The sequence below is a fragment of the Streptomyces sp. NPDC006458 genome (assembly GCF_040612135.1).
In the GTDB taxonomy this organism is placed as follows: domain Bacteria; phylum Actinomycetota; class Actinomycetes; order Streptomycetales; family Streptomycetaceae; genus Streptomyces.
In genome coordinates this window covers 1-48,035 of sequence record NZ_JBEXPR010000004.1, presented here as the reverse complement: position 1 = coordinate 48,035, position 48,035 = coordinate 1, and the positions used below count along the sequence as shown (strand labels likewise).

17 protein-coding genes are annotated in these 48,035 nt (G+C 72.4%); 12 read left to right on the top strand and 5 right to left on the bottom strand.

Annotated features, from left to right (window positions below; translation table 11 throughout):
- From ABZZ79_RS07015 to ABZZ79_RS06980, 8 genes are all read left to right on the top strand, one after another.
- The coding region (locus ABZZ79_RS07015) for a KR domain-containing protein (protein ID WP_356687293.1) at positions 1-1,774 on the top strand (1,774 nt) is incomplete at its 5' end.
- A gap of 44 nt (positions 1,775-1,818) precedes the next feature.
- On the top strand, positions 1,819-6,798 hold the full coding sequence (locus tag ABZZ79_RS07010; RefSeq protein WP_356687291.1) for a type I polyketide synthase: 4,980 nt from the start codon (positions 1,819-1,821) through the stop codon (positions 6,796-6,798).
- 66 nt (positions 6,799-6,864) lie between these two features.
- A complete protein-coding gene (locus ABZZ79_RS07005; RefSeq protein WP_356687289.1) occupies positions 6,865-28,428 on the top strand; it encodes an SDR family NAD(P)-dependent oxidoreductase in 21,564 nt (7,187 codons plus the stop codon).
- 94 nt (positions 28,429-28,522) lie between these two features.
- Positions 28,523-30,052 carry an AMP-binding protein gene (locus ABZZ79_RS07000; RefSeq protein WP_356687683.1) on the top strand — a complete coding sequence of 510 codons (1,530 nt, stop codon included), beginning with the start codon at positions 28,523-28,525 and terminating at the stop codon, positions 30,050-30,052.
- Between the two features lie 107 nt (positions 30,053-30,159).
- Positions 30,160-30,369 carry a hypothetical protein gene (locus ABZZ79_RS06995; protein WP_356687287.1) on the top strand — a complete coding sequence of 70 codons (210 nt, stop codon included), beginning with the start codon at positions 30,160-30,162 and terminating at the stop codon, positions 30,367-30,369.
- Positions 30,370-30,416: 47 nt separating this feature from the next.
- A complete protein-coding gene (locus ABZZ79_RS06990) occupies positions 30,417-31,064 on the top strand; it encodes a hypothetical protein (protein ID WP_356687285.1) in 648 nt (215 codons plus the stop codon).
- Between the two features lie 78 nt (positions 31,065-31,142).
- On the top strand, positions 31,143-32,465 hold the full coding sequence (locus ABZZ79_RS06985) for a lysine 2,3-aminomutase (RefSeq protein ID WP_356687283.1): 1,323 nt from the start codon (positions 31,143-31,145) through the stop codon (positions 32,463-32,465).
- Positions 32,466-32,520: 55 nt separating this feature from the next.
- Entirely contained in the window at positions 32,521-33,777 is a 1,257-nt protein-coding gene (locus ABZZ79_RS06980) for an aminotransferase class I/II-fold pyridoxal phosphate-dependent enzyme (protein WP_356687281.1), read from the top strand.
- Positions 33,778-34,026: 249 nt separating this feature from the next.
- Here the strand turns inward: ABZZ79_RS06980 and ABZZ79_RS06975 are convergent, their stop codons facing one another.
- Positions 34,027-34,314 (bottom strand): phosphopantetheine-binding protein, encoded by a 288-nt coding sequence (locus ABZZ79_RS06975; protein WP_356687279.1) that lies wholly within the window; start codon positions 34,312-34,314, stop codon positions 34,027-34,029.
- A gap of 204 nt (positions 34,315-34,518) precedes the next feature.
- On the opposite strand from ABZZ79_RS06975, the gene ABZZ79_RS06970 reads away from it, so the two are divergent.
- Positions 34,519-36,096, top strand: coding sequence for an AMP-binding protein (locus ABZZ79_RS06970; protein WP_356687277.1), 1,578 nt, complete (start codon positions 34,519-34,521; stop codon positions 36,094-36,096).
- Positions 36,097-36,432: 336 nt separating this feature from the next.
- Positions 36,433-38,031 carry a PQQ-binding-like beta-propeller repeat protein gene (locus tag ABZZ79_RS06965; protein ID WP_356687275.1) on the top strand — a complete coding sequence of 533 codons (1,599 nt, stop codon included), beginning with the start codon at positions 36,433-36,435 and terminating at the stop codon, positions 38,029-38,031.
- Between the two features lie 61 nt (positions 38,032-38,092).
- On the opposite strand, the gene ABZZ79_RS06960 is transcribed toward ABZZ79_RS06965, so the two are convergent.
- The 4 genes from ABZZ79_RS06960 to ABZZ79_RS06945 form a co-directional block, all read right to left on the bottom strand.
- Positions 38,093-39,049 (bottom strand): ACP S-malonyltransferase, encoded by a 957-nt coding sequence (locus ABZZ79_RS06960; protein WP_356687273.1) that lies wholly within the window; start codon positions 39,047-39,049, stop codon positions 38,093-38,095.
- 193 nt (positions 39,050-39,242) lie between these two features.
- Positions 39,243-42,059 (bottom strand): AAA family ATPase, encoded by a 2,817-nt coding sequence (locus ABZZ79_RS06955; RefSeq protein ID WP_356687271.1) that lies wholly within the window; start codon positions 42,057-42,059, stop codon positions 39,243-39,245.
- A gap of 1,655 nt (positions 42,060-43,714) precedes the next feature.
- Positions 43,715-45,187 carry an MFS transporter gene (locus ABZZ79_RS06950; RefSeq protein ID WP_356687269.1) on the bottom strand — a complete coding sequence of 491 codons (1,473 nt, stop codon included), beginning with the start codon at positions 45,185-45,187 and terminating at the stop codon, positions 43,715-43,717.
- Positions 45,188-45,299: 112 nt separating this feature from the next.
- The gene (locus tag ABZZ79_RS06945) at positions 45,300-45,785 is read right to left on the bottom strand and encodes a MarR family winged helix-turn-helix transcriptional regulator (protein ID WP_356687267.1); all 486 of its coding nucleotides are present in this window, start codon (positions 45,783-45,785) and stop codon (positions 45,300-45,302) included.
- Between the two features lie 334 nt (positions 45,786-46,119).
- Between ABZZ79_RS06945 and ABZZ79_RS06940 the strand changes: the two genes are divergently transcribed.
- On the top strand, positions 46,120-46,548 hold the full coding sequence (locus ABZZ79_RS06940) for a VOC family protein (protein ID WP_356687265.1): 429 nt from the start codon (positions 46,120-46,122) through the stop codon (positions 46,546-46,548).
- Between the two features lie 536 nt (positions 46,549-47,084).
- Positions 47,085-47,414 (top strand): WhiB family transcriptional regulator, encoded by a 330-nt coding sequence (locus ABZZ79_RS06935; RefSeq protein ID WP_356687681.1) that lies wholly within the window; start codon positions 47,085-47,087, stop codon positions 47,412-47,414.
- Positions 47,415-48,035 lie beyond the last annotated feature (621 nt).

The following is a 48,035-nucleotide window of genomic DNA, read 5'->3' as shown; positions in this document are numbered from 1 at the left end:
GGACGGCATCGGCATCCCGGCTCAGGTCAAGTCCGCGGAAGGCACCGCCATCCCGGACGACTTCGGGCCCGCGGACCGCGCCAACGGCCCGGCGCCGGACTTCGCGTTGTACTGCTGCCCGCGCCCCGAGGAGAGCCGGCCCGCCGATGTCCTCGCCGTCCTGGAGGCGGTGCGGGGCACCGTACGCGCGTGGCTGGCCGACGAGCATCCGTCCGGCGGCGCCCGGACGCGACTGGTGATCGTGACCAGGGGTGCCACCACGACCGGGGAGCACACGCTGACCCAGGCCCCGGTCTGGGGCCTGGTGCGGGCAGCGCAGGCCGAGCACCCGGACCGGCTGGTGCTGCTGGACATCGACGACACGCCCGCATCGCGCCAGACGCTGACGGCCGCGCTCGCCTCCGGGGAGTCGGAGTTGGCGCTGCGTGGCGGCGAGGTCCTCGTACCCCGCTTGGTGAAGGCGACCGGGGCGGCCGGGCCCCGACCGGAGCCGGCCGGCGGCACGGTTCTGATCACCGGTGGCACCTCGGGGGCGGGCGCGCTCGTGGCCCGTCACCTCGTCACCGCGTACGGGGTCAGGCGTCTCGTGCTGACCGGCCCGCCCGGCGTCACGGGCGTCGAGCACGACCTCACCGACCTCGGCGCGGCAGTCACCGTCGTCCCGGTCGACCCCGCCGACCGGGACGCGCTCGCCGGCCTGGTCGACGCGCTGGAGGCGGAGCACCCGCTGACGGCCGTGGTGCACTGCGCGGGACCGACCGACCCCGCCCTGTTCGACGCGCTGACCGGCGAGCAGCTCGCCGCGGCGGTGCGCGCCACCGCGGAGCCGGCCTGGCACCTGCACGAGCTGACCCGCGACCGCAACCTGGCCGCGTTCGTCCTGCTGTCCTCCTCCGCCGGGCTGATGCACGGCCGGGGACAGGCGGGCCTCGCCGCGGCCGGTACCTTCCTCGACGCGCTGGCGGCGCACCGGACCGCGCAGGGCCTGCCCGGCCGTTCCCTCGCCCTCGGCCCGTGGGAGGAGGCGACCGACGAGGAGGAGCGCGAGCTCCTCGCCCGCGTCGGACTGGCGGCCATGACCATGTCCGACGGACTCGCCCTGTTCGACGAGGCGTTGCGGGCGCAGGCCGCCGCCTCGGCCCCGGTCCGGCTGGAGCGGACCGTACTGCGGGCCGGGCCTCAGGATCTTCCGCCGGTGCTGCGCGCCCTCGTGCGGACCCCGGCCCGTGCGGCCGGCCGCCGGGGCGCGGGTGCTGACCTGCGCCGTCGCCTGACCGGGCTCGACGCGGCCGAGCGTGCCCGCGCCGTGCTGGAGGCGGTACGCGCGCACGTCGCCGCCGTGCTCGGACACCTCTCGCCGGAGGCGGTCGAGCCGGACCGGGCGTTCCAGGAACTCGGCTTCGACTCGCTGGCCGCGGTCGAGCTGCGCAGGCGGCTCAGCGAGGCGACCGGGCTGGACCTGCCCGCCACACTGATCTTCGACTATCCGACGGCCCGCGGTGTCGCCGAGCACATCGACGGCGCGATCGACCCGTCGGGCGGCGACCCGGCACGGCCCGCCCTCACCGAACTGGACCGGCTGGAGGCGGCGCTCGTGGCCCTCGATCCGGCCGAGGGCGGACACGAGGCGATCACCACACGGCTGGAGGCGTTGCTGCGCAAGTGGCGCGACTCCCAGGGCCGTCCGGTGACCGACGAGACCGGCCCCGACCTCGACACAGCCACCGACGACGAGCTGTTCGACGTTCTCGACAACGAACTCGGCATCTCCTGAACCGGCGTTCCTCCCCTGCGAACAGCGAGATGAGCTGAAGTGTGATGAGCAACGACGACAAGCTGCGGGACTACCTCAAGCGCGCCACCGCCGAACTGCAGCAGACCAGGCGGCGGTTGCGCGATGCCGAGTCCCGGTCGCACGAGCCGGTCGCGATCGTCTCGATGAGCTGCCGCTTCCCCGGGGGGATCACTTCGCCGGAGGAGCTGTGGGACATGGTGGCCGAGGGCAGGGACGGCATCTCCTCCTTCCCCACGGACCGGGGCTGGGACAACGACGCCCTGTACGATCCGGAGCCGGCCACGACCGGCAGGACGTACTGCCGTGAGGGCGGGTTCCTGCACGACGCCGGGGACTTCGACGCCGACTTCTTCAAGATGAGCCCGCGTGAGGCCCACGCCACCGACCCGCAGCAGAGACTGCTGCTGGAGACCTCCTGGGAGGCGCTGGAGCGGGCCGGGATCGACCCGACCTCACTGAAGGGCAGCCGCACCGGTGTCTTCGCCGGCGTGGTCTACCACGACTACGCGGTGGGCGGCGGCACCGCCGGGATGGCCAGCGTCGCCTCGGGCCGAGTCGCCTATGTGCTCGGCCTGGAGGGGCCCGCGATCACCGTGGACACGGCGTGCTCCTCCTCCCTGGTCGCCCTGCACTGGGCCGTCCGGTCGGTGCGGGCGGGCGAGTGCTCGATGGCCCTGGCCGGCGGGGTCACCGTGATGGCGCACCCGTCGTCCTTCGTCGGCTTCAGCCAGGACCGCGGCCTTGCCCCCGACGGCCGCTGCAAGTCCTTCGCCGCGGCCGCCGACGGCACCACCTGGTCCGAGGGCGTCGGCATGATCCTGGTGGAGCGGTTGTCCGACGCATTGGCCAACGGACACCCGGTGCTCGCCGTGATCCGCGGTTCCGCGGTGAACTCCGACGGCGCGTCCAACGGTCTCACCGCACCCAACGGACCCTCGCAGCAGCGGGTGATCCGGCAGGCCCTGGCCGACGCGCAGTTGTCCACCGCCGACGTCGACGCCGTCGAGGCACACGGCACGGGCACGGTGCTCGGCGACCCCATCGAGGCGCAGGCGCTGCTCGCCACCTACGGCCAGGACCGGCCCGCGGACCGGCCGCTGTGGCTCGGCTCCTTCAAGTCCAACATCGGCCACGCGCAGGCCGCGGCCGGTGTCGGCGGTGTCATCAAGATGGTGCAGGCCATCCGGCACGGCGTGCTGCCGCGCACCCTGCACGTGGACGAACCGTCTCCCAAGGTGGACTGGTCCGCGGGCGCCGTCCGGCTGCTCACCGAGCGGACCGCCTGGCCCGAGGCGGCCCACCCGCGCCGCGCCGGCGTGTCCTCGTTCGGCATGAGCGGCACCAACGCGCATGTGATCATCGAACAGGCCCCGAACGAACCGGAGCCGACGGCCCTCGCCGGCGAACCCGCCTCCGCGGTTCACGCCGATGGACCAGCCTCTCCGACCGCCCCTGCCGCTGAAACCGCCTCCGCGGCGGCCCGTGCCGAAGACCCCACCCGCCCGGCGCCCACAACCGACGTCGTCCCGCTGCCCCTCTCCGCCCGCACGGCGACCGCCCTCGCGGCCCAAGCCGCCAAACTCGCCGACCACCTGACCGACCACCCCGCGCCGACCCTGCTCGACCTCGGCTTCTCGCTGGCGACGACCCGTGCGGCGCTGGAACACCGCACCGTGGTGATCGCAGCCGACCGCGACGAACTGGCCCGCGAACTGCGCGCCCTGGCCGAGGGACGGCAGAGCGGAGCGGCCGTCGGCGCGGTCGCCGGACGCGACGGCCTGACCGCCTTCCTGTTCACCGGGCAGGGCGCACAGCGCCTCGGCGCCGGCCGTGAACTGCACGCCGCCCACCCCGCGTTCGCCGCCGCCTACGACGTGGTCGCCGCCGAACTGGACAAGCACCTGGACCGGCCGCTCGCCGAGGTGATGTGGGGTGAGGACGAGGAGCTGCTGAACCGCACCGGGTACGCGCAGCCCGCCTTGTTCGCGGTGGAGGTGGCACTGTTCCGGTTGCTGGAGTCCTGGGGGATACGGCCTGACTTCCTCGCCGGGCACTCCATCGGCGAATTCTCCGCCGCACACGTCGCGGGAGTGCTGTCCCTCGCCGACGCCGCCGAACTGGTCGCCGCCCGCGGCCGGTTGATGCAGGCTCTGCCCTCCGGCGGCGCGATGGCGGCGGTGCGGGCGAGCGAGGAGGACGTACTGCCGCTGCTCACCGACGAGGTGGGGATCGCCGCGGTCAACGGCCCCCGGGCGGTCGTCATATCGGGCACCGAGGAAGCCGTGGCCGCCGTCACCGCCGTCTTCGAGGCACAGGGACACAAGGCCAAGCGCCTCGCCGTGTCGCACGCCTTCCACTCGCCGCTGATGGAACCGATGCTCGCCGGCTTCCGGGCGATCGCCGAGAAGATCGCGTACGGCGAACCCCGCATCCCCGTCGTCTCCACCCTCACCGGCGAGCCCGCGGCCGCCGGGGATCTGCGTTCGGCCGACTACTGGGTGCGCCACGTACGGGAGACGGTCCGCTACCGCGACGCGGTGCGCGCCCTTGAGGCCAAGGGCGTCACCACCTTCCTCGAACTCGGCCCCGACGCCGCCCTCTCCCCGATGGGCACCGACTGCCTGACCGCCGACGAGGACTCCGCCGACCGAGCGGTCTTCGCGCCGGTACTGCGCCGCGGCCGGGGCGAGCAACGGGAGCTCGTCACCGCCGTCGCGCTCGCCCACGCACGCGGCACCGCCGTGGACTGGGCCGCCTTCTTCGCCGACCGGGGAGCACGCCGGGTCGAACTGCCGACCTACGCCTTCCAGCACCGTCGCTACTGGGCCGACACCGCCGCACCGGCCGTGGAGAGCACCGCGGCGGCTGGGGGTCCCGCAGAGCCCCTCTTCCAGGACTTCTGGGACGACGTCGAACGCGAGGACACCGACGCACTGGCAGAACGGCTCGGCCTCGACGCCGCGGCCCTCGACCCGGTCCTGCCCGCGATCTCCGCCTGGCGCCACCGCCGTCACGAGGAGTCCGCGGTGGACGCGCTGCGCTACCAGGTGACCTGGGCGCCCGTCCCGGACAGGTCCACGACCCGGCTGACCGGCACCTGGCTCGTGGTGGCGGACAACGGAAACGGCCGGCCGGCGGCGGCGCTCACCGCCGCCCTCGCGGACCGTGGCGCGGACGCGGTCCACGTCGAGGCGGACGGCGCCGACCGCGCCGTACTCGCTGAACTGCTGCGCGCTCGGACCGAGGGTGCCGAGCCCCCCGCGGGCATCGTGTCCCTGCTGGCCCTCGACGACCGCCCGCACCCGCATCACGCGGCGTTCTCCCAGGGCTTCGCCGCCACCGTCGCCCTGGCGCAGGCGCTCGGCGACCTCGGGTGGAGCGCGCCGCTGTGGTGCGTCACCAGCGGCGCGGTGGCCGTCGGCGGCCCCGGTGAACTCACCGCACCGACGCAGAGCAGCGTGTGGGGACTGGGCACCGGGCTCTCCCTGGAAACCCCGCGGACCTGGGGCGGCCTGATCGACGTACCGTCCGGCGAGAACATGACCGACGCGGACCTGCGCCGCCTGTGCGACGCCCTGTCCGGGAACACCGGCGAGGACCAGCTCGCCGTCCGGCCGCACGGCATGTCCGCCCGCCGCATGGTGCGCGCGGCCGTGCCCGAGAGCGGCCAGGACCCCTGGTGCCCCCGCGGCACCGTACTGATCACCGGCGGCACGGGAGGTCTCGGCGCCCATGTGGCCCGCACCCTCGCCACGCACGGCGCACAGCACCTCGTCCTCACCAGCCGCCGCGGCCCGGACGCGGCCGGCGCCGCGGAACTCGCCGCCGAACTCACCGAACTGGGCGCCACGGTCACCCTCGCGGCGTGCGACGTCAGCGACCACGCCGCGCTGCGCACCCTCCTCACCACCCTCCGCGAGGACACCGAACAGCCCCTCACCGCCGTCTTCCACGCGGCCGGGGCCGCCCAGCGGATGGCCTCGCTCGGCGAGCTGACCCTCGACGAGATCGACGAGGTCGCCGCGGCGAAGACACTCGGCGCGCGGGCCCTCGACGACCTGCTCGACGACACCGCGCTCGACGCCTTCGTACTGTTCTCCTCCGGCGCCGCCCTGTGGGGCAGCGCCGGACAAGCCGCGTACGCCGCCGCCAACGCCTTCCTCGACGGGCTCGCCCACCGGCGCCGGGCGCGCGGCCTCGCCGCCACCTCGATCGCCTGGGGCTCCTGGGAAGGCGGCATGGTCGACGCCGAACTCGCGGCGATGATGCGGCGCATCGGCGCCCCCGCCATGGACCCCGCCCAAGCCGTCGCCGCGCTGCGCCGGGTCCTCGCCCTCGGCGACTCGCACCCCGTGGTCGCCGAGTTCGACTGGACCCGCTTCGCACCGACGTACACACTCGCCCGCCCCCGGCCCCTGCTGGACGCGCTGCCCGAGGTCCGCTCCGCCCTTGACGACGGCGAAGAGGACGACACCTCCGCCGGGTCGGAGCTCGCCGAGCAGCTCGCCGCCCAGTCCGAGGCCGAGCAGCGCAGGACCCTGCTGGACCTGGTGCGCTCCCACGTCGCCGCGCTGCTCGGCTACGAGGACCCGGCGGACATCGAACCCGGACGGGCCTTCGACGACCTCGGTTTCGACTCGGTCGCGGCGGTCAACCTGCGCACCAGGCTCAACGCCGCCACCGGCCGCAAACTGCCCACCAGCATGGTCTTCGACCACCCGACCCCCGCCGCGCTCGCCGGCCATCTGCGCTCCGAACTCCTCCAGGACGGCGCCACCGGAGTCCTTGCGGTCCTCGCCGGACTGGACCGCTTCGAGGAGGCGGTCACGACGCTGACCGCCGAGGAGATCGAGGGCAACAGGATCACCGGCCGCCTCCAGGCCCTGGTGGCGCGACTGACCGACACACTCGCCGCGCCCGGCGACGACGTCGGCGGACAGCTCGAAGCAGCCTCCGCCGACGAACTCTTCGACTTCATCGACAAGGAACTCGGCCTCGCCTGATCGAGTGCGCGAACGGCTCTGAGAACTCTGAGAACTCTGAGAACCAAAGGACTCGGTGGAACCACGATGGCGAACGACGACAAGCTGCTCGACTACCTCAAGCGTGTCACCGCCGACCTGCACCAGACCCGGCGCAGACTGCAGGAGGTCGAGAGCCAGGAGCAGGAGCCCATCGCCATCGTGGCCATGAGCTGCCGCTACCCGGGCGGGGTCACCTCACCGGAAGACCTCTGGCAACTCGTCGCCGACGGACGCGACGCCATCACCGAGTTCCCCACCGACCGCGGCTGGGACCTCGACCAGCTGAGCGGCGGCGACACCGCCGGGCTCGGCACGAGCTACGTCCACGAGGGCGGATTCGTCCACGACGCCGGTGACTTCGACGCGGGCTTCTTCGGGATCGCCCCCAGGGAGGCGCTCGGCACCGACCCGCAGCAGCGGCTGATGCTGGAGGCCTCCTGGGAAGCCCTCGAACGGGCCGGCATCGACCCCGAGTCGGTGCGCGGCACCCAGGTCGGCGTGTTCGCCGGCTCCGGCATCCAGGACTACGAGTATCTGCTCGGCTCGGTCCCGGAGATCGCGGAAGCCTACATGACCACCGGCAACGCCGCCGCGGTCATCTCCGGCCGGGTCTCCTACACCCTGGGCCTGGAAGGCCCCGCCGTCACCGTGGACACCGCCTGTTCCTCGTCGCTGGTGGCGCTGCACCTCGCCGTGCAGGCCCTGCGGCAGAAGGAGTGCACCCTGGCCCTGGCCGGCGGTGTCATGGTGATGTCCACCCCGTCGCCGTTCATCGCCTTCAGCCGGCAGCGCGGCCTCGCCCCCGACGGCCGCTGCAAGTCCTTCGCCGACGCCGCCGACGGAACCGGCTGGTCCGAGGGCGTCGGCATCCTGCTGCTGGAGCGACTCTCGGACGCCCGCCGCAACGGGCACCCCGTGCTCGCCGTGGTGCGCGGCAGCGCCGTCAACCAGGACGGCGCGTCCAACGGCCTCACCGCCCCCAACGGCCGTGCCCAGCAGCGGGTGATCCGCCAGGCCCTGGCCAACGCGCGGGTGCCGGCCGCACAGATCGATGTCGTCGAGGGCCACGGTACGGGGACCACCCTCGGCGACCCGATCGAGGCACAGGCGGTGCTGGCCACCTACGGCCAGGACCGCCCGGAGGGCCGGCCCCTGTGGCTGGGCTCCGTCAAGTCGAACATCGGTCACGCCCAGGCCGCCGCGGGCGTCGGCGGCGTCATCAAGATGGTCATGGCCATGCGTCATGGCCTGCTGCCCAGGACCTTGCACGTGGACGAGCCGTCCACCCACGTCGACTGGTCGGCCGGCGACGTGCGGCTGCTCACCGAGGCCGTGCCCTGGCCGCGGACCGAACACCCCCGCCGCGCGGGCGTCTCCTCGTTCGGCGTCAGCGGCACCAACGCACACATCATCCTTGAGCAGGCACCGCAGGACGACGCCGAAGCCGCCGCCGAGGAACCCACTCCGGCACCGCACCGGGCAGGCGTCCCCCTGCCCTGGCTCGTCTCCGGCCACGGCGCGAACGCTCTGCGGACCCAGGCCGCGCGAATCCACGACCACCTCGCCGCCGATCGGGCCCGGCCGCTGGACATCGCCTACTCCCTGGCCACCTCCCGCGCGGCGCTGGACCACCGCGCCGTCGCGCTCACCGACTCCCGTGCCGCAGGCCTCGCCGCCTTCTCCGCCCTAGCCTCCGACGAGCCTGCCTCGGGCCTGGTAAGTGGCGTCACCACCACCGGCACATCCGCCTTCCTGTTCACGGGGCAGGGGGCGCAGCGCCTGGGCATGGGGCGTGAACTGCACGCCGCTTTCCCCGTCTTCGCCGGGGCGTTCGACGCGGTGGTGGCGGAGCTGGACGCGCATCTGGACCGTCCGTTGCGGGAGGTCGTGTGGGGCGAGGACCAGGAGCTGCTGAACCGGACGGGCTATGCGCAACCGGCGCTTTTTGCGCATGAGGTGGCGTTGTTCCGGCTGGTGGAGTCGTGGGGTGTGCGGCCGGACTTCGTGGCCGGGCACTCCATCGGGGAGCTGGCCGCCGCGCATGTCGCCGGGGTGCTGTCCCTGCCCGATTCCGCGATGCTGGTGGCGGCGCGGGGCGGGCTGATGCAGGCGCTGCCCGCCGGTGGTGCGATGGTGGCGGTGCAGGCGGGCGAGGACGAGGTACGGCCGCTGCTCACCGGCGAGGTGGGTGTCGCGGCGGTCAACGGCCCCCGGGCAGTGGTGATTTCCGGTACCGAGGACGCGGTCGCGGGCATTGCCGCCGGGTTCGAGGCCCGGGGGCGCAGGACGACACGGCTCGCGGTGTCGCACGCCTTCCACTCGCCGCTCATGGAGCCGATGCTGGCGGAGTTCCGTCACGTCGCCGGGCAGCTCACCTACGAGCAGCCGCGGATTCCAGTGGTGTCCACGGTCACGGGTGTCGCGGCCACGGAGTTGACGGACCCGGAGTACTGGGTGCGCCAGGTCCGCCAAGCGGTCCGGTTCGCGGACGCGGTCCGCGCGCTGGAGGCCGAAGGAGTCAGCCGCTTCCTGGAGTTGGGCCCGGACAGCGTGCTGACAGGACTGGCTCAGCAGTCGGTCACCGGCGAGCGGACGACGCTGGCCGCCGCGTCCCGCCGTGACCGTGCGGAGGCGGACACCCTCGTGACCGCCCTGGCCCAGCTGCACGTGGCCGGTGCGACGGTGGACTGGGAGGCCTTCTTCGCCGGGACCGGGGCCCGCCGTATCGACCTGCCGACGTACGCGTTCCAACGGGACCGCTACTGGGTCGACGCCCCACAGAACCTCCTCGGCGGAGGCCCCGGCGATGTGACGGCCGTGGGCCTCGCGGCGGCCGGGCACCCGCTGCTCGGTGCCGCGGTGATGCTGGCCGACTCCGACGGCGTGGTGCTCACCGGCCGGCTCTCGCCGTCCGTCCAGCCGTGGCTCGCCGACCACGTGGTCGGCGGGTCGATCCTGTTCCCCGGCACCGGCTTCGTCGAGCTGGCGATCCGCGCGGGGGACCAGGTCGGCTGCACCACCCTCGACGAACTGACCCTCCAGGCACCCCTCGTCCTCCCCGAGCGCGGCGGCGTTCAGCTCCAGGTCGTGGTCGGGGCGCCGGACGCGTCCGGGCGGCGGGGTGTCACCGTGCACTCCCGTGCCGAGGACCAGCCGGACACGCCCTGGACGCGGCACGCCGACGGTGTGCTGAGCACGGACGTTCCCGCCGCGTCCACCGATCTCACCTCGTGGCCGCCGGCCGGCGCGGTCCCCGTGGCCGCCGACCGGCTGTACGACGACTTCGCGGCCTCCGGGCTCGCCTACGGCCCCGTCTTCCGCGGTCTGACCGCCGCGTGGAAGTCCGGCGACGAGGTGTACGCCGAGGTCGCGCTGCCCCAGCCCGCCGCGGGCGGGGCCGACCGGTTCGGCATCCACCCCGCCCTGCTCGACGCCTCGCTCCACGGAGCCCTGTTCACCGGCATGTTCGACGACGCGGGCGGGCCGGTGCTGCCGTTCGCCTGGTCCGGTGTGCGGTTGCACGCCACGGGCGCGCACACGGTGCGCGTCCGCCTGGCTCCCGCGGACCGGGCCGGCCTCTCCCTCACCGTCGCCGACGCGGCCGGACGGCCGGTGCTCTCGGTGGCGTCCCTCGTCCTTCGCGCGGTCTCCCAGCAGCAGCTCGCCATCGCGCGCACCGGTTTCCACGACTCGCTGTTCACCCTGGAGTGGACACCCGTGCCGACCGCCGAGGGCGCGGTCACCGTCGCCGAATGGGACGCGCTGCACGCCGACGGCCTGGTCCCCGATGTCGTCGTCCTGCCCTGCGCACCGGGCACCGACGCCGTGGCGGTCCACGCGACCACCCACCGTGTCCTCGCCGTACTGCAGTCCTGGCTCGCGGACGACCGGTACGCCACCTCCACACTCGTGATCGCCACCAGCGGCGCCGTCGCCCTGCCCGGCGAGACCGTCGCCGACCTCGCCGGAGCCGCGGCCTGGGGCCTGGTCCGCGCGGCCCAGTTGGAGAACCCGGGCCGGTTCGTACTGGCCGACCTCGACGACCCGGCCCAGATCGCGGCCGTCGTCGCCTCCGGCGAACCCCAGACCCTGCTGCGCGACGGAGTCGTGTACGCGGCCCGCCTGGCCCGCGTCCCGCGCGAGGAGCGCGCACGGCGGGAGGGCGAGCAGGGCGAGCGAGACGGCCGCGGCGCGGGTGAGCGGCACGGCGCGTTCGGTACCGGCACCGTCCTGGTGTCGGGCGCCACCGGCGCGCTGGGCCGGCTCGTCTCCCGCCACCTCGTCGCCGCGCACGGCGTACGCAGCCTGCTGCTCACCAGCAGACGAGGTGCGGACGCCCCCGGCGCCGACGACCTGGTGGCCGAGCTGACCGCACTCGGGGCCGAGGTCACGGTCGCGGCCTGCGACGTGACCGACCGCGACGCGCTGGCCGCCCTGCTCGACAGGGTCCGGCTGACCGGCGTCGTCCACCTGGCCGGCGTACTGGACGACGCCATGACCCCCGCGCTGACCCCCGAGCGCGTGAGCGGCGTCCTGCGGCCGAAGGTGGACGCCGCGCTGAACCTGCACGAACTGACCGCGGACAAGGACCTGGCCGCGTTCGTGCTGTTCTCCTCCGCGTCGGGTGTGCTCGGCGCGCCAGGACAGGGCAACTACGGCGCCGCCAACGCGTTCCTCGACGCGCTCGCCGCGCACCGGCGAGCCGCTGGACTGCCCGCCCAGTCCCTGGCGTGGGGCCTGTGGGCGAGCGGCATGGCCGACACGCTCTCGGATTCCGATCTCCAGCGGATGAGCCGCAGCGGCATCGGCGCCCTCACCGACGAGCAGGGCCTCGCGCTGTTCGACACCGCGACGGCCGTCGACGCGGCCACCGTGCTGCCGATCGCGCTGGACCTCGGGACCCTGGGCGAAGCGGGCGAGAACCTGCCCCCGGTCCTGCGCGGCCTGGTCCGGGTGCGCACCCGCCGCACCGCCACCGCGGCCCCGGCCGCCGCGGCGTCGGCACTGCGGCAGCGGCTCGGCTCGCTCGACCCGGAGGAGCGCGCCGCAGCGCTCCTGGACCTGGTCCGCACGCAGGTCGCCTCGACCCTCGGCTACGGCGGTCCCGGCGCGGTGGACGCCCAGCGCGCCTTCAGCGACCTGGGCTTCGACTCGCTCAGCGCGGTCGAGTTCCGCAACGCCCTGAACGAGGCCGCCGGCGTACGGCTGCCCGCCACTGTGGTGTTCGACCACCCGACTCCGGCCGTGCTCGCGCGGCACCTGCTCGACGAGCTGTTCGGTGGTGCCGAGCAGTCGGTGTCCGTGGTGCCCGCCACGCCCGACCACGTCCACGCGGACGACCCGATCGCGATCGTCGGCATGGCCTGCCGCTACCCGGGGGGCGTGACCTCTCCGGAGGATCTGTGGCGGCTGGTCGCCGACGGCGTCGACGCGATCTCCGAGTTCCCCGTCAACCGCGGCTGGGACACCGAACGCCTCTACGACCCGTCGGCGGAGCGCCCGTACACCACCTACACCCGCGAGGGCGGCTTCCTGCACGAGGCGGGCGACTTCGACCCGGCGTTCTTCGGGATCAGCCCGAACGAGGCCGCCATCATGGACCCGCAGCAGCATCTGCTGCTGGAGACCGCGTGGGAGGCCATCGAGCGCGCGGGCATCGACCCCGCCTCGCTCCAGGGCAGTGCCACCGGTGTCTACGCCGGTGTGATGTACCACGACTACGCCAACAACAGCAGCACCGGCGCCATCGCCTCCGGCCGCGTGTCCTACGTCTTCGGTCTCGAAGGCCCCTCGGTCACGATCGACACCGCGTGCTCCTCGTCCCTCGTCTCCCTGCACCTGGCGGCGCAGGCGCTGCGGTCGGGAGAGTGCTCGCTCGCCCTGGCGGGCGGCGTCGCCGTGATGGCGACGCCCGAGGTGTTCGTCGAGTTCAGCCGTCAGCGGGGCCTCGCCTCGGACGGCCGCTGCCGGTCCTTCTCCGACGAGGCCGACGGTACGGGCTGGGGCGAGGGTGCTGGTGTGCTGTTGCTGGAGCGTTTGTCGGATGCGCGGCGTCATGGGCATCCGGTGCTGGCGGTGGTCAGGGGCAGTGCGGTGAACCAGGACGGTGCGTCGAATGGTCTGACGGCTCCGAACGGTCCGTCGCAGCGTCGGGTGATCCGGCAGGCGTTGGCGAACGCGGGTCTGTCGAGTGCCGATGTGGATGTGGTGGAGGCGCACGGTACGGGTACGCGGCTGGGTGATCCGATCGAGGCGCAGGCGCTGCTCGCGACGTACGGTCAGGACCGGCCCGAGGATGAGCCGCTGTGGCTGGGGTCGATCAAGTCGAACATGGGTCACACCCAGGCGGCGGCCGGTGCGGCGGGCATCATCAAGATGGTGATGGCGATGCGGCACGGGGTGTTGCCGCGGACGCTGCACGTCGGTGAGCCGAGCGCGCGGGTGGACTGGAGTGAGGGCAATGTCGCGCTGTTGACGGAGGCGGTCGTCTGGCCGGAGCGTGACCGTCCGCGCCGGGCGGGCATCTCCTCGTTCGGCCTGAGCGGCACCAACGCCCATGTGATCGTCGAGGCGGCTCCTGCCGAGACTCCCGTCCGCGAGGTATCCGAGGAGCCGGTGTCGGTGCCGGCCGTTCCCTGGGTGCTGTCGGGCAGGACACCGGCCGCGCTGGCCGCACAGGCGGAGCGTCTGCTCCCGGTCGCCGGTGAGTGCGACGCGCTGGATGTCGCGTACTCGCTGACCGCCTTCCGGGCCCGGTTCGAGCACCGCGCGGTGGTCCTCGGCGGCGACGCCGGGGAACTGCGGCGCGGACTGGCCGCGTTGGCGGCCGGTGAGCCGGACCCGGGTGTGGTGCTGGGCGCGGCGCGTGGGCCGGGCCGCTCGGCGTTCCTGTTCACGGGGCAGGGTGCCCAGCGGGTTGGCATGGGCCGAGAACTGCACGCGGCCTTCCCGGCCTTCGCGGAGGCCTTCGACGCGGTGGTGGCGGAGCTGGACGCCCACCTCGACCGTCCCCTGCGGGAGGTCGTGTGGGGCGAGGACCAAGAGCTGCTGAACCGGACCGGATTCGCGCAGCCCGCGCTGTTCGCTCATGAAGTCGCGTTGTGCGCACTGATGGAGTCGTGGGGGGTGCGGCCCGGCTTCCTCGCCGGGCACTCCATCGGCGAACTCGCCGCCGCGCATGTCGCCGGGGTGCTGTCCCTGCCTGACGCCGCGATGCTGGTGGCGGCGCGGGGCCGGCTGATGCAGGCGCTGCCCGCCGGCGGTGCGATGGTGGCCGTGCAGGCGACCGAGGACGAGGTACAACCGCTGCTCACCGGCCAGGTGGCCATCGCGGCGGTCAACGGCCCCCAGGCCGTGGTGGTTTCCGGCGCCGAGGACGAGGTCACACAGCTAGCGGCGCGCCTCGAAGCCGAGGGCCGCAGGACGACGCGGCTGGCGGTGTCGCACGCGTTCCACTCCCCGCTGATGGAGCCGATGCTCGCGGACTTCCGCGAGCTCGCCGGGCAGCTCACCTACGAACAGCCGCGTGTGCCGGTCGTTTCCACGGTGACCGGCGCACTGGCCACGGAGTTGACGGACCCGGAGTACTGGGTGCGCCAGGTCCGTGAGGCGGTGCGTTTCGCGGACGCCGTCCGCTCGCTGGAGGCCGAAGGCGTCGGTCAGTTCCTGGAGCTGGGCCCGGACGGGGTCCTCACAGGGATGGCCCGGCTGAGCGTGGAGTCCGGGGACGCGCTGCTGGTCGCGGCGTCGCGCCGTAACCGTCCGGAGCCGGAGACCCTCCTCACCGCCCTGGCCGGCCTGCACGCGCACGGCGTGGCAGTGGACTGGGAGGCGTTCTTCGCCGGGACCGGGGCCCGCCGTATCGACCTGCCGACCTACGCCTTTCAGCGCGAACGCTTCTGGGTCGACACGCAGCAGTACCTGGCCAACTCCTGGCTGGGCAGCGAGCTGGGCGGGGTCCCGTCCGCGGGCCTGGTGTCCGCCGGGCATCCGTTGTTGGGTGCTGTGGTGCCGTCGCCGGACTCGGACGGTGTGACGTTCACCGGCCGGCTGGCGGTGGGCACGCAGGGCTGGATCGCCGATCACGCGGTGCTGGGCCAGGTCTTGTTGCCGGGTACGGGATTTGTGGAGCTTGCGGCCTGGGCGGGTGGCCAGGTGGGTTGCGGGGTGCTGGAGGAGCTGGCGTTGCAGGCTCCTTTGGTGCTACCCGGGTCGGGTGGTGTGCAGGTTCAGGTGGTGGTCGGCGCTGCGGACGGGTCCGGGCGGCGCACCGTGACCGTGCATTCGCGCGCGGAGGACCGGCCGGACGGGCCGTGGGTGCTGCACGGGGACGGTGTGCTGGCGCCGGGCGGCTCCGGGGCGTCGTTCGAACTGTCGCAGTGGCCGCCGGCGGACGCGGACGTACTCGACCTTGAGGGTGAGTACGAGGGCTTGTCGGAGCTGGGCTACCGCTATGGGCCGGTGTTCCAGGGGCTTGAGCGGGCGTGGCGGCGTGGGGATGAGTTGTTCGCCGAGGTCGCGCTTCCGGAGTCGGAGCACGGGGAGGCGGAGGAGTTCGGCATTCATCCGGCGCTGTTGGACGCGGCGATGCATGTGGCGCTGGTCGGTGGCACTGAGGGCGGTGAGCCGGTGCTGCCGTTCGTGTGGAACGACGTGCGGCTGCATGCGGTGGGGGCTTCCAGGGTGCGGGTGCGGTTGACGCGTCCGACGTCGGAGAGTCTGACGCTGGAGGTGGCGGATGCGGTGGGTCGGCCGGTGGTGTCGGTCGGCTCGGTCGTGGGGCGTCCGGTGTCGGCCGGGCAGCTGAACGCGCCGGGTGAGGAGTCGCTGTTCCGCATCGCGTGGAATGCGTTGCCGGGCGAGACTACTGCCGAGGCGGAGTGGACCGGGTGGGATCAACTGCCCGCCCAGGGGCCGGCGTCGGGGACGGTCGCCTTCGAGTGTGCCGTGGCGGACGGCGACGTCCCGGGGGCGGTTCGTGATACGACGCGCCGGGTTCTGAGTGTCGTACAGGAGTGGCTGGCTGACGAGCGGTTCGCGGGTGCGACGCTGGCGGTGGTGACGCGGGGCGCGGTGGCTGTGTCGGACGGTGCGCCGGTGGATGTGGTGCAGGCTCCGGTGTGGGGTCTGGTGCGGGCGGCGCAGGCGGAGAACCCGGGCCGTTTCGTGCTGCTGGACAGCGACGGACCGGCGGGGTCGTTCACCAGTCTGGGTGCGGCGCTGGCGTCCGGTGAGCCCGAGCTGGCGGTCCGTGAGGGGCGGGTGTTCGTGCCCCGGCTGGTGCGCGTCGGGGCTGCGGCACCGGAGACGGAGCTGTGGGACACCGACGGCACCGTGCTGATCACCGGCGGCACGGGTGGTCTGGGCGCGCTGGTGGCCCGGCACCTGGTGACGGAGCACGGCGTGCGGCATCTGGTGCTGACCAGCCGTCGCGGTCCGGACGCGCCGGGCGCAGCCGAACTACAAGCCGAACTCGCCGAGTTGGGCGCCGAGGTCACGCTCGCGGCCTGTGACGTCGCCGACCGTGAGGCACTGGCCGCGCTGCTCGCCGGCATTCCCAAGGAGCAGCCACTGCGGGGCGTGGTCCACGTCGCGGGGGCCATCGACAACGGCCTGGTCGGCGTCCTCACTCCCGAGCGGTTCGACGCCGTACTGGCGCCGAAGGCGGACGCGGCGTGGCATCTGCACGAGCTGACACGCGATCTCGGCCTCACCGCTTTCGTGATGTTCTCCTCGGCGGGCGGCCTCGTCCTGGCGGCCGGGCAGGCGAACTACGCGGCGGCCAATGTCTTCCTGGACGCGCTGGCGGAACACCGCCACGCCGCCGGGCTGCCCGCGACGGCTGCGGCGTTCGGCCTGTGGGACACGCACACCGGGATGACCCAGTCGCTCGACCTGGCCACCGAGCGGATGGCGGCGCAGGGCCTGCCCGCGCTGTCGACCGAGCTGGGACTCGAACTGTTCGACGCCGCGCTGCGCTCCGGACTCCCCGCGCTGGTGCCGGTGCGCGTGCAGCCGTCGGTGCTGCGCGGGCGCGGCGAGGAGGTACCGGCACTGCTGCGCGGGCTGGTGCGGGTGCCGGGCAGCCGGCTCGCGCGCGCCGCGGGGAGCGCGGGAGCGGGCGGGCTGGAGCAGGAACTGGCCGGACTGGACGCGACCGAGCGCGACCGTGTCCTGCTCGACCTCGTACGCCGTCAGGTGGCCGCGGTGCTCGGGCACGCCTCCGCCGACGCCGTCGAGCCCGACCGGGCGTTCCAGGAACTGGGCTTCGACTCGCTGGCGGCGGTGGAGCTGCGCAACAAGCTGGGCACCGTGACCGGGATGCGCCTGCCGGCCACGCTGGTCTTCGACCACCCGACCGCGCAGGCCGTGGCGGAACACATCGGCGCCTCTCTGACCAGCGCCATGACGGCCGCGGGGCGTACGGCGACTGTGCGGCCGGCCGGTGCCGGCCGTAGCGACGAGCCCGTGGCCGTCATCGGGATGGCGTGCCGCTATCCGGGCGGAGTGACCTCTCCGGAGGATCTGTGGCGACTGGTCGCCGACGGTGTCGACGCGATCTCGGACTTCCCGGCCGACCGCGGCTGGGACGAGGACGTGTACGACCCCGAGCCCGGTCGGCCCGGCAAGACCTATGCCAGGGCCGGCGGCTTCCTCCATGACGCCGCCGACTTCGACAGCGGCTTCTTCGGCATCAGCCCCAACGAGGCGCTGATGATGGACCCCCAGCAGCGGCTCCTGCTGGAGACCTCGTGGGAGGCAATCGAGCGCGCCGGGATCACGCCCGCGTCCCTCAAGGGCAGCTCCACCGGTGTCTTCGCCGGGTTGATGTACCACGACTACGGGCTGGGGGAGGCCGCCGCCAGCGCCGGGGGCAGCCTCGTGTCGGGACGTACGTCCTATGTGCTGGGCCTGGAAGGCCCGTCGGTGACCGTGGACACGGCCTGCTCGTCCTCGCTGGTGTCGCTGCATCTGGCGGCGCAGGCGCTGCGGTCGGGGGAGTGCTCGCTCGCCCTGGCCGGCGGCGTCGCCGTGATGGGCACGCCCGGGATGTTCGTCGAGTTCAGCAGGCAGCTCGGCCTCGCGCCCGACGGCCGGTCCAAGTCGTTCGCCGCCGCGGCCGACGGCGTCGCCTGGGCCGAGGGCGCCGGTGTGCTGCTGCTGGAGCGGCTGTCGGACGCCCGGCGCAACGGACACCAGGTGCTGGCCGTGATCCGCGGCTCCGCCGTGAACCAGGACGGCGCCTCCAACGGAATGACCGCGCCCAACGGCCCCTCGCAGCAGCGGGTCATCCGCCAGGCGCTGGCCAACGCGGGCCTGTCCGCCACCGAGGTCGATCTCGTGGAGGCGCACGGCACGGGCACGCGGCTGGGTGACCCGATCGAGGCGCAGGCGCTGCTCGCCACGTACGGCCAGGACCGGCCCGAGGACCAGCCGCTGTGGCTGGGGTCGATCAAGTCGAACATCGGACACGCGCAGGCCGCGGCCGGTGTCGCCGGCGTCATCAAGATGGTGCAGGCGGTTCGTCACGGCACGATGCCGAGGACACTTCACGTGGACGAGCCCTCGCCGCACGTGGACTGGTCGCAGGGCGACGTCCGGCTGCTGACCGAGGAACGCGCGTGGGCGCCGGACGGCAGGCCCCGCCGAGCCGGGATCTCGGCCTTCGGGATCAGCGGCACGAACGCCCATCTGATCATCGAGGAAGCCCCGCCGCGGGACGTTCCCGAGCGTGTTCCCGCCACGGTGCCCGTACCCGCGCTTCCGTGGGTGCTCTCGGGCCGGACATCGGCCGCTCTGGCCGAGCAGGCGCAAAACCTGATCCCGCTCGTGGCCGAGCGCGATCCGCTGGACATGGCGCTCTCGCTGGCGACCACCCGCACGGCCTTCGAGCACCGCGCGGCACTCGTGGGCGCGGATCGTGACGCGCTCCTGCGTGGTCTGACCGCCCTGGCCGAGGGGCGCAACGCCCCGGTGGCAGTGCAGGAGTTCAGCCGCCGTACGGGCTCGACCGCGTTCCTGTTCACGGGGCAGGGGGCGCAGCGTCTGGGGATGGGGCGTGAACTGCACGCCGCGTACCCGGCGTTCGCCGCTGCCTTCGACGCGGCGGCCGGGGAGCTGGACAGGCACTTGGACCGTCCGCTTGCCGAGGTGGTGTGGGGCGAGGACGAGGGGCTGCTGCACCGGACGGGGTACGCGCAGCCGGCGCTGTTCGCGTTCGAGGTGGCGTTGTTCCGGCTCGTGGAGTCGTGGGGTGTGCGGCCGGACTTCCTGGCCGGGCACTCCATCGGCGAACTCGCCGCCGCGCACGTCGCCGGGGTGCTGTCCCTGCCTGACGCCGCGATGCTGGTGGCGGCGCGGGGCCGGCTGATGCAGGCGCTGCCCGCCGGCGGCGCGATGGTGGCGGTGCAGGCGACCGAGGACGAGATGCGTCCGCTGCTCACCGATCGCGTGAGTATCGCCGCCGTCAACGGCCCGCGGGCCGTGGTGATCTCCGGCGCCGAGGAAGCCGTGATCGAGGTGGCGGCGCGGTTCGAGGTCGAGGGACGCACGACGTCCTTGTTGCGGGTCTCCCACGCGTTCCACTCGCCGCTGATGGAGCCGATGCTCGCGGACTTCCGTGAGGTCGCCGGACGGCTCACTTTCGGGCAGCCGCGGATTCCGGTGGTCTCCACGACGACCGGCCGACTGGCCACGGAGTGGATGGAGCCGGAGTACTGGGTGCGGCAGGTCAGGGAGGCGGTGCGGTTCGCGGACGCGGTGCGTGCTCTGGAGGCCGAAGGAGTCACCCGGTTCCTGGAGCTGGGCCCGGACGGCGTGCTGACCGGACTGGCTCAGCAGTCGGTCACCGGCGAGCGGACAATGCTGTTGGCGGCGTCCCGCCGCAACCGCCCGGAGCCGGAAACCCTGGTCACCGCGCTGTCCGGTCTGCACGCGCACGGTGTGGCGGTGGACTGGGAGGCGTTCTTCGCGGGTACCGGGGCTCGCCGTGTCGATCTGCCGACGTACGCCTTCCAGCGCGAGCGCTATTGGGTCGAGCCGGTCAAGGCGATGACGGACGTCTCCGCGGTGGGCCAGACGGCCCTGGATCACCCGGTGTTGGCGGCGGCGGTGCCGGTGCCCGGTTCGGACGCGGTGACGTTCACCGCGCGGCTGTCGCTGTCCGGGCACGCCTGGATCGCCGACCACGAGGTACTGGGGAGCGTCATCCTCCCCGGCACGGGCTTCGTCGAGCTGGCGGTCCGCGCGGGGGATCAGGTGGGGTGTGACGTACTGGAGGAGCTGACCCTGCGGGCCCCGCTGTCACTGTCGGGGCACGGCGGCGTGCAGGTGCAGGTCATGGTCGGTACCGCGGACGGGTCCGGGCGCCGCACGGTGACGGTGCACTCGCGGCCGGAGGGTCTGCCGGACGGCGTATGGACCCTGCACGCGGAGGGTGTGCTCGCCTCGGCGCCGCAGTCCGGATCTGCTCCCTCGGTCGGGGAGTGGCCCCCGGCGGGTGCGGATCCGGTGGACGTGGAGGGTGCCTACGACCGGCTGGCGGAGCTGGGCTACCGGTACGGGCCGGTGTTCCAGGGTCTCCAGCGGGTCTGGCGGCGGGGCGACGAACTGTTCGCCGAGGTCGCGCTGCCGAAGCAGACGCATGAGGAGGCGGGCCGGTTCGGAGTTCACCCCGCGCTGCTCGACGCCGCCCTGCACGCCGTCCTGCTCGACGGGGGTGAGCGGACCGCGCTGCCCTTCGTCTGGAACGACGTCCGGCTGTACGCCACCGGCGCCACCACGGTCCGCGTCCGGATCGGGCGGCCCACCGCGGAGAGCCTCACGCTGGTTGCCACGGACACCGCCGGCCGGCTCGTCGTGTCGGTGGGCTCGGTGGTCAGCCGTCCGGTGTCCGAGGAGCAGCTCGCCGCGGCGCGGACCAGCTTCCACGACGCGCTGTTCGGCCTTGAGTGGCGACCCGCACCGGCGACGGCCGCCATGGCCGGCACGATCACCATGGCCGACTGGGACGCCCTGGCACCGGAGTCCCCGGCCCCCGCCGTCGTCGTCCTCACGAACGAGCCGAACGTGCAGAACGTGCCGGGTGCGCCGAACGTGCCGGGCGAGCCGAACGTGCTGAGCGGGCCCGGTACGGACGCCGCCGCCGTCCACGCCCGGGTCAATCGCGTGCTCGGCGTGCTTCAGGACTGGCTCGCCCAGGAGCGGTTCGCCGACTCGACCCTGCTGGTCGCCACGCGGGGCGCGGCGGCCCTGCCCGGCGAGGACGTGACCGACCTGGCCGGAGCCGCCGTATGGGGCCTGCTGCGGGCGGCCCAGCGGGAGCATCCCGGCCGGTTCGTGCTGGCCGACCTGGACGGGCCGGTCACCGCGGCGCGGATCGCCGCCGTGATGGGCTCCGGTGAACCGCAGGCGCTGCTGCGGGGCGACGTGGTGCACACACCACGTCTCACCCGGGTCGCCCGCGGCGCGGAGGAGCAGCACGCCCCACGGGACCGGTTCGGCACCGGGACCGTGCTGATCACCGGCGCGACGGGCGCCCTCGGCCGCCTGATCGCGCGGCATCTGGTCGCCGAGTACGGCGTACGTCGTCTGCTGCTGACCAGCCGGCGCGGCCCGCACACCCCAGGTGCCGGCGAACTACGAGCCGAACTGGCCGAGTTGGGCGCCGAGGTCACCGTCGCGGCCTGCGACGTCGCCGACCGCGAGGCGCTGGCCGGACTTCTGGCCGCGGTACCGGACGAGTACCCGCTGACCTCCGTGATCCACCTGGCGGGCGTGCTGGACGACGGCCTGCTCGGCGGGCTCGGACCGGAGCGGATGTCCACCGTGTTGCGCCCGAAGGTGGACGCCGCCCTCAACCTGCACGAGCTGACCGCGGGCCTGGATCTCTCCGCCTTCGTCCTGTTCTCCTCGGGTACCGGCGTCGTGGGCGGTGCGGGCCAGGCCAACTACGCCGCGGCGAACGCCTTCCTCGACGCGCTCGCGGCGCACCGGCGGGCCGCCGGCCGGCCAGGACAGTCGCTGGCGTGGGGCCTGTGGGCGGGCGGCATGGCGGACGCGCTCGACGAGGCCGATCTGCGGCGGATGAGCCGCAACGGCATCGGCGTGCTCCGCGACGGCCAAGGGCTGGACCTGTTCGACGCCGCCACGGCGACGGACCAGGCCCTGCTGGTGCCGATGCTGCTCGACCTCAAGGCTCTGGCCGAGGCGGGGGAGGAGCTGCCGCATCTCTTCCGCGGGCTCGTACGACAGCGCACACGTCGCGGAACGGCCGGGACCCAGCTCGAAACAGGCGCACTGGAAGGGCAGTTGGCCGTGCTCGGGGCCGAGGAGCGCGAAGCGTTGCTGCTGGAACTGGTCCGCGGCTACGCCGCCGGGGTACTGGGACATACCTCGGGCGACGCGATCGAACCCGATCGGGCCTTCAGTGAGCTGGGCTTCGACTCGTTGACCGCCGTGGAGTTCCGCAACGCCCTGGGCGGAGCCGTCGGCGTACGGCTGCCCGCCACCCTGGTCTTCGACCACCCGACGCCCGCGGTGCTGGCGCGGCATCTGCTCGGTGAGGTGACCGGCGGCGGACAGCACCGGGTCCAGGCGGCGCGGACCCTCCCGCTGGACCCGGCGATCACGGACGACCCGATCGCGATCGTCGCGATGGCCTGCCGCTACCCGGGCGGGGTGGCCGGGCCCGACGACCTGTGGCGGCTGGTCTCCGACGGTGCCGACGCGGTCTCGGACTTCCCCGTCGACCGCGGCTGGGACGAACACGTCTACGACCCCGAGATCGGCAAGCCCGGCCGGACCTACACCCGGTCCGGCGGCTTCCTCCACGAGGCGGCCGAGTTCGACGCGGGCTTCTTCGGCATATCGCCGCGCGAGGCGCTGGGGATGGATCCGCAGCAGCGGCTCCTCCTGGAGACCTCCTGGGAGGCGTTCGAGCGGGCCGGGATCGACCCGGCGACACTGAGGGGAAGTTCGACCGGCGTCTTCGCGGGGGTGATGTACCACGACTACGGCGGTGATCACGCCGGCAGCGTCGTCTCCGGCCGGGTCGCCTACACCCTGGGCCTGGAGGGGCCCGCCCTGACGGTGGACACGGCCTGCTCGTCGTCGCTGGTCTCCCTGCACCTCGCGGCGCAGGCGCTGCGTGCGGGGGAGTGCGAGCTCGCACTCGCGGGCGGTGTGACCGTGATGGCCACGCCGGAGACGCTGGTGTACTTCAGCGAGCAGCGCGGGCTTGCCCCCGACGGCCGCTGCAAGTCCTTCGCCACAGCCGCGGACGGCACCGGCTGGGCCGAGGGCGCGGGGGTCCTGCTCCTGGAGCGGCTGTCGGACGCCCGGCGCAACGGCCACCCGGTACTCGCCGTGGTCCGGGGCTCCGCGGTGAACCAGGACGGTGCCTCCAACGGATTCACGGCCCCGAACGGCCCCGCCCAGCAACGGGTGATCCGGCAGGCGCTGGCCAACGCGGGCCTGACGCCGCCGGACGTCGACGCCGTCGAGGCGCACGGTACGGGTACGCGGCTGGGGGACCCGATCGAGGCGCAGGCGCTGCTCGCCACGTACGGCCAGGACCGGCCCGAGGACGAGCCGCTGTGGCTCGGCTCCATCAAGTCCAACATCGGTCACACCCAGGCGGCGGCCGGTGCGGCGGGCATCATCAAGATGGTGATGGCCATGCGGCACGGGGTGCTGCCTCGGACGCTGCACGTCGACGAGCCCAGCGCGCAGGTGGACTGGAGTGAGGGCAATGTCGCGCTGTTGACGGAGGCGGTCGTCTGGCCGGAGCGTGACCGTCCGCGCCGGGCGGGCATCTCCTCGTTCGGTCTGAGCGGCACGAACGCCCATGTGATCGTCGAGGCGGTCCCGGCGGAGGCCGAGGCGGTGGCCGGGGAACCGGTCTTGGTGCCGGTCGTTCCGTGGGTGCTGTCCGGCAGGACGCCAGCCGCGCTGACCGCTCAGGCCCGGAAGCTGCTGCCCCACACCGAGCGCGATCCGCTGGACGTGGCGTACGCGCTGGCGACCTCGCGGGCGGGCTTCGCACAGCGCGCCGTCGTGGTGGGCACCGACGTCGAGGAGTTGCGGCGTGGGCTGACGGCGCTGGCCGAAGGTGCCGCCGACCCGGCCGTCGTGCTGGGTACGGCGCGTCGTACGGGCAGGTCGGCGTTCCTGTTCACCGGACAGGGGGCGCAGCGCCTGGGCATGGGGCGTGAACTGCACGCCGTGTACCCGGCCTTCGCCGCCGCCTACGACGCCGTGGCCGGGGAGCTGGACAGACACCTGGACCGTCCGCTGTCCGAGGTGGTCTGGGGTGAGGACGAGGAGCTGCTGAACCGGACCGGGTACGCGCAGCCCGCGTTGTTCGCGTTCGAGGTGGCGTTGTTCCGGCTCGTGGAGTCGTGGGGTGTGCGGCCGGACTTCCTGGCCGGGCACTCCATCGGTGAACTCGCCGCCGCGCACGTGGCCGGGGTGCTGTCCTTGCCCGATGCCGCGATGCTGGTGGCGGCGCGGGGCCGGCTGATGCAGGCGCTGCCCGCCGGTGGTGCGATGGTCGCGGTGCAGGCGAGTGAGGAGGAGGTACGGCCGCTGCTCACCGACGAGGTGGGCATCGCGGCAGTCAACGGCCCTCGGGCGGTGGTGATCTCCGGGGCCGAGGACGCGGTCATGCGGATCGCTGCCCGCTTCGATGCCGAGGGGCGGAGGACGACCCGACTCGCGGTCTCCCACGCCTTCCACTCGCCCTTGATGGACCCGATGCTCACGGACTTCCGCGAGATCGTCGGACAGCTCACCTACGGGCAGCCACGGATGTCGGTCGTTTCCACGGTGACGGGTGCCCCGGCCATGGAGTGGACGGACCCGGAGTACTGGGTGCGGCAGGTGCGGGAGGCGGTCCGGTTCGCGGACGCGGTGCGTGCGCTGGAGGCCGAAGGGGTCAGCCGGTTCCTGGAGTTGGGCCCGGACGGGGTGCTGACCGGGATGGCCCGCCAGTGCGTGGAGTCCGAGGACGCGGTGCTGGTGGCGGCGTCCCGGCGCAACCGGCCCGAGCCTGACACCCTCGTCGCGGCCCTGGCCCGGATGCACGTGGCCGGCGCGACGGTGGACTGGGCGGGGTTCTTCGCCGGAACCGGCGCCCGCCGCGTCGACCTGCCCACGTACGCCTTCCAGCGGGAGCGTTACTGGGTCGAGGCGGCCAAGGCGATGACCGACGTCTCCGCGGTGGGCCAGATGGCCCTGGATCACCCGGTGTTGGCGGCGGCCGTGCCGGTGCCGGACTCGGACGCGGTGACGTTCACCGCGCGGCTGTCGCTGTCCGGGCACGCCTGGATCGCCGACCACGAGGTGCTGGGCAGCCTGATCCTTCCCGGGACGGGCTTCGTGGAGCTCGCGGTCCGGGCGGGCGACCAGGTGGGCTGCGACGTACTTGAGGAACTGACCCTCCAGGCCCCGCTCGTGCTGAGCGAGGGCGAAGCGGTGTCCCTGCAAGTGGTGCTGAACGCACCGGACGAGCAGGACCGGCGCCGCGTGCGGATCTACTCGCGCCCGGAGGGCCAGCCGGACGCGCCTTGGACCCGTCACGCCGACGGTGTGCTGTCGACGGGAGCCCCGGCCCCTGCTGCCGACCTCCGCCAGTGGCCGCCGGCGGACGCGTCCGCGCTCGACACCACCGGCCTCTACGGTGTTCTCGCCGACCACGGCTTCGGCTACGGCCCGGTCTTCCAGGGTCTCCAGGGCGCCTGGCGGCGCGGCGACGAGCTCTTCGCCGAGGTCGCGCTGCCGGAGCAGGCGCATGAGGACGCGGCCCGGTTCGGGATTCACCCCGCCCTCCTCGACGCCGCCATGCACCCGCTGGGCCTGGGAGGGCCCGGGACCGACGCCAACGACGAGCGGCAGACACTCGTCCCGTTCTCGTGGAACGGCCTGACCCTGCATGCCTCCGGTGCCACCGCCCTTCGGGTGCGGCTCACCCGCGCCGAGGGCACACACGGCGCCATCCGCCTGGACATCGCGGACTCCGGCGGAGCGGCGGTGGCCTCCGTGGCCGAACTGGTGCTGCGTCCGGTGTCCGCGGCTCAGTTGAGCGGGCCCATGAACGACTCGCTGTTCTGCGTCGAATGGAGCGCCGCGCGGGAGAGCGGCACGACGGCGGCGTGGACCGCGTGGGATCAACTGCCCGCCGAGGGAGCGGTGTCGGGGACAGCGGTCTTCGAGTGTGCCGTGCCGGGCGGTGACGTGCTGTCCGCTGTGCGCGACACGACGCATCGCGTGCTGGGCGTGGTGCAGGAGTGGCTGGCCGACGAGCGGTTCGCGGACGCGACGCTGGCGGTGGTGACGCGGGGCGCGGTAGCCGTATCGGACGCCGACGCGGTGGATGTGACGCAGGCTCCGGTGTGGGGTCTGGTGCGGGCGGCGCAGGCGGAGAATCCGGGCCGTTTCGTGCTGCTGGACTGCGACGGTCCGGTGGGGTCGTTCGCCGGTCTGGGCGTGGCGCTGGCGTCGGGTGAGCCCGAGCTGGCGGTCCGTGCCGGGCAGGTGTTCGTGCCGCGGCTGGTGCGCGTCGGCGCTGCGGCACCGGAGGCGGAGCTGTGGGACGCCGGCGGCACGGTGCTGGTCACGGGTGGTACCGGTGGTCTCGGCGCGCTGGTGGCCCGGCATCTGGTGGCGGAGCACGGAGTCCGTCATCTGGTGCTGACCAGCCGCCGTGGCCCGGACGCGCCGGGCGCCGTGGAACTGCGGGACGAGCTGAGCGACCTCGGGGCGCGGGTGACCGTGCTGGCCTGCGACGCCGGTGACCGGGCGGCGCTGGCCGCGTTGCTCGCGGACATCCCCGCCGGGCATCCTCTGCGGGGTGTGGTGCATGTGGCGGGTGTGGCGGACAACGGCCTGGTGGGGGCGTTGACGCCGGAGCGGTTCGGTGCCGTGCTGGCGCCGAAGGCGGACGCGGCGTGGCATCTGCACGAGCTGACGCGTGATCTGGATCTGACGGCTTTCGTGATGTTCTCCTCGGCCGGTGGTCTGGTGATGGCGGCGGGCCAGGGCAGTTACGCCGCGGCGAACGTCTTCCTGGACGCGCTGGCGCAGCACCGCCGGGCCGTGGGGTTGCCCGCGACGTCGATGGCGTACGGCCTGTGGGACGTGAACACCGGGTTGAGCCAGTGGCTCGGCGAGGCGGACCTTCAGCGCATGAGGCGTTCGGGTACCCCGGCGCTCTCGGAGCAGGAGGCCCTGCGCTTGTTCGACGCGGCACTCGCGACCGACCGGGCGGCTCTCGTTCCCTTGCGGGTGGACACCGCGGCCCTGCGCGACCGTCCCGACGAAGTGCCCGCCCTGTTGCGGGGGTTGGTGCCCGCGATACGGAGAAGGGCGGCGGACACCGGGCGGGCGGAGGCCGGGGCGTTGCGGCAGCGGCTCGCCGGGCTCGGAGACGACGAGCGCGCCCGAGTCGTGCTGGACACCGTGCTCGGCTACGCCGCGCAGGTGCTGGGGCACGCGGACGCGACCGCCGTCGATCCGGAGAGCGGCTTCCTGGAGTCGGGCTTCGACTCCCTGACCGCGGTGGAGCTGCGCAACCTGCTCAACACCGCGACCGGCCTGAACCTGTCGGCCATGGTCGTCTTCGACAGCAAGAACCCCGCCGAGCTGGCCGACGTCGTGCGGGCCCAGCTCGCCGCGCCGCCCGCCTCGACGAGCCCCGGCGGGGCCGGCACCACCGCGGCTGCTCAGCCCCCCGTCCGACGTGAGGAGACGCTCTACGACCTGTTCCTCGGCGCCATCCTGGCGGGGAACGCGCGACAGGGCATGGCGATGCTCCAGGCGGTGGCTGCCCTGCGGCCCGTGTTCGAATCCCCCGAGGACCTGCCGGAACCGCCGTCCCCGGTGTCCTTCCCGGTCGCGCCGGCGGAGGACGGCCGGCCGAGGCCGCGGCTGATCTGTCTGAGCACGCCGACCGTGGCCGGGGGAGTGCATCAGCACGCGCGGCTCGCGGCCCGGCTATCGGTGCCCGTCACCGCGATCCCCACCCCGGGATTCGGGCGCGACGAGCTGCTGCCCGGATCGTTCGAGGCCGCCGTCCGGGTGCTGGCCGAGAGCGTGCTGAAGGCCGCGGCGGGCGAGCCGTTCGCGTTGTACGGGTTCTCCTCCGGCGGACTGCTCGCCCACGCGACGGTGGCCTGGCTCGAACGCGAGCTGGGCGTGCGGCCGACGGCACTGGTCATGGCGGACACCTATCGCGTCGGCCACGGGATCAATGAGGCGATCTTCGACCAGATGGCGTTCGCCGTCGAGGAACGGGCGGCTGTCCTGGGCGAGTTCAGCGGCGCGGAACTCTCCGCGATGGGCCGCTACGCCGAACTCCTGCCGCGGTTCCGGGAGGAGAGCATCAAGACACCGCTGTTGTTCCTCCAGGCGGGCGAGCCGTTCGCCCACGACGGCCGGCCGGTGCTGGACGAGGGGGACTGGCAGGCCACCTGGGACACGGCCGACGCCGTGCGGACGGTGCCCGGAACCCACTTCACCATGGCCGAGCAGGACGCCGCGACCACGGCGTCGGCCATCGAGGACTGGCTGGCGCAGCTCCCGCGGGACTCCGCCGGACAGCAGGACCGATGAACAGCACAACCGACAGGGAGTGGGAGGGCATCCGGTGACCCTGAACAGCACGGCCGCCGCCGAGCGCGCCGCAGCCCAGCGGATCCATGAATTCATGCTGGCGGAGGGCCGGTTGGCACCGGACCGGCCTGCCGTGGTGCAGGCCGACGAGGCCGGCGCCGTCACGGTGCTGACGTATCAGCAGCTTGAGCAGTTGATGCACAGCTACGCGGTGGCGCTCGACAAACTCGGGCTGGACATCGGTGACCGAGTGGTGCTGGAGTCGGAGAACTCGGCTTCGGCCGTGGCGATGCTGCTGGCCTGCTCGTCGCTGGGGCTGACGTTCATCCCGGTCAGCCCCGAGGTTCCCGGGCCCCGGTTGCGGTCCATCATCGACACCGCGGAACCCGCGCTGCATCTGCAGAGTGATGAGGGGAGCCGGGAAGGCATCCCCGAGCAGGTGGGTACCGCCCGGTTCGGTCCGGACGGGGTGACCCTGGAGCGTCCGCCCCTGCCGCGGACCCGGCGTCGGCGGGCGGCGGTCGGTACCGACGCCGCGTACATCATCTTCACGTCCGGTACGACCGGGCGGCCCAAGGGTGTGGTGATGAGCCACCGCGGGGTGCTCTCCTTCTACCGCGGGATGCTGCGGTGCGACATCATCACCCCCGAGGACCGGGTGGCCACCACCTCCCCCTTGCAGTTCGATTTCTGCCTGCTCGACATCGGTCTCACCCTGGGGACCGGAGCCACGCTGGTGCCTGTGCCCAGGGGCATGCTGAGCTGGCCGCGGCGCCTGCTGAGGTTTCTCGCCGAGACGGGCGCGACGCAGGTCAACGGCGTTCCGTCGATCTGGCGTCCGGCACTGCGGCACGAGGCCGACCAGATCGCCGCGCTCGGCGGTCAGGTGCGCGGTGTGCTGTTCTCCGGTGAGCCGTTCCCGCTGCCCGAGCTGCGTAAGCTCCAGTCCCTGCTGCCCGATGTGCGGGTGGTCAACTGCTTCGGGCCGACGGAGGCCATGGCCTTCTCGCTGACCGATGTGCCGAACCCGCTCCCGGACGATCTGGAGAGGCTCTCCATCGGCTTCGCCTATCCCGGCGCGGAGATGCTGCTGATCGGCGAGGACGGCGCCGTGATCGACGAGGCGGGTGTGACGGGGGAGATCCATCTGCGGGGGCCGTCCCTGTTCACCGGATACTGGGACGACCCGGACGCCACCCGACGGGCCCTGGTGCCCGATCCGCTCGACCCGCGGTCGGGGCAGGTCGTGTACCGCTCGCGGGACCTGGCCTATTACGGTGACAACGGCGAGCTGTACTTCGTCGGCCGGGCCGACCACCAGGTGAAGATCCGGGGCAACCGGATCGAACTCGGCGAGATCGAGCGCAGGCTGCTGGAGTTCCCCTCGGTCACCGCCGCCGCGGTGGTCGTCCGCGAAGAGGCGGGCAAGGAGCCCGAGTTGCACGCGTTCGTGGTGGCGGCGCCCGGGGCGGCGCCCAACGAGAAGTCCGCGTTCAGTGGCTTCTGCGCACAGACCCTGCCCGCCTACATGGTGCCGAGGAAGGTCGATGTGATCGACGCCCTGCCGGTCACCCCGAACGGCAAGACCGACCGCCGGGCACTGGCGGAGCGCCCGTCGGTATGACGTCCGGCCGGCACCGCCCGTGGGGCCTGTCGTCACATTCCCTTCGTCCGGCCGCCGGGCAGGCGGGAATGTGACGACGGGCCCTGCCGCCGGGGCCGGTACCGGCCGTGGATCAGACCCCCTCGGCCCGCCGTGCTTCCGGCGCGGGCGCCGCCACCAGGCGGACGGCCTCGGTGAGTTCCCCGGACGGTTTCCTCATCACGGCCCTCGCCCTGCTGATGCTCACCCAGCTTCCCGAGGAGGACGGCCTGCCGCCGCTGGTCGCTGTCACCGCCGTCGCCCTCGGCCTGGCGCCCGTGCTGACCTGGGCACGGTGATGGTGGTCGGCTGAGCGGAGGCCACCCGCGCCGGTTCGGCCTCCGCGATGCTGCAGACCGCGCAGGCGTTCGGTGGCGCGCTCGGTGTCGCGGTGCTGGGCAGCGTCGGCGCCGCCGGCTACACCAACAGCGCCGCGCTGGAGGCGTCGGCCGGGGTGCCGTCCGCCGCGCTGGAGCGGGCCCGGGAGACGGTCGGCGGCGCCCTCGAGTCGGCCGTACAGCTGCCGGAGGCGGCCGCGGGTGCGCTCGTCGCGGCGGCCCGTACGGCGTTCACCGACGAACTGCACGCCGCCGCGCTCACCGGTGGCGTCGTGATGGTGCTCGCCCGGGTCTTCTCGCTCGTCGCGCCGAAGTCGGTCAAGCACGATGCGCACGAGGAGACGGCGTTGAACGCCGGGGTCACGTCAACCGGTGTGCGGACAAACATTGCTGAGATGGCGTCGGCCGGTGACAGCGGCCGGTCCGGCGAGGGCCGGCCCTCGGTTCCCGCCACCGAGCATCGACGCCGCCCCGCCACCTGCCGTCCTCGGCCCTGCCACCTGCCGTCCTCGGCCCCGCCGCCACACCCTGCCCTGCCGGGGGGCCGGCCCGGCGCGCCTCCGCCCGGACATCGGTGCGTCCTGTCCCGGCCCCGGCGGGGGGCGGATAAGGGTACGGCTGGGGTCGCCTGGGGGACTACGGGACCGCCGTCCTGACTAGCTTCAACCTCGCAGTCAGCATCCCGTCGACAGCAGACGGCGTCCTCGACGCACGCACCCGAGAGGAAAGTCCGCATGACCCTGCTGGCCATCAACTCGCCGGAGCCACCGAGGTTCCGCGCGCTCGGGTCCCGCCATGTCGCCGAGATCGCCGACCGCTACGGATTGCCCGCCGAGATTCGTGACAGCGTTCGGCTGTTGTCGACGGTCCTGCCGTTCCGTGTCAACGACTACGTCCTGGACGAACTCATCGACTGGACCCGGGTCCCGGACGATCCGATGTTCCAACTGGTCTTCCCCCAGCGGGGCATGCTCGCCACCGAGGACGAGGCCCGGCTGGCCGAACTGTCCGCGGGGCCCGGCACCAAGGCTCAGCTCGGCGCCCTCGTGGCGGAGATCCGCAGCCGCCTGAACCCTCATCCCTCGGGCCAGATGGAACTCAACGTGCCCTCCCACCAGGGCGCCGAACTGCCCGGAATGCAGCACAAATACCGAGAGACGGTGCTGTACTTCCCCAGCCAGGGCCAGACCTGCCACTCGTACTGCACCTACTGCTTCCGCTGGGCGCAGTTCGTGGGCGACGCCGACCTGCGCTTCGCCGCGCCGGCCCCCGACCAACTGATCACGTACCTCCGCGAGCACCCGGATGTGATCGACGTCCTGGTCACCGGCGGCGACCCGATGGTGATGTCGACCGAGCGGCTGCGCAGCCACCTGGAGCCGCTGCTGGCGGTCGACACCGTCCGCACCATTCGGATCGGTACCAAGTCGGTCGCCTACTGGCCCCAGCGCTTCGTCACCGACACCGACGCCGACGACGTCCTGCGGCTGTTCGAGAAGGTGATCTCCAGCGGGCGCAACCTCGCCGTGATGGCGCACTTCAGCCACCCGCGCGAGCTGGAGACGGACCTCGCGCGCCGGGCGCTCGCCCGGATCCGTTCCACCGGCGCGCTGGTCTACGGCCAGGCGCCGATGATCGCGAAGGTCAACGACCGGTCGCACGTCTGGGCCGAGCTGTGGCGTGCCGAGCTGGCGAACGGCGTCTTCCCCTACTACATGTTCGTCGAGCGCGACACCGGCCCCTACGAGTACTTCAAGGTGCCGCTGGCCAGGGCGGTCGAGATCTTCCAGGCCGCCTACCGGACCCTGCCGGGCCTGGCGCGCACCGTACGCGGACCGGTCATGTCGGCCACCCCGGGCAAGGTCGTGGTGGACGGGGTCACGGACGGCCCGAACGGCCGGTTCTTCCAGCTGCGGATGTTGCAGGCACGCGCCCCGGAACTCGTCGGCCGCCCCTTCCGGGCGCACTACAGCGCCACCGCGGCCTGGCTCGACGAACTCAAGCTCGACGACTCGGAGCCGAGCGACCTCACGACGGCCCTGTCGGGCCTTGTCTGACCAGCACGACCGTGCCGGAGCGACCGGCCGTGGATCACGCTGAGAGGAGTCGGCCGTGGCCGACGGGACAGTCTCACCCAATCTGGCCCTCAATCAACTCGTGGCCCAGCGCAGGGCCGAGGGCGATCCCATCGTGCACCTGGGCTTCGGTGAGGCCCGGCTACCCGCCTTCGGGCCCCTGATGGAAGGCCTCGTCGGCGCGGCCGACCGCAACGCCTACGGCCCGGTGGCGGGCGGGCTCGCGGTACGCACCGCGGTCGCCGGGTACTTCGGCCGGCGCGGGCTGCCCACCGACCCCGACCAGGTGGTCGTCGCACCGGGCAGCAAGCCGCTGCTGATGGCACTCCAGCTGACCGCGGTCGGCGATCTGCTGCTGCCCCAGCCGGCCTGGAACACCTACGCCCCTCAGGCACGACTGGCCGGGAAGCGGGCCTTCGGCGTACCCCTTCCCGACGAGTGCGGCGGTGTTCCCGATCCCGCCGCGCTCAAGGAGACCATCGACGCGGCCCGCACCCTGGGCCACGATCCGCGCGTCCTGGTGCTCACCCTTCCGGACAACCCCACCGGGACCCTCGCGTCACCGGCGCTGATCCGCGAGATCTGCGCGATCGCGGAGACCGAGGACCTGCTGATCGTCTCCGACGAGATCTACCGGGACGTCGTGCACGACCCGGCGCTGCCCGTGCTCAGCCCCGCCGAGGTGGCCCCGCGGCGCACCGTCGTGACCACCGGGCTGAGCAAGAGCCTCGCGCTGGGCGGATGGCGCATCGGGGCGGCACGCTTCCCCGGCGGCCCGTGGGGCACCCGGCTGCGCGAGGGTGTCGTCTCCGTGGCCAGCGAGGTCTGGTCGACGCTCGCCGCGCCGATGCAGGCCGTGGCCACCTACGCCTTCGACGAGCCCGCCGAACTGCGCGCCTGGCGGGCCAAGGCCGCGCGCCTGCACGGCGCGGTGGCGCGCGCGGTGCACGGCATCATGGTCTCGGCCGGCGCCAACTGCCGCCCGCCTGTGGGTGCGTTCTACGTCTACCCCGACTTCGAGCCGGTCCGCGAACGGCTCGCCAAGCACGGAGTGACGGACTCCCCCTCGCTCTTCCAGCACTTGCTCGATGTCCACGGCATCGCCGTCCTGGCCGGACACCACCTCGGCGACTCCCGGCAGGCGCTGCGCTTCAAGGCCGCCACCAGCATGCTCTACGGCGACACCGAGGCCGAGCAGCAGCAGGCCCTGGACGCGGCGAACCCCGTGGCACTCCCACACGTCAAGCAAGTCCTCGCCACACTTGAGAAGAGCTTCAACGCACTGTGTGCATGACTGGCGACGAGTGATTCAAGTCATCCTTTTCGTCTGTCGGTGAATCGCGTGGCGGGCGTGCCCCGGGTGGTGGAATTCCTCTCCGGGGTACGCGTAATTCGCCGTGCCCGGAATTCATGGTCGGACGTATTCGGGCGGGGTCGACAACGCCGAAGGCCCGGTGCGGAAGGTGTATTCCGAACCGGGCCTGTCGCGGGTGCCGTAAGGTGTATTCCGAACCGGGTCTTTCGCGGATGTCAGCCGCGGCCCTCAGGCGGAGATCTCCCGCATCTGGACGAGGGTCTGCCGCAGCACACCGGGGTTGGCGAACTTCTCCATGCTCAGGGCGTCATCCCTGAACCGCACGTCAAAGGTGCTCTCCAGGGCCGCGAGCAGTTCCACCGTACCCATCGAGTCCAGGCCGAGGTCACGCAGTGCCGCGTCGTCGGCGAGCGGCTCACCTGTGGCGAGAAAGGGCAGGAACTGGCGCAGGACCGTCTCGAACTGGTCCTGGTCCACGCCTGCGTCGGTCGTTTCGGATGCGATTTCTTCGGGCATGGCGAAATGATGCAGCGGGCATTGCCGGACTGTCAATGGTGACGACTGGGCGTCGATTCCGTGAATTCGGCAGCCATTGTCGAGTGGTCGTGGGAGGCTGATCCGGGTGCGGCCGGATATTCCCCGAGCGGCACCCGGCCCGGCTTTTCCGGCAGTGCATTCCGGCGCTCGCTCCCGATGGCGCCCGTCCGAGAAGGAGTTCTTATGGACCGGCTGGCAGAGGGCGCCTTGCACGCCCGGTTCCTGCGCGGGCTGGCCATGTCGCCCCGGGGCATCGCGGTGCGCGTGGACGACGAGGCCGTGACCTACGAACAGGCGCACGAGCTCGCGCTGGCGTGGGCGGGCGCCCTGCTCGCCCGGCCGGACGGCCCGCCGAAGGCCGTGAGCGTGCTCACCGGCCGCAGCGTCGAGGCGTACGTCGGCATCCTGGCCTGTGTCTACGCGGGTGTGACGGTGGTGCCGCTGCTGGCGGACTTCCCGGCCGAGCGCACCGCGCGGATGCTGGAGGCCGCCGAGGTCTCCGTGCTCGTCGTGGACGCCGAGGGCGCCGCCCTCCTGGCGCAGCTCGCCGAACTCCCCGTCGGCAAGAGGGGGCTGTCCGTGCTGGCCCCGGGCACGGCACCGGGAGTCACCCGGGCCGTCGAGGCGTCCGGTGCCATCGACATCATCGGGCTCGATCCGGCGCACACGCTGAGCGAACCGAGGATCGCGCGCCCCACCGACATTGCCTATGTGCTCTTCACCTCCGGCTCCACGGGCCGCCCCAAGGGAGTGCGGCTCACCCACGGCAACCTCGCCCACTACTTCCGCCTGATGGACGACTGGTACGACTTCACCGCCGCCGACGTGTTCTCCCAGGCGGCCAACCTCAACTGGGACTCGGCCGTCTCCGACCTGTGGTGCGCCTGGGGCGTGGGCGCCCCGCTCGTCCCGGTCCCGGCGCACGCGTACCGCGACCTGCCCGCCTTCGTGGCCCGGCACGGGATCACGGTGTGGTTCTCCGCGCCGAGCGTGATCGCCCTCGCCCGCCGTACCGGCGGACTGGACGCGGGTGCCATGCCCTCGCTGCGCTGGACCTTCTTCGGCGGCGAGGCGCTCCAGTGCCAGGACACCGAAGACTGGCAGCGCGCCGCACCGGGCTCCGCGGTGATCAACGTCTACGGCCCGACCGAGACCACCATCACCACCCACCGCCACCGCTGGAAGCCGCAGTTGTCACCGGCCCTCGCCGTGAACGGAGTCGTCCCCCTCGGCCGCCTCCACGACGGCCACGCCGAGCTGCTGCTCGACGACAACGGCGAGCCTCACGCCACCGAGGGCGAACTGTGGCTGTCCGGCCCGCAGATCTCCGCCGGGTACCTCGACCCCGAGGACGGCAGGGGCAGGTACCTTCGGCGTGACGGGCGACTCTGGTACCGCACGGGCGACAGGGTCCGCCGGATCGCGGGCGGCGAGCTGGTCTACCTCGGCCGGCTGGACGCCCAGGTCCAGGTCCAGGGCTACCGGGTCGAACTCGCCGAGGTCGAGTACGCGCTGCGCGGCTGTCCGACGGTGCAGGACGCGGTGGTGGTCGGGGTCCCGGTGCGGGGCAGCACGGAACTGTTCGTCTTCTATCTCGGTGACGAGACCTCCCCCCGGGAACTGGCCGGGCTGCTCGCGAGCCATCTGCCGCAACAGATGATCCCGCGCCACTACCGTCGGCTCCAGGAGTTCCCGCTGAACACCAACAAGAAGACCGACCGACTGCGGCTCGCCGCACGCGCGGCCGAGCTCCTGGCCTGAGCGGCACGGCATCCCGCCCTCAGCGACTCCCTGGCCGAATCGGCTCGCCCTCGCGCACCACCCCGCCGGACGGCGCCGGACACCCGGCCGTGCCCTTCGGCAGGGGCCCTTAGGGGCTGGTAGGGGCTGATCACGGAGCCCTCCGCCGCTAGGTTCCCGGCGAGGACGATCTTTGCCCGCCCTGGCCGGAAAGCGCCGGTGCGCCGCCGCTGGGAGGCCGGTGCCTGACGGGCGTCGGATCGCTTCGTCCTGCCGACGTCACGGGCCGACGGGCAGCACGCCCGAGCTGTGCGGGGCGGCGGCAGCCAACCAACACCGATCGAAGGGATCGATGCAGTGCATCGAGTTCTCCGCACGCGTCCCGGACGGGTCCGTGGCCTGGTGCTGTCGTCCGCCCTCCTCCTCACCGCCACCATGGCCGGCGCCGACCCGGTGGGCGCGACGACCGCGGCGCCGAGCTGGCCGATGGCCGGGCACGACATCGCCAACACCCGGTCGAACCCGCTGGAAAGCAAGATCACTACCGACAACGCCGCGAGGCTCGCGGTCAAGTGGACGTACACCACCCACGGGGACGTGTCCGCGACCGCGGCGGTCGTGGGCGGCGCCGCCTACTTCCCCGACTGGGGCGGCTACCTGCACAAGGTCGACGCCGCGACCGGCAGGGGAATCTGGTCCCGCAAGGTGTCGGACTACACCGGCCGCGCCGACTCCGTCTCGCGGTCGAGCCCGGCCGTGGTCGGCAACACCGTCTACATCGGGGACTACGCCCAGGCCGTCCTGATGGCAGTCGACGCCACCACCGGCGAGCTGCTGTGGAAGACCCAGTTGGACAGCCACCCGTTCGCGGTGCTGACCCAGTCGCCGATCGTCCACAACGGCGTGATCTACCAGGGCGTCTCCTCGCGCGAGTCCGAACTCGCCGCGGCGAACCCCGACTACCCCTGCTGCACCTTCCGCGGCAGCGCCAACGCCATCGACGCGAGGACCGGGCGCGTGCTGTGGACCCGCCACACCGTGCCCGACAACGGCGGCCAGCCGGGCGGCTATAGCGGCGCGGCAGTGTGGGGCACCCCGGCCATCGACCCCCGGCGTGGCATCGTCTACTTCACCTCCGGCAACAACTACCAGGTGCCGCAGAGCGTGATCGACTGCCAGACCGGGGGCGGCACCCCCGCCGAGTGCCTGGCGCCCGACGACTACGTCGACTCGGTGCTCGCGCTCAGCATGCGCGACGGCACGGTCAAGTGGGCCAGCGGCCGGGCCCGCTTCGACGCCTGGAACGTCAGCTGCCTGCCCGGCTTCCCGCCGAACAACTGCCCCGCGCACGTGGGTCCCGACTACGACTTCGGTGACGGGGCACACCTGTTCACCATCAAGGACGCGCAGGGCAACAGCCGACAGGTCGTCGGCGCCGGCCAGAAGAGCGGCGAGTACTGGCTCCTGGACGCGCTCACCGGCGAGGTGGTGTGGAGCGCGGCCACCGGGCCCGGCGGCAAGGTCGGCGGCATCCTCTGGGGCACCGCGAACGACGGCAAGCGCGTCTACATCGCCCAGGCGAACTTCGATCGCCAGACCTACCAGCTGCCCGACGGCACCTCCCACGACGGTGCCTCCTTCGTCGCGCTGGACGCCGCCACCGGGAAGATCGAGTGGCAGATCCCCGTCCCGTCGGGCGGCTACGCCTGGGCCCCGGTCACCGTGGCGGGCGGGGTGCTCTACGCCAGCTCGACCAGCGGGCACATGTACGCGATCGACGCCAGGACCGGCAAGATCCTCTTCGACACCACCGGACCCTACTCCTCCATCGCCGGACCGGCCGTGGTCGACGGCACGGTCTACTGGGGCAACGGGTACGTCAAGTTCTCGTACGCCGGCACCACCGGTTCCACCACGGCGGGCACCTTCTACGCCTACTCGGTCGGCGGCAGGTAACGCCACCGAGGGCACACGGTCGGGGTCCGGCGCACCGCGCCGGACCCCGTTTCTCGCGGCGCTACCGCCCGGCGGGCATCTTCCCGCGCACCGGCTGCATGGCCGCACGCGGGGTGAACGGGACGACCCGGAAGGTGCGCGCCGTCCCCGCCACGCGGCTGAACATCCCGTCCTGGCCCGCCACATAGAGGGTGCCGACACCCTGCCCGGTCAGCGAGGCGACCACATCGGGCCAGCGGACCGGCCGTACGAATCCGTCGAGCAGCATGGTCCGCACACCGCTGCCCGTCGTCAGCACCGTGCCGTCCTGGTCGGCGACGACCGGCACCAGGGGATCGGAGAAGACCAGCCCGTCGAAGATCTCCGCCTCGACCTGGTCGCGCAGGCCACGGAAGACATGGGAGTGCATGGGAGGCTTCATGGTGTAGAGAGACAGGCCGCCCAGCGACCGCACCCGCCGTTCGAACCGCTCCAGCGACCTCTCCGACAGCGTCACCATGGTGAAGTCGTCGTCGACGTAGCAGGAGATGTCGTACCACTCGCCGCTCTCGTCGAGTTCCCGCAGCGCCTCGGAGAGCCGCTCCAGGGGAACCCGCACCACGGTGTGCGTCACCAGCTCGGGGTGCTCGCGCGTGAAGTACTCAGCCATGCGGTCGGCCAGCCGGGCGGTCATCAGAACGGCATCCGGGAAGCTGAGCACACCGGCGTGCACCGCGGCGGCCCGGCCGCCGAAGCTGGGCCCGGCCACGAACCGCGGCGGGACCTCCATCCGCGGCTGCGCCCACTCGGCCAGAGCGAGGCAGTTCACCACGAACGCGATCTGCGCGTACGGCGAATAGGCGTCGCCGTCAGCCTCCTGGTACCGGTCGACCAGCGAATAGCCCAGTACGTCGTCGGCGGTCGCCACCAGTCTGCGGGCACAGGGATTGGCCACCATGAACCGGGCGACGTCCCCGAAGGCGGTCGGTCCCATGCCAGGGAAGAGGATCGCGGCGTCCGGTCGTTCCTGGGTATCCATGTGTACGATTCCTCGCTCACGTACGGCGAGATCGACCGGCCGTGGGCCGACCGACCCCCGATGACGCCTCAGCGTGCCGCGTCCGCTCCGGCGCCGGACACCCCTAGCGTCCCCTACCGGCCGCGGCGCCGCCGATGCCTCACCAGGCCGCCCCCGGCCCTGGTGAGGCGCCGGCACGGCCGGCCGCTCCCGCTCAGGACATGTCGCTGAAACTGAGCGGCAGGTCGTTGCGGCTGCTCACCCCGAGCTTGCGGAAGACCCGGGTGAGGTGCTGCTCCACCGTGCTCACCGTGATGTACAGCCGGCGGCTTATCTCCTGGTTGGTGTGACCGAGCGCCGCCAGCTCGGCGACCCGCCGCTGGGCATCGCTCAGCATCGGCGGTTCCGCCGTCTGCGCCAGGCGTCGCTGCTGGGCGGGCACCCCTCCGGCAGCGGGCACGCCGGGCGCGGCCTGCCGGGCGGACTCGGTACCCACATGGCACGCCTTGCCCTCCTGGGCGGCGCGACGGGCCAGCAGCCGTGCCCGGTCGAAATCCTCCAGCTGCTGGTACACCTCGCTCAAGTCCTCCAGAGCGCGGGCCAGTTCCAGCCGGTCACCGGATCGCTCCAGACACTCCACGGACTCCCGCAGCAGCGTCGGCCGCTGACGGAGATCGCTGCTGGCGCCGAGCAGGCGCAGCGAGATGCCCTTGGTGCGGTCGTCCATCGTCCTGGCCTGCTCCAGCTGCCGCTTGACCAGATCACGGGCCGTCTGAGGGCGGCCGAGGCGCAGGTTGGCCTCGGCCAGGCTGCTGCGCCAGGGGACGAGGGACGCCGCATCCAGCCCCCACTCCTGCATCAGCCGTCCGCAGCGCTGGAAGTCGCTGATCGCCGCGAGGACCCGGTCGGTGGCCAGGTAGTAGTGGCCGCGGGCGTGCAGATAGCGCAGTCCGTGCACGGTGTCGTGCATCGCCTTGGGCACGCGCCGCTGCAACGCCTCTGCCGCCGCGTCGTACCGGCCCATCGCCGTGTTCGCCGCTATCAGCACGGACAGTGGGCAGCCGATCTGTATCCCCCAGCTCTGTTCGGGCAACAGGGCGAGTGCCTCTTCGGCCTGTGCCGCCGCGACCACGATCCTGCCTCTGCGCAGGGCGACTCTGGCCCGCAGGCTGGTCAGCAGCATCTGCCAGGTGACCGCGTGGCGGCGCCGCGCCTCCTCGAGCAGTTGGTCGCACCACCAGTCGGCCTCCTTGAGTTTGTTGACCGACAGCAGCACCAGGACCGCGGAGGCCATGACCTCCAGAGTCGAGTCGTCGAGGCGACAGCTCTGCAGGATCTGCTCCGCGCAGTCGACGGCCGCGCTGCCCTCCTTGTGGTTCCCGGCCGCCGCCAGCTGGTTCGCCGCATAGCTCCAGGGTTCACCGCCGATCGCGGGCGCGGACCTGTGAGCCTGGAACCGGCCTCGGTCGGAGCCGTAGTGCCACTGGTGTGCCAGCCGTAGCTGCGCGTACCGCTGCGGATCGTCCAGGGCGGACGAGTCGGACAGTGCCCGCAACGATGCCGTCATGACCTCGGCGTCCCCGGACCACAGGGTGCACCGCACCAGGCTGACCAGACCGGACGGCCCCAATGTCCCCTCCCGCAGGGCGGCCTGAAGGGGCGCCAGGCAGGAGGCGGCGGCACTCGGGTTCATCCGCCAGGCGAGCCTGGCCAGTGCCGCGGTCACGGCGAGGCTCTCCGCCGGGTCCTCGGCCGCCCGCAGTGCCGTCTCCAGGCACTGCATCGCGAAGGCCGTGTCGTCCTCGGCGACCGCCTGTTCCGAAGCCGTGCGCAGGACCGGGAGCATCCACGGCTCGGCGACCCGGCCGGTGGCTATGACGTGGCGTGCCACCTCCGGTGAGGCCACGCCGCGCTGGTACAGCAGTTCGGCGGCCCTGCTGTGCGCCGCCGAGCGCTCTTCGGGGGACAGCGTGCCCAGCACCGCCGCCTCCGCCATGGGGTGCCGGAAGCGGCCACCGAGCAGGAGGCCTGCCCCGGTCAGGGTGTGCATGACCCATTCGGCGTCCAGGGCGGGGATGTTCATACAGCGGCCGATCAACTCGGGCTCTCCCAGGTTGCCGAGGACCGCGATGCCCTGTGCCACCTTGAGCACCGGTGGCTCCCAGCGGTGCAGGCAGGACGCGACCGCCCCGGCGAACGCGAAGCCGACCGCCGGGGATTCGGCGTCGAGCCGGCCGTCCTGCCCGTGTCGGCCGTCCTGTTCGTCCGATACGGTGCCGGACGGGTGACCGGCACTGCGATGGTCCTCGACGAGCGCCTGCAGCAGCAGGGGGTTGCCGCCGGTGAGGTCGTGGAACGCGGTGGCGAGTGTGGTGCTCACCGGTCGGCCCAGTTCCCGTCCGACCAGTTCGGCGGTCGTGCGTCCGGACAGCGGTCCGAGGCGTATCACATGCTGCGGACGCCCGGTCAGCTCTGCCCGCAGCGGCGACAGAGCCGGCCTCGGACTGTCCCACTCGGTGAGCACCGTCAGAATGGGCACGGATCTCATCCTGCGCAACAGGTAGAGCAGCAGTTGGAGGGAGACGCTGTCGGCGAACTGGACGTCGTCGACCGTGATCACCAGGGGCGCCTCCTGGGAGAGCTGCAGCATCACCCGGAATGCCTCATGGGCCAGCAGGGCGCCCGGTTGGAGAACCGCCCGCAGATCCGGGCCGTCGCCGTCCCGTTCGGCGAGCATCGCCGAAGTGGTCATGGCGCGCGCCCGGTCGGCGATCCCCGACGGCAGCCCGCGGCTCTGGAAGAACTGGTCGATCAGCCCGGCCTGGAGATCGTTCTCCGTCCGGGAACCGGTGGCGCTCAGCACCAGTGCCCCGGAATCCGTGGCCATGTGGGCGAACTCATGGAGCAGAGTGGTCTTTCCGCAGGCCAGTCCGCCCTGCACGAGTACCAGTTGACCGCAGCCGCCTTCCGAGGTCTCGATTTGAATTCTCTTCAGCGATGCAAGTGCGCGTGAGAAATCGACTTTCGACACTGCCAATCCCCGATGACGTGGTGGTGGGAGCGATTGCGCTTCGGTAACCGCATGGAGCGAGATGGGTTTCTCCAGCCGCGTCGAAGGACCGGGGGGTGGCCGAGGCTGGGCGGTGTGCGTGGCGTCAAGTGCAGTTGCTACAGGGGGACTTGACCTCTAGGCCGCTGACGGAGCGGTCCGCGGCAGGGGCTGAGGTACTACGCCCCGAGTTGCTCTTGCTCACGAGGTCTCCCTGATGGCGAGCTCTGGCACCGCACGACGCGTCCTCGCGGTGAAACCAAGGCGAGGACGACTGAATGAGGATGACACAACGCGGTTTACGCGGGTAGAGCGCGATGGTTGAAAGGTGCCGTTGGGAATGTACATGTAATCGACTTCTGGCTCAGGTTGTACTTGACAGTTGCGGCAGGCGAACGGCGGTTGTTCGTCTGCGCCACACTGATGGTTCGGACCAAAGGGCTCGGCGCCGACGGCGCTGCCGGGCGGCGCGGCCGGTAACGACCAGGGTCGGGCCAAGGCCACCCACCTGGGCACGGGTCGCGTGGGCGATCGGCGCGGACGGACCGTGACGCCAAGCTTCCTGATGAGCCGTCAATCCCGCTGACGTATTTCCGACACCAGTCGACGCGATCCTGCCGGCGGCCGGCGGCCCGCGTGCCGACGACTTTTCGCCGCGCTGTCACTACCGCCGTCGGTAGCGGCCGAAACAGGGCTGCTGACGCTCGGAGTTGACATAACGTCCCCCCTTGTCGAATGGGCGGCTTGGGGGATTGGTGTCACCAGCACCGGAGGCCCTGACAGACCGCCGGCCAGTGAACTCGTGCACGGTTAGGGGTGAGACGGTGCGGGGCTACAGGGGCTCGGTGTGGACATCCGCCGTGCCGGGATCAGGTCTTCGGTCTGCTGGTGTGACAGCAATGCGGCGGCGGCTTGGACGGTGTCGCTCATGTGTCCGCCGCTCCGGGCGCCGAGGCCCTGGTAGCCGGCGTCGGCGAGGATCTCCACTGGCGGGCCGTGCGCATCTCGTCGACCTCGGGGCCGGAGAGGGCCGTATACAAGTCAGGGGCCTGTCGGGCATGTCGTGGGCGAGGTCGCCCATGCATCGGGCGGCTTCTGCCAGGGCGTTGAGCGACTCGGCCTCGTCCCCGGGAGGCCTCGGCGTCGTCCGCCGTGGAAGGGGCCGGCGCGCCCTGCTGAACGGAAGGCCGTCAAGGTCGCGTCGGGCCCCGCGTGCGGTCGGATTCCCGCGGGGCATTCCGGGCGCTGCAAGGGGGTGTCGCGTCGCCGTGCCTCGTCCGCCTCGGTGCTGTCCGGCGGCGCGGACGGCGTGGAGTCGGCCTACTCTCGCGCGAGTTCGGCAGGAGGCTCGGCCAGGTGGGCGGGAGGGCAGGGGGTTCGAGGGGTGCGACGAGGGCGCCCACCGGCGAGCCGGGCGGTCACCATTTCCGGGCCAGGGCCGTCGACCTCGACCTCGATGGCCGACCAGCCGTCCGCGTCCCGCCCTGGTGTATCGCAGCAGCTTGCCCAGACCCCCTCCGTGCCGGGCGCGGCGCGGCCCCGCACGGTCGCGAACGGACCCACCGTGGGGTGGGTCCGTCGGCCTCCTCGGCCTCGCTGCGACTCGGTCCGCGTGACGGCGCGGAGTGTGAGGCCGCTCAGACGCCGGCCGGGTGGGCCTCCTGTTCGACGGGCGCCGCCTGCCGCGTCTCCTCCGTGCGTCGCAGGACGGCGAAGGCGACCACCAGCGCGACGGTGAGGAGGCCGGTGCCGACCCCGAAGGCCAGGTGGTAGCCGCCGGTCAGAGCCTCGGTGACCGGACGGCCCGCCGCGGTGAGCGACTCGGTGCGGGAGGCGGCCAGCGTCGAGAGGACGGCGACGCCGAGGGCCATGCCCATCTGCTGGGTGGTGTTGAAGAGGCCGGAGGCCAGGCCCGCGTCCTCCGCCTTCGCGCCGGACATGCCCAGCGAGGTCAGGGCGGGGAGCGCGAGGCCGAAGCCCGCGGCGAGAAGCATCACCGGCAGCAGGTCGGTGAGGTAGTTCGCCTGCTCAGCGCTGCCGGGCACCCGGGTCAGCAGGGCGAGGACGCCGATGAGCAGCACCAGGCCGGCCAGCGGCACGTTGCGCTCGCCGAAGCGGGCGTTGAGGCGGGCCGAGACGCTCAGCGACACGAGGCCGATGACAGCCGCGGCCGGCAGCATCGCGAGCCCGGTCTCTGCCGCGCCGTAGCCGAGCACCTTCTGCAGGTAGAGCGCTACGAGGACCTGGAAGGAGAACAGTGCGGCGACCATCAGCATCTGGACCAGGTTGGCGCCGGAGACGCTGCGGGAGCGCAGGATTCGCAGCGGCATCAGCGGATTCCTCGCCGTGGCCTGGCGGACCAGGAAGCCGGCGATCAGGAGGAGCGCGAGGGCGCCGAAACCGAGGGTGTGGGCCGAAGTGGCGCCGTACGTCTCGACCTTGACGACCGCGTAGATCCCGATCATGAGGCCGGCGGTGACGAGCAGCGCGCCGAGGGCGTCCGCGCCCGCCTTCAGCCCGAGGCCGCGGTCGGCCGGGAGGGCGGGGAGGGCGACGAGCACGGCGGCGATGCCGATCGGCAGGTTGATGAAGAAGATCCAGTTCCAGGCGAGGGCGTCGGTGAGGACGCCGCCCAGGACCTGTCCGATCGAGGCGCCGGCGGCGCCCGTGAAGCTGAACACGGCGATGGCCCTGGCCCGTTCGCGCGGCTCGGTGAACAGGGTGACGAGGATGCCGAGGCCGACGGCGGAAGCCATCGCGCTGCCGACGCCCTGGAGGAAGCGGGCGGCGATCAGGACCCCGGGGGAGGCTGCGACGCCGGCCAGCAGTGACGCGGCGGTGAACACCCCCGTTCCGGTGAGGAACATCCGTTTGCGCCCGATCAGGTCGCCGAGGCGGCCGGCGAGCAGGAGCAGCGAGCCGAAGGCGATGAGGTAGGCGTTGACGACCCAGGTGAGGCCGGCCGGGCTGAAGCCGAGGTCGCTCTGGATGGCCGGCATGGCGACGGTGACGATGCTGCCGTCGAGGATCGTCATCAGCATCCCGGTGGCCAGGACGCCGAGGGCGAGCCAGCGGGAGCGGGCCTCGGGGGAGCGGGCGGCGGTGGACATCTCGGTCTCTCCTGTCGTCGGGAGCAACAAGAAAGACCGTAGCAGATAGTTTTGTTGCAGACTATCTCTTACGGATCTCTGGTTGGGTGATCGCGTCGTGGAGCTCCGGCGGCTATCCCTTCTGGCGCGCCCTGCGAGCCGGTCGCGGTCCCTCGACGGGGGTCTCCAGATGGCCCGTGACCAGCCGGTTCAGTGCGCGGAGCAGTGCGTCGCGCTCATCGGCGGGCAGCGAGCCGAGGGCCTGCTGATGGACGTCGTCGACGATCGTCTGGCTCTCCCCGGCCACCTTCGCCCCCTCCTCGGTCACCGCGATGATCCGCGCGCGCCGGTCGTTGCTGGAGGGCCTGCGCTCCGCGAGACCGGCCTTCTCCAGGGCGTCGACGGTCACCACCATCGTGGTCTTGTCCATGTCGCCGATCTCGGCGAGCTGGGCCTGGGTGCGCTCCTCCTCCAGGGCGTGGACGAGGACGCAGTGCATCCGCGGGGTCAGCCCGATCTCGCTCAGCCGGGCAGTCATCCGGGTCCGCAGGACGTGGCTCGTGTGGTCGAGGAGGAAGGACAGGTCCGGTTCGGTGCGCCTGGGCGCCATGGCGGTCATGTCCGCAAGGGTAACGAAAACCGGTCCGTCGCGGATTATCCGCAAACGGAAGACCGAGGGCGGAAGACTGAGGGCGGAAGCGCGGGGTGCCTGGCGCGGGCGCGCCTCGGGGGTGTCTCGTCGATCAGGCCGGATCAACGAGGGGCGTCCTGCGGCCCCGAACGGCCGTTCCGGACAGCGGGATGTCGCCGGGAGCCGGATCCTCGCGCGGGCGCAGCAGCCGTATGGCGTGGCGGTGACGACCAGGGCTCGGCTGGGTAGGGGCGGCCCTCTCGACAGCATGGGGATCCCTCTGCGCAAATGGGCAGCGGAGCCCCCTTGGTAGGGTGCGCCGATGGCATCGATCAAGCAGTTCCAAGTCACCTTCGACTGCGCGGAACCCGAGCGTCTCGCTCGCTTCTGGTGCGAGGTGCTGGGGTACGTCGTGCCGCCGCCACCGGCGGGTTTTGCCACTTGGGACGATTTCACGCGCTCGCTGCCCGCTGAGCGGCAGGACGCATGGTTCGCGTGCGTCGATCCCTCAGGCGTGGGCCCGCGACTGTACTTCCAGCGCGTCCCCGAAGGGAAGGCCGCCAAGAACCGGCTCCATCTTGACGTGCGGGTCGGCACCGGACTCGTGGGGGAGGAGCGCCTCGCCGTACTTGAGGCCGAGTGCGCGCGACTGGTTGCGTTCGGCGCGGTTCATGTGCGAACGCTGTATGACGGCAATGACTCGTGCATCCCGATGCAGGACATCGAGGGCAACGAGTTCTGTATCGACTGAGCGCCGTTGCCAGTGGCTGAGTCCGAGGTCCTGGTAGTCGGCATCTTGGTGAGCGGCGATCACGATCTTGTGCATGACCGCGACGAGCGCGCGTTTCCTGCCCACGCATCTGATCAGCGGCGGTGGCGAGGGTTGAGGCACGTGCCCTTGGTCCGAGCTGCGGCGGCGGCAGCAACTCGGGAAGGCAGTCGCCGGTTTCGGCACCGGGTGCCGGTGCTCCCGTACACGGACGGCGGCGTGGCCGTCTGCTGATGCCCGTCCCCGTGACGGGCGTGGGCGTAGTGATCAGTGCACTTGGCGAGCCGGTGCGGCCTGGGCATCGCGAAGGGCATGGACGCGACGACGTGACTGACCGTGATCCCCGTGTGGGGCTGAAGCAGTCGTTTGCCTGGTGTGCAAGGGGTGTTCACTCGTTGGCGTCATGGTCGTGGTCGGGCCGCCGCCTCTTCGACGAGGCTGTCGTACGGTCGCGGTAGTGCCGGTTGCATGGGGTGGGGTTGGATGGACTGGAGTGGGGAGAGGGGTGGTGCCGGGTGATGTGGGATGCGGCGGAGTGGGGTGCGCGGGCGGCGTGCCGGGCGGTGGATCCGGAGGAGCTGTTCGTCGAGGGAGCCGCTCAGAACCGGGCGAAGGTGGTGTGTGCGGGCTGTCCGGTGCGTACCGAGTGCCTTGCACACGCGTTGGACCACCGGATTGAACACGGCATCTGGGGTGGAATGACGGAGCGTGAGCGGCGTGCGTTGCTTCGGCGTCGGCCTACGGTGACCTCTTGGCGGCGGCTCTTCGAGGAGGCGCGCAGCGAGCACGAACAGCAGGCAGACGGGTACGCAAGCGTGGACGTGGGGCCCTCGACCGCGGTGGGGTGATGTCCCAGCCCAGGGCGGGAGCGCGTACTCGCGGGGGCACGCGCGGCTGCTCGGCACCGTCTCGCTCGGCCACCGGCCGGCGGCCAGGTTGCCGCGCCATCAGTTGGCGATCTGCCCCGGGCTTCATGCCGTTGCCCAACGCCGGTCCTGACGAACGGGCTTGTTCCATCCGTTCCGTCGGCACGCCTGCGGTCCCGCAGCCGGTGTTCCGTCCCGGACCGGATCTGTGCAGCCAGGCCGGTCCTCCACGTATCCGCGGAGCCCTCTCGACGCGGTCGTCGCCGAACCAGTGGCCCTCGACGTCGACGGCCGGCTCAGCATCAGTCACCCGCCTCGGAGCCTGCGGACGCCGGGCCATGAGCTCCGCCCTCCAACGCGCGATCCCGGCGGTACGAAGCTGTGGTCGGCGGACAGCACGCCCCTGGCTGTCGGAGTGCTGGCCGTTTCGCGACCACAGCCAGCTCGCGCGTCGTACGGCGCGTGCGTGGCATGACGCCGTACCTCAAGGACGGCTGGAAGCCCGACGAGGACCCGCGTCATCTCCGCCTCAAAGCCGGACGGGAAAGGCGTGGGCGGGGGGCGGCGGGGGGCGGCGCGGCGCGCGGGAGCGCCACAGGGGGT

Coding starts and splice junctions, on each gene's coding strand:
- ABZZ79_RS06975 (WP_356687279.1), bottom strand. CDS start 34,314: ATGCCCGAAGAAATCGCATCCGAAACGACCGACGCAGGCGTGGACCAG.
- ABZZ79_RS07000 (WP_356687683.1), top strand. CDS start 28,523: ATGCTGGCGGAGGGCCGGTTGGCACCGGACCGGCCTGCCGTGGTGCAG.
- ABZZ79_RS07010 (WP_356687291.1), top strand. CDS start 1,819: ATGAGCAACGACGACAAGCTGCGGGACTACCTCAAGCGCGCCACCGCC.
- ABZZ79_RS07005 (WP_356687289.1), top strand. CDS start 6,865: ATGGCGAACGACGACAAGCTGCTCGACTACCTCAAGCGTGTCACCGCC.
- ABZZ79_RS06950 (WP_356687269.1), bottom strand. CDS start 45,187: ATGTCCACCGCCGCCCGCTCCCCCGAGGCCCGCTCCCGCTGGCTCGCC.
- ABZZ79_RS06945 (WP_356687267.1), bottom strand. CDS start 45,785: ATGACCGCCATGGCGCCCAGGCGCACCGAACCGGACCTGTCCTTCCTC.
- ABZZ79_RS06960 (WP_356687273.1), bottom strand. CDS start 39,049: ATGGATACCCAGGAACGACCGGACGCCGCGATCCTCTTCCCTGGCATG.
- ABZZ79_RS06985 (WP_356687283.1), top strand. CDS start 31,143: ATGACCCTGCTGGCCATCAACTCGCCGGAGCCACCGAGGTTCCGCGCG.
- ABZZ79_RS06970 (WP_356687277.1), top strand. CDS start 34,519: ATGGACCGGCTGGCAGAGGGCGCCTTGCACGCCCGGTTCCTGCGCGGG.
- ABZZ79_RS06990 (WP_356687285.1), top strand. CDS start 30,417: ATGCTGCAGACCGCGCAGGCGTTCGGTGGCGCGCTCGGTGTCGCGGTG.
- ABZZ79_RS06940 (WP_356687265.1), top strand. CDS start 46,120: ATGGCATCGATCAAGCAGTTCCAAGTCACCTTCGACTGCGCGGAACCC.
- ABZZ79_RS06935 (WP_356687681.1), top strand. CDS start 47,085: ATGTGGGATGCGGCGGAGTGGGGTGCGCGGGCGGCGTGCCGGGCGGTG.